Below are 44,234 nucleotides of genomic sequence, written 5' to 3'. Positions count from 1 at the left end.
GCCCGAAGGCGTGGGGGCCGGACCCTTCCCGTGTACGGGTCAGCGCTTCACATGACCGGCCTTGAGCGACAGCTGGTCGAGGTTGGCGTCGCACTGGTCGCCCTCGTTGCAGGAGATCATCAGGGTGTTCTGGCCCTTCTTGAGCTCGACCCACGCGAAGGTCGTCGTCCAGCCCTTCTCCAGATCCCCCTCGGCCGCCCTGGCGAAGTTGTCCATGCTGATGCCGCGCGGGGCCTCGGAGTTGACCGTCAGGGACGTCTTCGCGTCCTTGCCCGGCACCCCGTACGTCACGAACAGCGTGTACGGGCCGTCCGCCGGGACCTCGACCGCCCAGGTCGCGGACCGGCCCACCTCGTTGAGGTTGATGTACTGGCCGTTGGCGCTCTTGGCACCCTTGGTGGTGTTGTCCAGCGTCGCCGAACCGCCCAGCTTCAGCGTCGCGGCGTCCTGCTGGGGCAGCCCGGCCGGGACCTTGGCGCTGGTGGTCTGCTCGGGCTCCGGGGACTCCTCGACCTGCTCGCCGGGGTCGGCGGAGGAGGTGGTCTCGTTCTTCTTGTCGCCCTTCTTGTTCTTGTCCGAGATCAGTGCGGCACCGATCCCGATGAGCACGACCAGGACCACCGCGACCGCGCCGATCAGCAGGCCCTTGGTGTTCGGCCCGCCCCTGCCGGGGGCACCGGGACGGCCGGGGCCGCCCTGCTGCTGAGCCTGCGCGGCACCGGGATACGTCTCCGGGGCGGCGTACTGGGCGTTCGGCTGGCCGTACGCCTGCTGCGGCGGCTGCTGGCCGTACTGGCGCTCGCCGACGGCACGCACCTGGTTGTACGACGTCCGGGGCACTCCGGGCTGGGCCACCGGCGGATAGCCGTACCCGCCCTGCCTCGGCGACTGGGCGCCCGCCGCCTGGCCGTCCTCGTACAGGTAGCCGAACGGATCGTCGTCCTCGGGTGTGTTTGCGCCGTTGTTCCCGGCCGTCATCCCTGGGTCACTCCTCACCATGTCGCCAGCCGTCGCCGAAAGTGCCAGCCGTGGCCGACCGGCCGAGCCTACCCCGAACGGCCCAGGCCAAGAATCTCCGTCCACCGCGGACGGGGGCCGCGCCCGGGCCCGGGGACGGCCGGGCCGTGAACGTCATCCTGCTCTGCGGTGAACCTTCGAGCGGGACCGCTTCTCCACGTACATCCGCTGGTCGGCGGAGGCCAGCACCTCTTCGGCGGTCATCCCGCAGGCGGCCCAGCCGATGCCGAAGCTCGCCCCGACCCGGACCGCCCGGCCGTCCACCCGGATGGGCGGGATGATGGCGTTGCGCAGCCGGACGGCCAGATCCGCGGCATCCGCCTCGCCCAGCCCGTCGGCGAGGACCACGAACTCGTCACCGCCGAGCCGGGCCACCGTGTCGCCGTCGCGGACACAGGTGGTGAGCCGCCGGGCGACCTCGATCAGCACGGCGTCGCCGGTGTGGTGACCGAAGCGGTCATTGATCGACTTGAAGCCGTCGAGGTCGCAGAAGAGGACCGCCAGCCCCTTCGCCCCGTCGTCCTGCCCGGTGTCCGGCGCCACGACGTGCACATGGTGGTCGTACGGGCCGCCGGGCGCCGGGTCCACCTCGTAGCCGTACGACGGCGGGTCGTCGGGGTCGCGGCGGACCGCGTCCGGCGCTCCCGCCTCCGCGTCCGGGCGCTCGCAGAGCCGGGCGCCCAGCCGGGAGCGGAGCTCGGCGCTGTTGGGCAGGCCGGTGAGCGCGTCGTGCGAGGCGCGGTGCGCGAGGTGCAGCTCGTGGCGCTTGCGCTCCTCTATGTCCTCGACGTGCGTGAGCAGGAAGCGCGGCCCGTCCGCCGTGTCGGCGACCACGGAGTTGCGCAGCGAGACCCACAGGTACGTGCCGTCCCGCCGCCCGAGCCGCAGCTCGGCGCGGCCGCCCTCGGCGGAGGTCCGCAGCAGGGTGCCGATGTCCTCGGGGTGCACCAGGTCGGCGAAGGAGTAGCGGCGCAGGACGGAGGCGGGGCGGCCGAGCAGGCGGCACAGCGCGTCGTTGGTGCGCAGCAGCCGGCCGTGCTGGTCACCGCCCATCTCGGCGATGGCCATGCCGCTGGGCGCGTACTCGAAGGCCTGGCGGAAGGACTCCTCGCTGGCCCGCAGCGCCTGCTGCTCCCGTTCGAGGCGGACCAGGGCCCGCTGCATGTTTGCTCTGAGCCGGGCGTTGCCGATCGCAATGGCGGCCTGCGAGGCGTACATCTGGAGGGCCTCGCGGCCCCAGGCTCCGGGGCGGCGGCCGTTGCGCGGCCGGTCCACGGATATGACGCCCAGCAGATCCGGGTCGCCCCCGGTCGTGTACATCGGGGCGTAGAGGCGGTCCTGGGGGTGCCACTCGTCCTCGAAACGGGGGTCGGGCCCGTCGGTGTGCCACTGCGGCACGTCGTCGTCGAGGAGGATCCAGCCGTCGGTGTGCGGTATGAAGCGGAGCTCGTCCCAGGCCCGGCCCATCGTCAGCCGGCGTTCCCAGGAGGAGCGCGAGCCGACCCGGCCGGTGATCAGGGCCTCCGCCGCGCTGTTCCCGGCGAAGGCGGCGACGACGAGATCACCGTCGGCGCGGACCAGGTTCACACAGGCCAGCTCGTAGCCGAGACCGGTGACGATGCCGTCGGCGACGGTCTGCAGCGTGTCGGCCAGGCTCCGCGCCGTATTGAGATCGGCCACGGCCTGATGCAGCTGCCGAAGCGTCGCAAGACGGACGTAGGGCTCCGACTCGGCCTCCATTGTTCGCACTCCCCGAGACCTCGACAGCACTCCAGGTTTCATATCGACGTACTGACCGCAGTGTCACCGCAACTGAATCACAGTGAGCTGTGCCGTCGGTACACAGGGTCAACAAATATCGCACTCTGTGACTCAAGTCACAAGAGATGGTAAAGAGTCGTGGGCGCCGGGTGAATTCGGCCCGTCCTTTTGCCGAACGCAAATCCGGGCGCCGCCCGGGGCGTCGCGGGCGTCCCCGGAGCCGTGGTCCTAGGACCGGCCTGGTCCCATGGCCCGATGCGGAGGCTCTCGCTCCGCGGCTAGCGTGCCGGTGTGTCCCAGACGACGACCTCCGCCCCGCGCCCCCGCCCCGTCCCGCATGCTGAGGGGGTGAGCAACGATGAGTTCCGCGCCGCCCTCGCCCGGCTGGCCGCCGGTGTCGTGCTGATCACCGCCCAGGAGCCGCCACTGGACGAGGACGGGCGCGGCGAGGACGTCGGGATGACGGCGACCGCCTTCATGTCCGTCTCGCTGGACCCGCCGCTGGTGATGGTCGGTCTGCGCAACGGCTCCCGGATGGACGACCTGCTGGCGGAGCAGCCGCTGTGGGCGGTGTCCGTGCTCGCCGAGGACCAGCGGCACATCGCCGGGCGGTTCTCGATGAAGGGCCGGATCAGCGACCGGCTGCTGTTCGAGGAGCTCGACTGCACCCGGGGCGCGATCACCTCGGCGCCGCTGATGGACGGGGCACTGGCCGCGCTGGAGTGCCGTACCGAGCAGCGGGTGGTGGCCGGTGACCACACGCTGGTGATCGGCCGGGTGCTGAGCGCGGAGCTGCCCGGCGGGGACGGGGCGCCGCTGACGTACTTCCGGGGGCGTTACCGGCAGCTGAAGTAGGGGGCCGCCGCGGTCACCGGGGACTCCCCCGGGTCATCGGGAGCCTCCGGGGGCGGCGCCGGTCGTACGCATGCCGCTGGCCGTGCCCATGCCCGCGCCCGTGCCACGAGTCGCGCCGATGTCACGAGTCGCGCCCGTGTCATGAGTCGCGCCCGGCCCACCGGTCGTGCGCGTGTCGCGGCCGCGGCCGTGTCACCAGTCGCGGCCGGAGCGGCCGCGTTTGGTCTCACCGCGCTGCTTCTTCTCGCGCAGCCGGCGCTCGTTGATCCCCCGGGGGATGCGGGTCTTGCGGCGCGGGCGGGGCGGCGGGGCCGTCGCCTCGGCGAGCAGGGAGGCGAGCCGGACGAGCGCCGTCTCACGGTTGCGCCACTGGGAGCGGTGCTCGGAGGCCCGGACCGAGATCACGCCACCCACCAGCCGGCCCTCCAGGCGCTGGAGCGCCCGCTCCTTCCACACCTCGGGAAGCGCTTCGGTCTCCGCGAGGTCGAAGCGGAGCTCCACCTGGGAGTCGCTGGTGTTGACGTGCTGGCCGCCGGGCCCCGAGGACCTGGAGAAACGCCACATGAGCTCGGCCTCCGGCAGGGAGACCGAGCCGCGGATGACATAGGGCCCGGACATGACACCCATGGTCCCCTCTCCGCCGGGGGTTCGTCACCTTCTTTTGCCGGGCGGTCCGCTCGTCCGGCCGGGGGTTTCGGTAAAGAAAGCAAAGGGATCAGGAACCTCCTGGTCCCTTGTCCGCGTTATGGCCTGTGACGGTAGCTTCGTGAGGGCACGAGGCCCGCGAGCGACGATGAAAGGGACTTCCCATGGCTGTAAGCCTGTCCAAGGGCGGCAACGTCTCCCTCACCAAGGAGGCCCCCGGCCTGACGGCCGTCACGGTCGGCCTCGGCTGGGACGTCCGCACCACCACCGGCACCGACTTCGACCTCGACGCCTCGGCGATCGCGGTCAACGCGGCCGGGAAGGTCGTCTCCGACGGCCACTTCGTCTTCTTCAACAACAAGTCGACGCCGGACCAGACCATCGTCCACACCGGTGACAACGTCACCGGCCAGGGCGAGGGCGACGACGAGCAGATCAACGTCAACCTGGCGGGCCTGCCGGCCGATGTCGACAAGATCGTCTTCCCGGTCTCGATCTACGACGCCGAGAGCCGCAGCCAGAACTTCGGCCAGGTGCGCAACGCGTTCATCCGCATCCTGAACCAGGCCGGTGGCGCCGAGATCGCCCGCTACGACCTGAGCGAGGACGCCGCCACCGAGACCGCCATGGTCTTCGGCGAGCTGTACCGCAACGGCGCGGACTGGAAGTTCCGTGCCGTCGGCCAGGGTTACGCCTCCGGCCTGCGCGGCATCGCGCAGGACTTCGGCGTCAACCTCTGAGCCTGACGCGATCCGAGCCTGACGCGACCTGAGCCCGACGTACGCTCGGGAGTCTCACGAGCCCCCGGCCGCCGCCCGCGGCCGGGGGCTCGCGCATGTCCGGCCCCCCGGCCGCCCCGGCCGCCCCGGTCACGCAGGACCGGGCGTGGCCGAATATGGCCAACTCCCGCCGATTAACGAACACATGTGTATTCCATTCGGACAAGAAGAAGTCAAATAAATGTGAGGCATTTGTTAGTGGACGGTCAATGTCACTCATTCGGTGGCACGCTCTCCGCTCGTAACCCCCCACGGAACGAGCAACGGAGAACGCATGACCCCCCACATGAACACCCGTCGCACCGCAGCCCTGGCCGCCGTGGCCGCGATGGTCGTCGTCGGACTCCAGACCGGTGCGGCAACCGCCGTGCCCGCCAAGGGCGATGGCGGCTCCTCCGCCCCCCGCAGCGCCGTCCCCTTCAGCGCGAACACCGCCGCCAAGCGCACCGCCGCCATCATGTCCGCACAGAGCGACGCCGCTTCGACCGCCGACTCGCTCGGGCTCGGCGGCAAGGAGAAGCTGATCGTCCGCGACGTCATCAAGGACGCCGACGGCACCGTCCACACCCGCTACGAGCGCACCTACGCCGGGCTGCCCGTACTCGGCGGCGACCTCGTCACCCACGCCGCCGCCAACGGAAAGCTCAAGGGCGTCACCAAGGCGACCGGGGCCCGGATATCGGTGGCCTCCACCACGCCGGCGATCAAGACCGCGGCCGCCGCCCGCAAGGTGATCTGGGCCGGCTCCGGCAAGCCCGTCCTCGCGCTGGAGACGGTGAGGACCGGGGTGCAGAAGGACGGCACGCCCAGCCGGGTCCACACCATCACCGACGCGACCACCGGCAAGGTCCTGCGCAGCTACGAGGCGGTCGAGACCGGCGTCGGCCACAGCCAGTACAGCGGTGACGTCGACCTCTCGACCACCGGGAAGGGCTCCGGCTTCGAGCTGACCGACAACGACCGCGGCGGCCACAGCACGTACGACCTGAACCAGGGCGAGAGCGGGACCGGCTCGCTGGTCACGGACGACGACGACACCTGGGGCGACGGCACCGGCAACGACCGCCAGACCGCCGCCGTCGACGCCGCCTACGGTGCCGCGAAGACCTGGGACTTCTACAAGTCGGCGTTCGGCCGCGACGGCATCGCCGGTGACGGCAAGGCCGCGTACTCCCGGGTCCACTACGGCGAGAACTACGTCAACGCCTTCTGGGACGACAGCTGCTTCTGCATGACGTACGGCGACGGCGCGGACAACAAGAGCGCGCTGACCGCCCTCGACGTCGCGGGCCACGAGATGAGCCACGGCCTGACCTCGTCCACCGCCAACCTCGACTACTACGGCGAGTCCGGCGGCCTGAACGAGGCGACCAGCGACATCCTCGGCACCTCCGTGGAGTTCGCCGCCGACAACAGCACCGACGTCGGCGACTACCTCATCGGCGAGAAGATCGACATCAACGGCGACGGCACCCCGCTGCGCTACATGGACGAGCCGAGCAAGGACGGCGCCTCGGCCGACTACTGGGACAGCAGCGTCGGCGACCTCGACGTGCACTACTCCTCCGGCGTCGCCAACCACTTCTTCTACCTGCTGTCCGAGGGCAGCGGCGCGAAGACCGTCAACGGCGTCGACTACGACTCCCCGACCGCCGACGGCTCCACGGTCACCGGCATCGGCCGGGACAAGGCCGTGCAGATCTGGTACAAGGCGCTCTCCGAGTACATGACCTCCTCCACCGACTACGCGGGTGCCCGCGAGGCGACCGAGAAGGCGGCGAGCGACCTGTACGGCGCGGACAGCGAGGAGCTGGCGGCCGTCGACGCGGCCTGGGACGGCGTCAACGTGAAGTAGTCCCACCGGCGGCATCACCACCGGGAGCCGGTCAGCCCTTCTGGGCGGGCCGGCTCCTGCCGTACAGCCAGGTCGACCACAGCTCGCTCAGGTCGCGGCCGACCGTCCGCTCCACATAGGCGGTGAAGTCGGCGGTCGACGCGTTGCCGTGGCGGTGGGCCTTCGTCCAGCCCCTGACCAGCGCGAAGAACCGCGTGTCGTCGCCCATGGCCCGGCGGATCTCGTCCACGACCATCGCCCCGCGCCCGTACACCGGCGGCTCCGAGATGTCCGCGGCGGTCGGCGGATCGGCGGGCGGGAAGGCCCAGTTGGCGTCGTTGCGGTACGCGGCGTCGAAGCTGCTCCGGACCGGGACGCCGTCCTTGTCGGCCGCCCACAGCCACTCCGCGTAGGTCGCGAAGCCCTCGTTGAGCCACATGTCCCGCCAGCTCTCGGGGGTGACGGAGTCCCCGAACCACTGGTGGGCCATCTCGTGGACCAGCAGCCCGGCGCTCGGCGGCCCGGCGAAGAAGGGCCGGTTCTGGGTCTCCAGCGCGTACTCGGCGTCCCCCGGGTGCCCGATGATCGCACCGGCCGAGGCGAAGGGGTACGGGCCGAAGCGCCGCGCCTCCCACGCCACGACCTCCGGAACCCGGGCGAGGACCGGCGCGCTGTCCGCCGCCACCGCCCGGTCCGCCGCGGTGAACACCTCGATGCCGCCCGCCGTCCTCGACTTCTTCGTGTCCTTGGTCTCGAAGCGGCCGATGGCGACGGTCGCGAGATAGCTCGCCATCGGCTCACCGACGTGCCAGCGGTACGTGGTGCGGCCCGCCGCGGTGACGGGGGCGGCCGGTTCACCGTTGGAGACCGCCGTCAGCCCCTCGGGGACGGTGACGGCGATGTCGTACGAGGCCTTGTCGCTCGGGTGGTTGTTACTGGGGAACCAGGTCATCGAACCGGCCGGTTCGCCGAGCGCGACCGAACCGTCCGCCGTCCGCAGCCAGCCCTCCCGCGACCCGTCGGGGTCGGTGAGGGTGCGCGGGGCGCCCGAGTAGCGGACCACCGTACGGAAGGTGTCCCCCTTGCGCAGCCGGACCCCGGCGTCCGGGCGCAGCGTCAGCTCCTGGCCCGCCCGGTTGACGGCGGCGGGGCGGCCCTCGACGGTCGCGGAGGCCACGGTGAGCCCGACGAGGTCGAGGTTGAAGGCGCTGAGGTCCTGGGTGGCGCGGGCGGTGACGGTGGCGGTGCCGCGCAGCCGCTGGGCGGCCGGGTCGACGTCGAGCACCAGGTCGTAGTGCGTGACGTCGTAGCCGCCGTTGCCGAGCCGGGGGAAGTACGGATCGCGCAGCCCGGCGGCGCCCGGCCGCCCCTCCACGCCGCCGGTACAGCCGGTGGCCGCCGCCAGCACCAGCAGGGCGAGGGCGGCGGGTGCCGTGCGGCGTACCGGTGTTCGCTGCTTCACTCCCGTGATCCTAGGGGCACCTGCGGCTTTTCGCCTGAATTGCCCTCCGGTCAGAGGATCGCGATGCCGAGCGGGCGGGCGCCCGCGTCGATCTCGGACGGCCGCTCGTGGCCCGTGAGGTCGACGACGGTGACGCTGTCGCGGTAGCCGTCGCGGGTGAAGCCCCCGGTGACGTACGCCGTGCGGCTGTCGTCGGTGACCGCGACGTCCTCGTGCGGCCCGTCCAGCGGTACGACGCGTTCGGTGCCGTCGGGGGCGCGGACGGTCAGCGAGGGGCCCTTGTCGTCGGAGGCGATCGGGCCGGTGCCGACGACGAGCAGGGTGCCGTCGGGGGCGGTCGTCGCGCCGTGCTGGTGGGTGTTGGCGGTCATGCGCTGGACGGTGGACCGCCCGGTGCGCGGGTCGAGGACGACGAGCCGTTCGCCTTCGAAGGGCAGCAGCAGCTTGCCGTCCGAGGGGCGTACGACGGCGTAGTGCGGCTTCAGCCAGGAGCCGAGGCCGCCCTCGGTGCCGTACGGGGCGACCTCGAAGCGCCGGGTGCGCCGGGTCGCCGGGTCCACCGCGGTGACGTCGAAGGAGTCGTGGCCGGTGGCGTACACCTCGGTGCCGTCCGGCGAGACGTCCACGTCGAAGGGGCGGCGGCCGACCGGGGCGGTGGCGGTGACCTCGCGGGTCGCGGTGTCGATGATCTCCAGCACGCCGTTCCGGCCAGGCACGTTGACGCCGACGTAGACCCGCCGCCCGTCCGGGGCGAGCGCGATGCCCATGCCGCCGCCCCGGTACTCGCCGGTGGTGACGGGCCCGGTCCGCGTCCGGTACGGGATGCGGGCGACCCGGGTGCGCTTCTTCGTGTCGACGACCGCGACGCCCTCGGCCGTCGCCACCCAGGCCAGCCCGTCGTCGCCGACGACCAGCCCGTACGGGGCGGTGCCGACCTCGACGGAACCGAGGGTGTGGCGGCGGTGGGCCGGGTCCGGGTCGACGAAGGTCACGGTGGTGGAGCCGAAGTCCGCGACGAGCAGCGTGCCGTGCGGGGTGGCCTCCCGCGCCGGAAGCCCCCGGGCGTTCCCCGGCGTGCTTTCCGGCGCGCTCACCGGCGTACGGGACGTCTCCGGCGTACCGGCCGCACAGCCCGCCAGGACCGCCGCCGCGAGGAGCGCCGCCGCGGCGTGCCGCACGCTCACCGGGCACCCCGCAGCAGGGCGGCGATCTCCGCGAGGCCCCGGCGCTCCGCGTGCTCCAGGGCCGTCGTCCCGTCCCCGTCCGGCAGGTCCGCGTCGGCCCCGGCGGCCAGCAGCAGCTCGACGATCTCCTGGTGCGCCCGGCCGCCGTCGCCGAGGATCACCGCCTCCAGCAGGGCCGTCCAGCCCAGCCGGTTGACGTGGTCGACGTCGATGTCGGTCAGCCGCAGCAGCTCCCGTACGTACGCGGCGTGGCCGCGCTCGCTCGCCGGGATGAGCGCGATGCCGCCGAAGCGGTTGCGGAGCGTCAGGTCGGGGCCGGCCGGCAGGAGGACGTGCAGCATCCGGACGCTGCCGGTCACCCCGGTCGCCAGCCAGGGGCTCTCCTCGCGCGCGTCCTGCGCGTCGGGGTCCGCGCCCGCCGCGACCAGCAGCCGGGCGGCCTCGACGTGGTCGCCGTGGACCGCGAGGAGCAGCGGGGTGCGCAGCTCCCCGTCGCGGCAGTCGACACGGGCGCCGCCCTCGATCGCGGCCCGCACCCGGTCGGGGCGACCGGTTCGCGCGGCGTCGAGCAGTTCCTGATCGAGGGCGTTCATGTCCGTACGGCTCCTGTCGTTCGGCCTGTTCAGGCGGTTCGGGCGGTTACTTGGCGAGTGCGGCCACGCCTGCCCGGGCGAACTTCTCGTCCAGGTCGCCGGAGGGGGCGCCGGCCACGCCGATGGCCGCGACCGGGGCGCCCTTCGCGGTGACGGGGGCGCCGCCCGCGAGGAACAGGGTGCCCGGGATGTCCTTCAGCGTCGGGGCGTTGGCCAGGCGCTGGGCGAGCTCGGAGGTCGGGGCGTTCCAGGACACGGCGGTGTATGCCTTCTTCACGGCCGACTCGTAGGCCTGCGGGCCCGCGCCGTCGCCGCGCAGGGTCAGGATCGTGTTGCCGTTGCGGTCGACGACGGCGACCGAGACCCGCTGGTTCTCCTTCTTCGCCGCGTCGAGGGTCGCCTGGGCGGCCTTGGTGGCGGCGGCCAGCGTCAGGTGGGTGCTCTGCTGGAGGTTGCCGTCCGCGGCGTCGGCGGTGACGGCGGCGGGCGCGGCGGCCGGGGTGGACGCGCTGGCGGACATCGTGCCGAAGGTCCCGGCGCCGAGGGCGGCGACGGCGACGGCACCGGTCAGGACACGGGTGCGCAGCGACAGCTTCTTCATGGTGAGCTCCTCAAGCACGGTAAGGACGGTGAGCGCGGTGGACGAGCGTGTTCGGCTCTGTCCTCCATGCTCCGGGCGCACCCGGTCCCGTACGGTCGACGGACCGGCTCGACGCCGCGCGCGGGACGGTCGACGGCCCCATCAGCCGAACGGCTGATGCGGGGACGGCCGACCGGGGTGACCATGGCTGTATCCGTGCAGGTCAGCCGTATCGCCGGCGCCCGGAGCGAGAGGTACGAGGTGAAGCACCGAACCACCCCGTCGGCACCCGGTACCGGGGCGGGACGGGCCGCGGGCGGCTTTGGGGGCACCGGGGCGGCGCGGCCCCGGGGCGGCTTCCCCGCCGTCGGGGCGGCGCGGGGGGACGACCCGGACGCCCGGTGGCTCACGCTCCTGATGCACGCCGCGTTCTTCCTGCTGCTCGGCGCCTCGCTCACCCGCTTCCTGCTGCGCCACCCCGGCGAGGCCCGCACCCCGTGGATCATCGCGCTCTCCGTGGCGCTCGCCGTGCTGTACGTGCTGGGGCCGGTGCTCGGCTCTCGTCCCACACCCCGGTCGCTGCTGTGGCTGGGCGTGCTGGTCGCCGTGTGGATGGTGGTGGTGGTCCTCGCGCCGAGCTTCGCGTGGTGCGCGGTGCCGCTCTTCTTCACCGGGCTGCGCATCCTGCCGCCGCGGGCCGCGCTCGCGCTCGTCGCCCTGCTCACCCTCTTCGTCGTCGCCGCGCAGCTGCGGCTGGCCCGGGGTTTCGACCCGAACCTGGTCCTCGCCCCGCCCGCCGTGGCGGCGATCGCCACGGCGGTCTTCGTCCACATGCGGCGCCAGGCCGAGCGCCAGCGCGAACTGTCCGAACGGCAGCGGCAGCTCATCGACGACCTGCTGCGTACCCGCCGCGAACTGGCCGCCACCGAACGCCGCGAGGGCACCCTCGCCGAGCGCCAGCGGCTCTCCATGGAGATCCACGACACCCTGGCCCAGGGCCTGTCCAGCCAGCAGATGCTGCTCCAGGCCGCCGACCGCACCTGGGACGCCGACCCGGTGACCGCCCGCCGCCACGTCCGTACGGCCACCGGCATCGCGGAACGCAATCTCGCCGAGGCCCGCCGCTTCGTCCACGACCTGGCCCCGGCCGATCTCGCGGAGGGCGGCGGGCTGGAGGCGGCCCTGCACGCACTGGCCGCCCGGGAGACCGCGCAGGGGCAGGGGCGGCTCACCGTCCGCTGCCATGTGGAGGGCGAGGGGCACGCCCCGCTGCCCGCCCGGACCCAGTCCGCCCTGCTCCGTATCGCCCAGGGGGCGCTCGCCAACGTGAAGGAGCACGCCCACGCGACCGAGGCGGCGCTGACGCTGACCCACCTCGACGACCGGGTCGTCCTGGACATCGCCGACAACGGGCGGGGCTTCACCCCCGCCGGGTCCACCCGGGCCACCGGCAGCGTGCGCGGCCACGGGCTGCCCGCGATCCGGGCCCGGCTGAGCCAGCTCGGCGGCACACTGACCATCGAGTCGGCGCCGGGCGAGGGTACGGTGCTGTCCGCCGCCGTGCCCCTCACCCCCGCCACCCCGCCCGCCGCCACGAAGGACCCCGGATGACCGCGACGCCGCCCGTACGCATCCTGCTCTGCGACGACCACGTCGTCGTACGCGCCGGTCTGCTCGCCCTGCTCGGCAGCGAACCGGACATCGAGGTCGTCGGCGAGGCCGGCAGCGGCGAGGAGGCCGTCGCCCTGGCCGCCAAGCTGGCCCCGGACGTCGTCCTGATGGACCTCCAGCTCGGCGCGGGCATCGACGGCGTCGAGGCCACCCGCCGGATCTCCGCCACCGGCGTCCATGTGCTCGTCCTCACCACCTACGACACGGACGCCGACATCACCCGGGCCATCGAGGCGGGCGCCACCGGCTATCTGCTGAAGGCCGAGCGCCCCGAGGAGCTCTTCGCCGCGATCCGCTCGGCCGCCCAGGGCCGTACGACGCTCTCGCCGCCGGTGGCCAGCCGGGTCATGGCCCGGATGCGCAAGCCGCTGCCCACCCTCACCGACCGCGAACGCGACATCCTGGCCCAGCTCTCCCAGGGCCTGGGCAACCGCGAGATCGCCCGCGCCCTGTTCATCAGCGAGGCCACGGTCAAGACCCACCTCGGCCGGATCTACGACAAGCTCGGCGTCGACACCCGCGCGGGCGCCGTGGCCGTCGCGAAGGAACAGCGCCTGCTGCCGTGAGGCCCGTCGTCAGCCGCGGTCGAAGAGCTCGTCGGTCGTCTTCACCGTGAACGCCCGGTCGACCCAGAGGTCGAGCGTGCTCAGCTCCCGGCACGAGCCGATGCGCTCCCGGGCGGCGGCGCTCACGTCCACGCCCCGGCGGTCCAGCATCCGCAGCACACTCAGGGAACGCTCCTTCGCGATGCCTTCTTCGCGGCCCTCTTCGCGGCCCTCGTCGCGGAAGCTCTCGGCGACGATGCCGCGGAAGTGGCTGAGGCTCGTGCTCATCAAGTTCCTCCAGATCTCGCGGGCCGGGGTATCTCCCAACCCCGCCTCGGTGAATTCGGCGAAGATCGCCGCGGCATCGGCGTCCGTGGCTCTGAGCGCCACGGCGAGGGCTTCCAGTATGGCAGCGATGTCCTGATCGTTACCATGTGTGATCGCGGAGAACACCGCCATGGGAATGTCCTCGGCGGCCCGTGCGGCGTCCGTCACGACGGGAACGTTGTGCGGCCCCAGGACCAGCGGGAACACAGCGAGGCTCGGGTGCTTCTCCAGCCCGATACGGATCGGCTCGGCCGCCCATTCAGCGGTCGCCTTGTCCCGGCAGACGACCAGCAGCACCGGCGGGTAGCGGAACTTCGCGAACAAGTGGGCGAGGTAGTACGCCCAGCTGCTCCGCTTCTCCGGGTCCTTCCTGCCCTGGGCCTCGATCGCCAGTAAGTAGCAGCCGCCGCCCACGACGTCGATCCGCAACAGTGTGTCGACGTGCCGCTCGACGGGACGCATCTCGGTCAGGTCCGTGTCCATCAGGGACACGGCGACCGGTTCCGGGAAAGGCACACCCAGCGCCCGGAAGGCACTGGTGAACAGCGACGGATTCTCCTGGAAGATCCGGTGCTGCGCTTCATGAGGTGAGCTGACCATGCGCAAAAAGCTATGCGCCTGACATATGCCAAGACGGGGATTCCCCGGCCGTTCACCGGATCGGGGCATCGGTCGCCCGGCGTTGACGACGTTCCGGGCATGACACCATCGAGGCGTGCTCGACATCGGCTACTCCCTCTCCCGGCGCTTCCCCGACCCGCCGCAGACCGACTACCGCCGCGCGGACGTCCACGCGCTGCGGCACGACCTGTTCTGCGGGGACGTCTACCTCGCGGACACCAAGGAGGACCGCGAGCTGTCCACGGCCTGGGGATGGGTGCCGGTGCTCGACTTCGCGTGGGCGCTGTGCGACATCGTCGAGCGGATCGACCAGGACCCGCGCGGCAACCGCTCGCACCGGCGGCAGTACGCCGAGCTGGACTTCACCGAGTCGTCCGACCTGATGTTCTTCGAGCGCCGCTTCGGCTGGGTCGACATCGAGGCCGACTGGATGCCCGGCGACGAGCCCCCGCTCACCTTCGGCCACTCGGTGCTGCGCCGCGAGGCCCGCGACTTCCTGCACGATCTGCTCGCCGACCTCTTCGACCTGCACGAAGGGCTCGCCGACAACCCCGTGGTCTGGGACCTCCAGGCCCGCTTCCCCCGTATCTGAGCACGAACCGCCGCGCCCCCACAACCACGGCCACGGCCACGGCCACGGCCACGCAGCATCCGCACCGCCCCCGTCCGGCTGCGGCTACGCCTCCACCCGCACCCCGATCTGCGCCGCGAAGGCGGGCGCCAGGTCCATCAGCTGGGCCGGGCTGATCACCGCGCCCGCCAGCCGCTCCACACCGCGCGCGATGTCCAGCTCCGCGACCGCCCGCAGATCCACCGACTCCATCCGCGCCGAACTGAAGTCGGCCCGTCTCAGCACGCAGTCGCGGAACTCCACCCGGGCCAGCCGCGCGCCCCCGAAATCCGGCTCGGAGAGCACGCAGCCCTCGAACACCACGTCCGTGAGCCGGGCCTCGCGCAGATTCAGGTAGTCGATCTTCCCGCCGCGCACCAGCACCCGCTCCAGCACCGCGCCGTGCAGCTGCACCCCGCCCAGCCGGGCGTCCACCACCTCCACGTCGCGCAGCGACGCCTCCGCGAGATCGGTGCCCACGCCCCGTACGCCGGTCAGCACCGAGTCGATGAAGCGGGCCCTGGCCAGCCGCGTACGGTCCAGCGCGCAGCCGTCCAGGGCGCAGTCCATGAACCGGGCGCCCCGCCCCGACCCGTCCGAGAGGTCCGTCGCCCCGAACCGCACCCCGTCGTAGTCGCCGTCCGGCTCAAGCCCCGCGCCGTCGTACGGGACGAGCGGCGGGAGGCGCACCTCCGGCCGCCGTGCCGCCGCGATGGTCTGCTTCGCCGTCTTCCCGCTGCTGCGTGCCATGGGCCCATCGTGGCCCATCGCACTGACAACGTCCCCGCGGCGGCCCGGTCCGGACGGAAGGCGCTACCCCCGCCCGCCCAGCTCCGCCAGCGACCCGTCCGTCAGCCGGTACACCGTCCACCCGTCCTGCGGCCGGGCGCCCAGCGACTCGTAGAACGCGATGGACGGGGCGTTCCAGTCCAGCACCGACCACTCCAGGCGCTGGTAGCCGCGCTCCACGCAGATCCGTGCCAGCTCCCGCAGCAGCGCCTTCCCGTGGCCGCCGCCGCGCCGCTGCGGGCGTACGTACAGGTCCTCCAGGTAGATGCCGTGCACCCCGCGCCAGGTGGAGAAGTTCAGGAACCACAGCGCGAAGCCGACCGGTTCCCCGTCGTCCGCCTCGGCGATGTGCGCGTACGCGGCGGGCCGCTCGCCGAACAGTGCCTCGTGCAGCTGCGCCTCGGTGGCCCGCGCCTCGTGCGGGGCCTTCTCGTACTCGGCCAGCTCACGGATCATCGCGTGGATGGCGGGGACATCTTCGGGAACAGCGGTACGGATCATGGGGGCAGGGTAGACAGACACCCTCCTTCCGCCCGCCCCGCCCCCCACGCGCCCCGGGCTCCGGGATGTCGGTCCCGCCGCCGGTCCCGGGGCCGTGCGTCAATCGGATATGACCCCGAGCAGCCCCGCACCGCCCGCCCGGCTCCCCGGTGCCGCCGTCCGGTGGCTCCGCAGCATCGGTTCCTGGATCCGCAGCGCGCCCGGCACCTACGTCTGGCTGGCCGCGCTCTTCGTCACCACGGTCGTCGTCCGCTCCATGTCGACGGACTTCGAGGAGGACTTCCTGCGCCAGCGCTCCACCAACATCCACGAACTCAGCCACGACCCGGTCCGCGTCCTGATCTCCAGCGCCTTCTGGATCGACGGCGGCAACTGGCTGCCGTGGGCCCTGCTCTACACCGTCTTCCACGCGACCGCCGAGCGCTGGCTCGGCACGCTGCGCTGGTTCGCCGTCGTCGTCCTGGCGCACGTGCTCGCCACCCTCGCCAGCGAAGGCGTCCTCGCCTGGGGAATCCGGCACGGGCAGGTGGCACCGTCCGCGGCCGACACCCTGGACGTCGGGGTCAGCTACGCGCTCGCCGGAGTGGTCGCCGTGCTCACGTACCGCGTCCCGGCGCCCTGGCGGTACGCGTACGCCTTCGCCGTGCTCGTCTTCTACGGCATCCCACTCATCACCGGCCGCACCTTCACCGATCTCGGCCACTTCTCCGCCGTGCTCATCGGCCTCGCCTGCTACCCGCTCACCCGGTCCCGGCGCGGGACGGGAGAGCCCCGCGCGCAGTAACGTCCCGCCCGAGAGCCACGAGGGCTCCACAACCGGACGAAGCAGGGGCAACATGAGCACCGTCAGCACCGTAAACGGCGGCATATCGTTCTGGTACGCGGACCAGGGCGTTCCGCTCGGCCGGGACCCCCTCCCCGGCGACACCACCGCCGACGTCTGCATCGTCGGCGGCGGGTACACGGGGCTGTGGACGGCCTACTACCTCAAGAAGGCCGTCCCCTTCCTCAACATCACCGTCCTCGAGGCCAAGTTCTGCGGATACGGCGCCTCCGGGCGCAACGGCGGCTGGCTGTACAACGGCATCGCGGGCCGCGACCGCTACGCGAAGCTGCACGGCCACGAGGCCGCCGTCCGGCTCCAGAAGGCGATGAACGAGACGGTCGACGAGGTCGTACGGGTGGCCGGCGAGGAGAACATCGACGCCGACATCCACCGGGGCGGCGTCCTCGAAGTCGCCTACACCCCCGCCCAGCTGGCCCGGCTCAAGGACTTCCACTCCGTGGAGATCGCGTTCGGCGAGACGGACCGGGTGCTGCGCGGCGCCCGGGAGACCTGCGAACGCGTCAACGTCGCCGGGGCCGTCGGCTCCACCTGGACCCCGCACGGCGCCCGGCTGCACCCGGTCAAGCTCGTCCAGGGGCTCGCCGCCACCGTCGAGGCGCTCGGCGTCACCGTCCACGAGTCGACCCCGGTCACCGAGATCGCCCCCAAGCACGCCCGCACCCCGTACGGCACCGTCCGCGCCCCGTACATCCTGCGCTGCACCGAGGGGTTCACCGCGAACCTCAAGGGCCAGCGGCGCACCTGGCTCCCCATGAACTCCTCGATGATCGCCACCGAGCCGCTGCCGCGGTCGGTCTGGGACACCATCGGCTGGGAGGGCCGCGAGACCCTCGGCGACATGGCCCACGCCTACATGTACGCCCAGCGCACCGCCGACGACCGGATCGCGCTCGGCGGCCGGGGCGTGCCCTACCGCTACGGCTCCGGCACGGACAACGACGGCCGCACCCAGCCCGCCACCGTCGAGGCGCTGCGCGACATCCTGGTCCGCTTCTTCCCCGCCGCCGCGGGCGCCCGCATCGACCACGCCTGGTCGGGGGTGCTCGGCGTCCCGCGCGACTGGTGCGCCACGGTCACCCTGGACCGTTCCACCGGGCTCGGCTGGGCGGGCGGTTACGTCGGCTCCGGCGTGGCGACCGCCAACCTCGCCGCCCGTACCCTGCGCGACCTGGTCCAGCAGGATTCCGGCCAGTCCGGCCCCACCGAGCTGACCGCCCTCCCCTGGGTCGGCCACAAGGTCCGGCGCTGGGAGCCGGAGCCCTTCCGCTGGATCGGCGTGCACGGCATGTACGCGGCCTACCGCGCCGCCGACCGGCGCGAACTGGCCTCGCCGCGGGCCGGTACGGACCCGGTGGCGAAGTTCGCGGACCGGCTGTCCGGACGGCACTGACCGCACACGCGCGGGCACCCGCCACCGGGAGGGGTGACGGGTGCCCGTGCGTGCGGGTGGACCTGATCAGGTGTGGCAGTAGCTCTTGTCGTGGCAGGGCTTCGGCTTGGGCTTCGGCTTGCAGCCCTTGCCGCTGCACGGCTTCTTCTTCTCGACGGTGATGCGGGCCTGGTCCGTGTTGGACACCACGGTGCCGTTGCGCGCGGTGGCCACCGCGTTGTTGACGACGTCACCGCGGTCGGCGTCCGCCGCGGTGACGGTGTACGTACCGGTGCAGGTGGTCGAGGCGCCGGGGGCGAGCGTGGTCGCCTCGCAGGTCACACCGGTCACCCGGTCGTCGTCCACCACGATCCCGGTCAGCTCCTGGGAACCGGTGTTGGTGACGGTGTAGGTGTACGTCACCCTCTCGCCCACCTTGTAGACGCGCGAGGTGTCCACCTTCTTCGTCAGGTGCAGCGAGGCCACGGTCTCCGGCTCGGTGCGCACGAGGGCGTCGTCGGGCTCCGACTCCACTTCGGTGCGGCCGAACTGCCCGTGTGCGGCGGCCACGTTGGCGACCTCGCCGCGGTCGGCGTCCGCCTGGGTGACGGTGTACGTGCCGGTGCAGGTGGTGGAGGCGCCCGGGGGCAGGGTGGTGGCCGCGCAGGTCACGTCCGGCACGAGATCGTCGGTGACCCCGATGCCGGTGAGCGTCACCCTGCTGGTGTTGGTGACGGTGTACGTGTACGTCACCCGGTCACCGGGCCGGTAGACCCGGCTGTCGTCGACCGACTTCGTCAGGTGCAGGCTCAGTTCGGAGGCGACCAGCACGGTCTCCTCGTCGGGCTCCGACTCCACGTCGGTGCCGCCGGAACGGCCGTGCGCGGTGGCGACGTTGGTGACCGACTCGGCGTCCGCGTCGGCCTCGGTGATCCGGTAGGTGCCGGTGCAGGTGGTGCTGTCACCGGGCTGCCCGTTCGGGGCGAGCGTGGTCGCGGTGCAGGTCACGCCCGTCACCCGGTCGTCGCTGACCGAGAGGTTCGTCAGCTGCTGCGGGCCGAGGTTGGTGACGGTGTACGTGTACGTCACCTCGTCGCCGACCTCGTACACCCGGGTGTCGTCCGCCGACTTCTCCAGTCGGACGCCGGGGCCGGACTCCACCGGCAGGGTGACCTCGTCCGGGGGCGACTCGACGGGGGTGTCGTCGGCCCGGCCGTGCGCGGTGGCGACGTTGGTGACCGAACCCGCGGCGCCGTCCGCCTGGGTGACGGTGTACGTGCCGGTACAGGTCATCGACGCGCCCACCGCGAGCGTGGTCCGTGGGCAGGTGATGCCGGTGACCCGGTCGTCGGTCACGGCCACATCGGTCAGCGGCACACCGCCGCTGTTGGTCACCACGTACTCGTACGGCACCTTCGTGCCGGGGGTCAGCGGCAGCTCCAGCGGCGGTTCCTGGGAGACCTGCTTGACCAGGTTGAGCTGGGGCAGCGGCGCGGCCGGGTGGACGCTGACGTTCCGGATCAGGTGGACGTCGGTGAACAGCCCCGTCGACGCGGCGAAGCCGAACTTGTAGGTGCTGGGCACCGGCTGGGGCGCCGGGGTGGAGAGCACCTGCCGGCTGCCGTTGCCGTCGTGGAAGTCGATCGCGACGGTGATCACCGGGTTCGGCGACGGGGAGATCTCCACGGTCACCGTGCGGCGGGAGGGCTCCAGCAGCGCCTCGGCCTGTGCCGGAGTGGCGTCCGCCGGGATCGAGGTGGTCGGTCCGTGCAGCTGGCCCGGCAGGGTGGAGGGCCAGGGCCCGGTGGTGGAGAAGTTGCTGGTGGTCGCGTCCAGGAAGCAGTAGCCCTCGGTGCCGTCGCCCGGTCCGCGCAGCGTCACCATGTTCTGGCCGGGGGCCGGGACGCGGAAGGCCGTACCGGCCGGGGAGCGGGTGGTGCAGCCGGTACCGCGGCGCTCCCAGTCGCCGAAGTAGTTGCCGAGCACGTCGAGGCCGACCCCGACGTACCCGCGGTTGACTCCCGGCAGGAAGGGCTCGGCCGGGTCGTCGTTGGGCAGCTTCTGCGCGTAGCCGAGGCTGCCGCCGAAGGCGCCCGGGGCGGTCAGCGAGGCGGCGCCGTCGATGAGGAAGAACGAGATGCCGTCGGCGGGCGGGTTGGTGGTGCCGCCGTACTGCCACTGGTCGAAGCTGGTGACCAGGCCCTGGTTGGCGGGGAGCGCGTGGTTGTAGAGCACCGCGGCGGACTGGTCGTGGGACGCGTCGGTCAGCCTGAGGTAGCCGCGCGGCGCCGCGTTGTCCGGCGGTACGGGGCCGGTGGCCCCGGCCGGGCAGCCGGTGAGCGGGTGGGTGCCGGGGCCGGGCGCCGGGGCCTGGGGGGCGCCGGTCAGGCAGGCGGGCCCGAACGCCTCGAACTCCGGGTCCGCGGTGGCCCCGGTGAACGTCTCGTTCACCAGGGGCACGCCCGCGGGCTGGGCGGCGACCGACTGGGCGGGCAGCCCCAGTCCGGCCGCCACCAGCCCGAGCACACCGAGCCCGCCCGCGGCCAGGCGTCCCAGCCTGCCCCGTCCCCGACTACGGCCCCGGCCTCTGCTCGGGGCACCGAAATGTCTCAGCCTCATGCCGGGCAACGTAGGGATTCGCCCCGGCGTCCGTCCGTAACACGCCCCACGGCCGCCGACCTCCCACCGTCCGGCGTACGCATCCGAATGACGGCGCCCCGGGGCGGATCGCCCGGTGGAGCGAAAGGCCCGGGAAACGGCGGAAGGCCGCTGCCCCGCCGGTGCGCCACCCACACCCGCCCCGGACCGGGGTGGGGCAGTGCGGTCCGGATGATCCGACAACTGAACACGCGTTCAATACTCGCGCGCATTGACAGGGGCGCGCCGGACTCCGAATACTGACTGTTCATTCAGTAAGGAGTCCGCGCAGTGTCTGGAGCCACCCCGTCGGGTCCCCCCGCCGCCACCGCCCCGATCACCGGCGGGGAGGCCCTGGTCCGGGCACTCGCCGCACACGGCGTGACCCGGGCCTTCGGCATCCCCGGCACGCACAACCTGGAGATCTACCGGCACCTGGCCGCCCACCGGATCGAGCACGTCAACCCCCGCCACGAACAGGGCGCGGGGTACGCCGCCGACGCCTACGCCCGGGTCAGCGGCCGCCCCGGCGTCGCGCTCACCACCACCGGCCCGGCCCTGCTGAACATCGCGGCCGCCGTCGGCCAGGCGTACTCCGACAGCGTCCCGCTGCTCGTGGTCTCCCCCGGCATGCCGCTGCGCCACCCCCGCCAGTCGACCGGGCTGCTGCACGAGACGCGCAGCCAGACCGAGGCGCTGCGGGGCGTCGCCGCGGTCAGCCACCGGGTGTCCTCGGCCGAGGAGATCGGGGTGGCCGTCGCCCGCGCCTTCACGCTCTTCCGTACGCGGCGCCCCCGGCCCGTGCACATCGAGGTCCCGCTGGACCTGCTCACCGCCGCCGGACCGGCCGGGCCGGTACGCCTCGCCCCACCGGTCCCGCCCGTCGCGGCGGACCCCGGGGCGGTCGCGGAGGCCGCCGCGGCGCTGCGGGCGGCCGTCCGGCCCGGGATCGTGCTGGGCGGCGGTGCGCGCGGGGCCGCCGCCGAGTGCCTGCTCCTGGCCGAACTGCTGGACGCCCCCGTGGTGACCTCGGCCAACGGCAAGGGAATCGTCCCCGAGCGCCACCCGCTCGCGCTCGGCGTCTCGCTGCACAGCCCGGCCGTCCAGCGCTGGCTCGCGGAGCGCGACGTGGTGCTCGCGGTGGGCACGGAGCTCGCCGAGTCCGACCTGTGGTCGCCGCCGCCCGCGCTCGCCGGCACGCTCGTACGGGCCGACCTCGACCCGGCACAGATGTACGCGGGGCTGCCCGCGGACATCCCGCTGGTCGGCGACGCCCGCCCCACCCTGCGCGCCCTCCTCGACGCACTCCCCGCCACCGGCCCCGCCCGCCCGGAAGCGCACCGGTCCGTCACCGCCCTGCGCGCCGAACGGGACGCCGGGACCCGGGAGCTGGACGCCCGTCTGCTGCCGTACCTGGCCGCGATGCGGTCCGTGCTCCCCGCCGACACGGTCCTCACCTCCGACAGCGCCCAGTGCTGCTACAACGGCGCGCTCCCGCACCTGCCGATCGGTCCGGAGGGCCGCTACCTCCACCCGACGGGCTTCGGCACGCTCGGCTACGCGCTGCCCGCCGCGATCGGCGCGAAGGTGGCCGCCCCGGACCGTCCGGTGGTCGCGCTCAGCGGCGACGGCGGCCTCCAGTTCTCCGTGCAGGAACTGGCCACCGCCGTACAGCTGCGACTCCCGCTGCCCGTCGTGGTCTTCGACAACGGCGGCTACGGCGAGATCCGCGACGAGATGGCAGCCCGCGGCGACCGCCCCACCGCCGTCGACCTGCCACCGGTCGACCTGCCCGCACTGGCCCGCGCCTACGGCGGCCACGGCGTACGCGCCGACTCCCCCGAGGCGCTCGCCGAGGCGCTGCGCCGCGCCCTGGACACCCAGGGCCCCACCCTCATCACCGTTCCCGAGGAGCCGTCCCGATGACCCCGTCCGCCGACAACGCCCCGCTGATCTCCCTCACCTGGACCGACGAGGAGACCGGTCACCGGGGCCACCTGGTCATCGACCGTCTGGTGCGCGGTGTCTCCAGCGGCGGCCTGCGGATGCGGGCCGGGTGCACGCTGGAGGAGGTCGCCGGACTGGCCCGCGGCATGACGACGAAGGAGCTGCTGCACTACGACCCGGCCGCCCGCTACATCCCGCTGGGCGGCGCCAAGGGCGGCATCGACTGCGACCCGCGCGACCCCGCCGCGTACGGCGTCCTCGTCCGCTACCTGCGTGCCGTACGCCCGTACATCGAGCACTTCTGGACCACCGGCGAGGATCTCGGCCTCACCCAGGACCTGGTCGACCGGGCCGCCGCCGAAGCGGGCCTGGTCTCCTCCGTCCAGGCGGTCTACCCGCTCCTGGACGACGAGGACGCGGCCCGCCGGCGCCTCGCCGACGCCTTCGCCATCGAGGTGGACGGCATCGGCCTGGACGAGCTGGTGGGCGGCTGCGGGGTCGCCGAGTCGGTGCTCACGGCGCTGGACCGGGCCGGTGTCCCGCACCGCGGCACCCGCGTCGCGGTGCAGGGGCTCGGCACCATGGGCGGTGCCACCGCCCGCTTCCTGGACCGCGCAGGACTGCGGGTCGTCGCGGTCGCCGACATCAAGGGCACCGTCGCCAACCCGGACGGCCTGGACATCGAGGCGCTGCTCGCCGCGCGCGACGGGCACGGCACGGTGGACCGGGGCGCGCTCCGCCCCGAGGACCGCGAACTGCCGCCCGGCGCCTGGCTCTCCGCCGACGCCGACGTGCTGGTTCCGGCCGCCGTCTCGTACGCCGTCGACACCGTCAACCAGGCGGACATCACGGCCCGCTGGGTCGTCGAGGCCGCCAACATGCCCGTACTGCCCGGGGCGGAGGCGCTGCTGGCCGCCCGCGGCATCACCGTACTGCCGGACGTCGTCGTCAACTCCGGTACGAACGCCTGGTGGTGGTGGACGCTCTTCGGCGACATCGGCGCCGACGCCGACGAGGCGTTCGCCCACGTCCGCCGCTCGATGCGCACCCTGGTCGACCGGATACTGACCCGCGCCGAGGCCGGGGGCACCACCCCCAGGGCCGCCGCGCACGCCCTGGCCGCGGACCGGCTGCCGGTCGTCACGGAACGCTTCGGCCGCTACCGCTGACCCGCCCCGGAAGAAAAGAAGAGGGTAAAGCGGAAACGGAAAGAACGGCGGGCCAAGAAAAACGCCGGAAGAGCCTGCGGGGAATCATTCAGGGAATTCCCCGCAGGCCGCGGCGCGCACCGCGGTGTGCACCGATTCGGTTCACCTGTTCAGTTCACCTGTTCACCGGACCGCCGTGCCGGTCGCCCTACGGGACGAGCCGGATGGAGTTGTACGGCGTGTAGTCGTAGTCGTAGTAGGTGTCGGCCTTCTGGTACCCGGCGCAGTTGTTGCCGGCCACGTCGTAGCAGTTGCGGGCGGTGGCGCCACCGGTCTGGTGGTTGTAGATCCGCTTCATGCCGTACTGGTTGTAGATCCGGTGGGCCCCGTAGGAGTAGAAGATGTACGTGGGCTTGTCGTTGGCCCAGCCGGCGTTCGGGTAGAGGCAGACGGCCCCGGACGGGCAGCCGTGGATGGTGGCGGCCGCGCTCGCGGCGGAGGCACTGCCGCTGAGCGACAGGCTCGCTCCGGCGGCGATCACTGCGGCCGCCGCGACGGTCCTGGCTATCGCACTACGCGTCTTGCCCATGCTTGATTCCCCCAGTTCTCACGCCGCGGCCCCGGTCCGGATCGCGGCTTTCCCGTCGAAGGCTCGTTCTTGAGCCCCTCATATGGTGGCGGGGAAGGAATCGGGGGGACCATTCCTTTTCAGCTCGGGGAAAAGGTCCGGTTCATCGGACGGGGAACCGATGAGATCGCGTATTCCGCATCGCCGCCGAGACGTGCGGAGCCGCCCGCCCTCAGCGGGAGGAGCGTGCCCCGGGGATACGGACGCCCGCGGCGCGGAGCCTGGCCTCGACGAGTGCGGCCAGCCGGGCCGAGCCCGGCGCCTCCTCCTCGCCGTGGCGGGCGACCATCTCGTACCGGGTGGCGGCCTCGGTCCGGGCCCGGAGACCGGTCACGATCTCGAGCTGTTCCGGGTTGGCGAGGTAGTGGTCGGCCAGCGCACCGGCGACCTCGTCGATACGGGGGTCGTCCGGCGCCCAGCCGGAGGACTCCGCCGCGCGCCTGCTCAGCGCGACGAACCCGGCGTCGTCCAGGGCGTGTTCGACACGCGCCAGGTACTCGTCGAAGCCCTCGGGCACCAGCGCCCGGGCGAGCACCAGCCCCTCCCGGGCGGCTGCCGCCTCGTCCTCGTCGAAGCCGAGCCCGAGCATCCGCTCCAGCAGCGCCACCGCCCGCTCCGGCAGCAGCGCCCGGTCGACGTCGGCGAGCCGCCGCAGCGTCTCGCGCCGCTCCGTCAACTCATCTATTTTCTGCGTCAGTTGACGCTCGACATCGACGAGCGCGACGGAGAACCGCGCGGCGTCGGCGTCGAGCAGCTCACCGATCCCGGCGAGCGGCACCCCGGCGGCGGCCAGCGTGCGGGCCTGCACCAGCCGCAGCAACTCGCGTGACCCGTAACGCCGGTAGCCGGATCCGTCCCGCTCCGGCTCCTCGACCACGCCGAGCTTGTGGTAGTGCCGCACCGTCTTCACCGTGACGCCGGCGAAGGCCGCCGCCTGCCCGATCGTGACCCCGTTGTTCATCCGCCCAGTCTGCCCGGAACGCGCGGCGGGGTCCGGCCACGGGTACGGGGCACCGACCCTCACTCCCCCGGCCGCGCCGCCGGACCGGCCTGCCCGCCGCCGAAGACCGCGTCCACGAGCCGCTGCGTCGCCTGCTGGAACGCCGGGGCCAGGGAAAGCGCGGCATCGTCCACGTAGTTCAGCGTGCCGGTCAGGGTCGTGGCACCGTCGGGCGTGCTGTACATCAGCGCCGCGTGCCCGGCGGCGCCGCCGTTGTGGGTGATGACGGTGACGCCGTCACCGAGGTCCTGCACGAAGACGCCGAGGCCGTAGCCCATGCCGGGTGCGGGGGTCGGGCGCGTCGCGCACATCTCGGCCAGCAGTCCGGCCGGCAGGAGCTTCCCGCCGACCAGGGCGGAGAAGAACGTCTGCAGGTCCTTCGAAGTCGAGATCATGTCGCCGCCGCTGGAGATCCAGGACGGGTCCAGGCGGGTGACGTCGACCGTCCGCTCCTCGCCGCCGTCCTCGTAGCGGTAGTAGGCGTGGGCGTGCGGTTCGGCGATGTCCGTCCCGGCGCCGGGGACGGTGGTGCCCGAGAGGCCGAGAGGTCCGGTGATCAGCCGCCGCGTCTCCTCGGCGACCGGGCGGCCGGTGACCCGTTCGATCAGCAGCCTGGCCAGCACGTAGTTGGTGTTGGAGTAGCTCCACCCCTCGCCCGGCCCGAACCGTGCCGGCCTGGACAGGGCCAGGCGCACCAGATCCTGTGGCGGGTAGGCCGTGAAGCGGCGGTCGACCCACTCCTTGCCCGCGGTGGTGGCGGGGATGCCGGGGGCCGTCGTCCCGTCCTCGTAGTACTCCCCGGTGAAGTTGAAGATCCCGCTGGTGTGCTGCAACAGCATCCGCACCGTGACCCGCCGGTCCACCCCGAACTCCGGCAGGTGGCCGTCCACCGGATCGTCCAGCCCGATCCGCCCCTCGGCGACGAGCCCCAGCACCAGGGCCGCGACGAACGTCTTGGTGCTGCTCCCGATCCGTACGTGCCCGTCGACCGGCGGCTCGGCGCCCTCCCCCAGCCGGCCCGCCCCGGCACTGCCGGTCCACTCGCCCCGACCGTCACGCACCCGCAGCGTGATCCCGGCGATCCCGGACTCGACGATCCCGTCCAGGATCCGCTGGAGCTCCGAACACCCCTGCTCGGAAAGGCTGTTGAACATCGTGACCACTCCCTCGTACGCATCCGCCGCTCCATCGCGGCCTGCCGGTACGGGAAGCGTCCACCCTGCCCCGGGGTCAACCTCAACGGTGATCCGGCTCACACCGCTTCGCGGTCCCTGCCGGGTGCCCCGCCGCCGGGCGGGCGGCTTGGCCGGGTTCCTCGCGAGCGCCGTTCCGCGGGGCGTCCCCGACGGGCGCGGTGCCGCCGCGGGTGTGCGGGCGGGGCCTTGCGGCAGGCCGCTGCGGGACGCGTGCCCGGGCGTCCGGGGGCGTCCCGCATCCGGCCACTCGGTCAGATCCGGTCGGCCGCGATCAGCAGGTACTGGAAGCTGCCGTTCTTGTACGCGGTGAGGAAGGCGTCCTCGATGCCGGTGGCCAGGGAGGACTGGGCGCGCAGCTCCCAGTACGGGATGGTGGCCGCGGTGAGGTCCACCACGCCGACCGGCACGAGCCGGTTGTTCGCCATCTCCCTGAAGTAGGCGGAGCGGGGATGGATGTCGCAGATGTAGTGGGCGTTGATCGTCGAGACCTCGCGGGACGGCAGCCCGTAGGTGTCGTTGTAGCAGCCGGTGATGGTGACGTACCGGCCGCCGCGGGCGAGCAGGCGGGCGTACTCGGCGAAGAGCGACGACAGATCGACGTACATCGTGGACTCGTTGTTCCAGACGGCGCGGAACGAGCCGGTGGCGAAGCCGGTGTCGAGCATGTTCTTGAGGTGGAACCGCACCTTGTCGTCCACGCCGCGCTTCTTGGCCTGGTCGGTGGCGAAGGCCACCTGGGTCTCGGAGATGGAGATCCCGTCGACGTGGCAGTCGAACCGCTTGTTGGCGACCAGGCTGCCGCCGCCCCGGCCGCAGCCCGAGTCCAGGAGCCGGTCGTCGGGGGCGACGGCACCGAGGTGGTCGGCGAGGAAGTCGGCCTGGGCGCTCTCCAGGCGGTGCAGTTCGGCGACGACCCGCTCGTCACGGGTGTCCTGCGGGCCCTGCAGGACCGACCAGTCGACGTCGCCGATGCCGTAGTGGTGGTGGTAGAAGCCGTCGACCTCGCCCAGCCGGAGGTTGACGGGGTTCTTCTCGCGGTTCCAGTAGTCGGCCACCGATGCCTGGTAGTGGCTGATGGCCGGGGCCGCTGTCGTGCTGGTGCGGGGCGCTGTGGTGGTGGTCATGCGGGTGTCTTCTCTCACCAGTAGTGGGGCAGGGAGTAGCGGTAGGTGTTCGTGCGGTGCCATTCGTGGTTGCCGGCGACCCACGCGGCGAGGCCGGTGGTGTAGCGGGCCAGGAGCGGGTTCCCGGCGGCCAGGACGAGGGATTCGTCCTCGAAGGCGTGCATGATCTCGTTGTGGATCCCGACGGCCTTCAGGTACGCGTCCTTGAGCCCCCGTCCGTCCTCGGCCGCGAGCACCACCGGAAGGTTCAGGTGGTGCTCGTCGATGGCCATCTCCTTGGTGAAGGAGTACAGGTCGTTGACGAGCGTGGTGGCGTTGCAGGCCAGCGCGGTGACGCGCTGGACCTCGGGCCGGGAGTAGAGCGGCTCGGGCAGTTCGTAGCCGTCCACCGAGTCCACGAGGGACAGACAGGGACGGAAGTTGTTGAACTGCCGCATCACCAGGTACTGCCACACCGGTGGCGTGGTACGGGTCTGCGCCCAGGCGCCCTCGGCCAGGTACCCCAGGTGCAGCCGCGCGGCGTCGTGGACGAACCGGGTGACCTGGCTGGGGGTGGCGATCTCGCGGAAGGCGCGGATCGCGGCGTCGTAGGAACGCAGCGGAGCGTCCGAGCCCAGTCCCTCGTGCCACTGCTGCTGGTATCCGTCGGCGGTGTGCAGGGGATCCAGGGCACTCTGCGCGATGACGAGCCGATTGCCGAGGCCGACGGGGGATCCGCCGTAGTCCTCGCAGTAGCAGTCGTCGACGACGTTCTCCGCGACCAGCAGCTTCCCCGCGACGACGAGGCGCTCCAGATCGGCCGCCCCCGGGTGCTGGAGGACGACCGCGCGGCCGACCTGGAACCCGGCGAAGTCCCCGGCCCATTCGGGCGGGAACAGGCTGAGCTCCCGGGCCCAGGCCTCGAGGCGACGGTCCACCTCGGCGACCTTGGCCGGATCGGCCGGCACGGCGGGCGGGCAGTACAGACCCGGGATCGGATCGCCGGCACGGGGCGGCGTCGCGGGGCCCGGCTCCGGCTCCTGGTGCTGCTCCTGGTGCTGCTCCGGCCGCTGCTCCGGCTGTGGGAGGAGCTGCCGGGCAGCCGAGGTGCCCAGGCCGGTCGGGCCGGTGGGGAGCCGTACCACCGGCCGCCGCACCGAGGCCGCGAGCCGCACGGCCGCCGGATCCGGCAGGTCCGGCGCGCCCGGCGGACCCGGCGGGTCCAGCAGGCCCGAAAGAGCCGAGAGGTCCGGCGGGCCCGGAAGGCCGGACAGGCCCGGCGGCGGACCCGGCAGGTCCCGTACCCCGGGCGGTTCCGGTCCGGAGCACGGGGCACTCCCCGGGGCCGCCGTCCCGTGCGTCGTGGGCGCGGCGAACACGCCGGACAGCAACGACATCACTTCAGCCCTTCCCCGTGCGCCCGACCCGTCGCTCAGCCACGCGGCCGCACCTCAACCTCTTCGAGAATCCCGATCGCGTCCGGGACCAGGACGGCGGCCGAGTAGTAGGTGCTGACGAGGTACGAGATGATCGCCTTCTCGTCGATCCCCATGAACCGGACGTTGAGCCCCGGCTCCACCTCGTCGGGCAGCCCGGTCTGGTAGAGGCCGATGACGCCCTCGTTGTCCTCGCCCGTACGCATGGCGATGATCGACGAGGTCTGGTGGCCCGAGACCGGGATCTTGCCGCACGGCAGGATCGGTACGCCCCGCCACGCGGGAATGTGGTGACCGTCGACGTCGGCGCTGCTGAGGGCGATGCCCCGCTTGTTGCACTCCTTGCCGAACGCCGCGATGGCACGCGGGTGGGCGAAGAGGTAGTTGGTACCGCGGCGCATGCTCAGCAGGTCGTCGAGGTCGTCCGGGGTGGGCGGGCCGGAGTGGGTCGGGATGCGCTGGTCGAAGTCGGTGTTGTGGAGCAGCCCGAACTCGGGGTTGTTGACCATCTCCTTCTCCTGCCGCTCGCGCAGCGCCTCGATGGTGAGCCGCAACTGCTGCTGCGTCTGGTTCATCGGCTGGTTGTAGAGGTCGGCGACCCGGCTGTGCACCTTCAGCACCGTCTGGGCCACGCTCAACTCGTACTCGCGCGGATGGAGTTCGTAGTCGGCGAAGGTGGTCGGCAGGATCGGCTCGCCGTCGTGGCCGGACAGGAACTCGATGGCGGACTCACCGGCCCTGTTCGTCGGCTTCTGCGCGTCAGCGCTGCGCTTCTGCACGTGCGACCGCAGCGCCTCGTGCTCACCGAGGACCGCCTTGTACGCGCTGTGGGGCAGCGCCAGAACGGTGGTCGCGGTCACCGCGCGAGCCGTGAAATCCCATTTCTCGTCGGCGCCCGCCAGCACGTTTCCACCGAAGCTGTCGCCATCCGACAGCCGGCCCACGACAGAATCGCCCTCGTACTTGGCGGGCCTCACCTTGTCCACCCTGCCGTGCACGATCAGATAAACGTGATCGGCCTTGCGCCCCTCCTCCACGATCACCTGACCGAGGTCGAATTCCTTCTGGACGAACTTGTCGGCCAGCGCCCCCAGAGCCGGGCCGTCCTCGAATCCCTGAAGCAGGGGAAGCTCGGCCAGCTCCTGCGGAATGACGCGAACCTTGGACCCGTTCTTCTCGAACGAGACCTTCCCGTCCCCGACCGTGAACGTCAGTCGCCGGTTGACCCGGTAGGAGCCGCCCGGGACATTGACCCACGGCAGCTTCCGCAGCAGCCAGCGCGAGCTGATGCCCTGCATCTGGGGTTCGGACTTGGTGGTGGTGGCGAGGTTCCGCGCGGCGGCGGTGTTCAGGCTGAGCTGGCCCTGCGCCCGATCCTGTGCCGTCCCGGTTTCCGACGGGCTTGTCTCGACGGTCATCGACTACTTCTCCGTTCATGAGATGACCCGCCTGACTCCAAGAAGGCAGGATTCACCAACGGCAAGCGGGCATTACATTGCGTGTCACTTTTCTAGCCCTTTACAAGTTCCGAAGACCACAGGCGCGCCCACCCCATTTCCCCATGAAATTGCAATTCGTCATAGCATTCCAATTACCGCACCACAGCCGCCAGTCGGGCGTCACCAGGGGGCCATACGTGAAAGCTGCACGCATAAAATGCGCGTCATTCTATTTTCACGAATACCGGAACCGGGTGATCCCGGTACGACGAATCGGCCCGGCGGCGGGGCCCGGTATGGGCCCGGGGAGGCGACGGCGGCGGGACCGCACCTCCCGCCGGTGAACGCGCGGCGACGGGAGACCGGTTGGACCCGGGCGGACGAGGCGCCGGGTGTTACGTTGATCTGCTTTGCTCCGACCGGAAGGAAAGCAGATGGACATCCCCTCCCCCTTGCACAGCCGGTTCCTCGGCGACACGCTGCCCCGGATCCGGCAGGACGCGCGTGTGGCGGGCGTGGCGGTCACCGGTTCGCTCGCGAAGGGCCGCCCCGACACGTACTCGGACGTGGACCTGATCGTCGTCGTCGACGACGAGGCGTACGACGCGGTCATGCGGGAGCGGCTCGCCCTGATCGGCTCGTGGTCCGCCCTGGTGGCCGGATTCACCGGGGAGCACGTCGGCGAACCGCGCCTGATCGTCACGCTCGTCGGGCCGCCCCTGCTGCACGTCGACTTCAAGTTCGTCCGGGCGTCCGACTTCGCCGAGCGGATCGAGGATCCGGAGATCCTCTGGGACCGCGACGGACTGCTGGCGGACAGCCTGGCGCAGCGACCGCCGGCCGCCGCGCCGCTCGATCCCCAGTGGATCGAGGACCGGTTCTGGGTCTGGGTGCACTACGGCGCGACGAAGCTCGGCCGCGGGGAGCTGTTCGAGACCATCAGCTGCCTCACCCACCTGCGTGACACCGTGCTCGGCCCGCTGGCCGCCCGGCGGGTGGGCGGACTCCCGCGCGGCGTGCGCCACTTGGAGACCATGGCCCCCGAGGAGGCGCATGCCCTCCGGTCGACACTCTGCGGTTACGACCGCGACGAGGCCGGGCGGGCGCTCCTCGCCGCCGTCGACCTCTACCGCCGGTGGTCCGCCGACGGGGACGCGCCCGTCGAACGGCACCGGAATGCCGAGAAGCTCGCCGTGCGGTACCTCCATGACGTCATCGGCCGGACCACGGACCGAAGCGGGCCGGCGCACGCCACCGCGTAGGACCTCCCGCCGACGCCGCCGGCCCCTGGGCCCCGGACCTCCCCGTCAGCCTCCGCAACCACAGGCCGCGGCGGCCGGAGCGGTCCGGTCCGACGACTCGGGCACCTCCGAGGTCTCCGACACCTCCGGAGCCTCCGGCACCCCCGACGCCTCGGGGTTCTCCGGCGCCTCGGGGTTCTCCGGCGCACCGGCGCAGCAGGCGTCACCGCCCCCGAGCGCGGGGCTCTTGCCCATCCGGTCGGCGTCGGCCTTGACGACGTAGACCTCCCAGGGCTCGCGGCCGGGGCCGTGGACCCAGACCTTGTCCTGGAGGGCGTAGCAGCAGGAGGTGTCGTTCTCCTCGAACGTGGCGAGCCCGGCCTCCTCGAGACGCTCGGCGGCCGCCGCGACCGTCCGGGTCGAGTCGACTTCGACGCCGAGGTGGTCCAGGCGGGTGTCCTGGCCGGGCTCGCCCTCGATCAGGACGAGCTTGAGCGGCGGCTCGGCGATCGCGAAGTTGGCGTAGCCGGGCCGGCGCTTGGCGGGCTCGACGCCGAACAGCTTGGAGTAGAAGGCCACCGAGGCTTCGAGGTCGGCGACGTTGAGGGCGAGCTGCACACGGGACATGACGGTTCTCCCCGATCAGGTTGCATTGACGTCTGTCGATGCAACCTTGCGTCCTGATTCGAAGAACGTCAACATAGACGTATGTCGAAACAAGAGCTTGTGGTGCTCGGCCAGGACGGTGCGGAGGGGTGCTGTCCTTCGCTGCTGGACGCCCCGCTGGACGAGGACCGGGCCACCGATCTGGCGAAGGTGTTCAAGGCGCTGGGCGACCCGGTGCGGTTGCGTCTGCTGTCGATGATCGCTTCCCGCGCGGGCGGGGAGGTCTGCGTCTGCGACCTCACCCCGGCCTTCGATCTCTCGCAGCCGACCATCTCCCACCACCTGAAGCTGCTGAAGCAGGCCGGACTCATCGACTCCGAGCGGCGCGGGACATGGGTGTACTACCGCCTGCTCCCGCAGATGACCGACCGTCTCGCCGCGGCCCTCACCCATCCCGCCGGACAGCCCACCCCCGCGGCCACACCCGCCGGAGCCGCCTCGTGAACCCGGAAGCCACCACCGCGCCGGCGCCGACGGGCCCGGTCGCCGGGCGGCTGTCGTTCCTGGACCGCTTCCTCGCCGTGTGGATCCTGATCGCCATGGCCGCCGGCCTCGGTCTGGGCCGCCTCGTCCCGGGGCTCGGGGACGCGCTGGCGGGGGTGACCGTCACCGGCGTCTCGCTGCCGATCGCGCTCGGCCTGCTCGTGATGATGTACCCGGTCCTGGCCAAGGTCCGCTACGACCGCCTGGACGCCGTCACCCGCGACCGGCGCCTCCTGGTCCCGTCCCTGGTCCTCAACTGGATCGTCGGCCCGGCCCTGATGTTCGCCCTCGCCTGGATCTTCCTGCCGGACCTGCCCGCGTACCGCACCGGCCTGATCATCGTCGGTCTCGCCCGCTGCATCGCCATGGTCATCATCTGGAACGACCTCGCCTGCGGCGACCGCGAGGCCGCCGCCGTCCTCGTCGCCCTCAACTCGCTCTTCCAGGTGATCGCCTTCGCCGCGCTGGGCTGGTTCTACCTCTCCGTGCTGCCCGGATGGCTCGGTCTGGAGCAAACCGCGCTGGACGTGTCCGTGTGGGAGATCGCCCGCTCCGTCCTGATCTTCCTCGGCATCCCGCTGCTGGCCGGGTTCCTCACCCGCCGCCTCGGCGAGCGGGCCCGGGGCCGTACCTGGTACGAGACGCGCCTGATCCCCCGCATCGGCCCGTTCGCCCTGTACGGCCTGCTGTTCACCATCGTCGTGCTGTTCGCCCTCCAGGGCGACGCCATCACCTCCAAGCCCCTCGACGTGACCCGCATCGCGCTGCCCCTGCTGGTGTACTTCGCCGTGATGTGGGCCGGTTCGATGGCCGTCGGCCGCGCCGTCGGCCTGGACCACCCGAAGGCCACGACGCTGGCGTTCACCGCCGCGGGCAACAACTTCGAGCTCGCCATCGCCGTCGCCATCGCCACCTTCGGCGCGACCTCCGGACAGGCCCTCGCGGGAGTCGTCGGCCCGCTCATCGAGGTGCCGGTCCTGATCGGCCTGGTCCATGTGGCCCTGGCCGTCCGCCGGTTCTTCCCCCCGGCCACCCCGGCCACCGCCCCGACCACCGCCCCGGAAGGCTGCGCCCGTGCCTGAGTCCAAGCCGTCCGTACTGTTCGTCTGCGTCCACAACGCCGGCCGCTCACAGATGGCCGCCGCCTTCCTCACCCACCTCGCCGGGGACCGGGTCGAGGTCCGCTCCGCCGGGTCCGCACCGGCACCGGTCGTGAATCCGGCCGCCGTCGAGGCGATGGCCGAAGTCGGCATCGACATGTCGGCCGAAACCCCGAAGGTCCTGACCGCGGAAGCGGTCCGGGCATCCGACGCGGTGATCACCATGGGCTGCGGCGACACCTGCCCCGTCTTCCCCGGAAAGACCTACCTCGACTGGAGACTCGACGACCCGGCGGGCCAGGGCATCGACGCCGTACGCCCCATCCGCGACGAGATCCAACGCCGCGTCCGCGCCCTCCTCACGGACCTCGGCATCCAGCCCCGCCACTGAGCCCGCGCCCGGCCCGGCCCACCCCCGGAACGCAGAGGACCCCAGGTCACGGGCAACGTGACCTGGGGTTTCGCGGCTCCCCTGTCGGATTCGAACCGACGACCTGCGCATTACAAGACCGTGAGCGTTCGTGGTGCGTAGTGCCCGGCCCTGCTGGCGTCGGGGCGGTGCGGGCGGCCCGGCGCGCCCGGCGCGCCCCCGGTGACGATGTCGAGGGCCGGGCGGCTTCGAGCGCGTCCGCGGCGGTGGCTCGCACGCGAGACGTGCCGGTGCCGGTGGCGACCGCGCCGCGGATCGCGGCAGGGCATTTCCCAGTGGTGCCGGGTCGCGTCGGGCACCCGGCAGTCTCCCTACACCTCTGCGGCCGCCTCCAGTGGGCTGAGCGCGGCGGCCCGTCGGGCGGGCAGGACGGCGGCGGCCGCGCCGACGGCGAGGGAGAGCAGGACCACGAGGGCGAGGGTGCCCCAGGGGAGGGAGAAGGAGTACTGGGGGATTGCGCCGTTGGCCAGTCCGCTGACCTTCCACGCCCCGAACAGTCCGGCGGCCAGCCCGAGCAGGGTGCCGAAGGCGGCGACGCAGACGGCCTCCAGGAGGATCATGCCGCGGATGCCGGAGCGGTCCATGCCGACGGCGCGCAGGACGCCGATCTCCCGGGTGCGCTCCGAGACCGACATGGCGAGGGTGTTGATCATGCCGAGCGCGGAGATCAGTATGCCGATGGCGAGCAGCCCGAACATCATGGTCATCAGGTCGCCGGCGACGCCGGCCTGTTCCTGGACGAGCTGGGCACGGTTTTGGACTTTCAGCAGCGGGCTGTCGCTCACGGCGGCTCGCAGGTGCTTCTCCAGGTTCTCGGAGACCGTGCCGTCGTTGGTGCGGACCAGGATGCGCTGCACGGAGTCGCGCAGGTAGCCGTGCTTCTGCACGTCGGCGCGGTAGCCGAGGACGTCCTGGGCGGTGGGGTTGTCCTGGTAGACGCCGACGATGGTGTAGAGCTCGTCGCGGTCGCCGGTTCCGGGACCGATGCTCGCCCTGATCTGCTCGCCGGTGGTGACGTGGTGGGCGCGGGCGAAGCCGTGGGAGACGGCGAGCTCGCCGGGGCCGAGGTCCTTGGCGGAGCCGCTGAGGAAGTGGAGCTTCATCACGTCGTCGACGGTCTTCGGGTCGACCCCGGAGACCGTCTTGACGAGGGGGCCGACGGAGATGGTGGAGTCGGCCACGGCGGAGGCGGTCTGCACACCGGGCACGTCGGCTACCCGCTGGACGGCGGCGGAGTCGACGGCGGTGGTGGTGTTGCGGGTGCTGATGACGTAGTCGGCGCTCAGTCCGGCGGCGGCCCGGGCGTCCAGGGCCTCGCTCGTGGACTGGTTGACGGCGGCGAGACCGGAGACCAGCGCCGTACTGATCATCAGGGCGACGGCGGTGGCGGCAGTACGACGCGGATCGCGCAGGGTGTTCTCGCGGGCGAGGTCGCCCATGACGCCGAAACGGGTGGTGAGTCGGCCGAGGCAGCGGATCACCGGGCCGGCGAGCAGCGGGGCCAGCACGATCAGACCGGCCACGAGGATGCCGCAACCGAGCATCGCGGTCTGCAGGTTGGCGTCGGTGGCACTCGTCGCGTCGCTCAGCGAGAACAGCAGCCCCGCGCCCGGGACGAGCATGGCCAGGCCGACCGCACCGCGGACGCGGGACACCACGACGGACGGCGGCTGCCCGGCCGTGCGCATCGCCTCGACGGGAGCGATCCGCGCCGCGCGGTGCGACGGCAGCCAGGCGGCGAGCACGGTGACGCCGACACCCACCACGAGCGAGGCGAGAATCGCGGTCGGGCCGATCACCAGCGGCCCACTGGGCAGCAGGTCACCAGACGTGTCCAGTGCGTTCGGCAGCACCGTGGCCACCCCCAGCCCCAGCACGAACCCGAGAGCGGACGCGGCGAGACCGACCAGGGCCGCCTCGGCAAGGACCGAGTGGATCACCTGGCGGCGGGTGGCGCCGATCGCCCGCAGCAACGCGATCTCGCGGGTACGGCGTGCCACGAGCATGGTGAAGGTGTTGATGACGAGGAACGTGCCGATGAACAGCGAGACCACGGCGAAGAGCATCGGGAGGCGTTCATAGCTTTTGGTCTTGGCCCCGATGAAGAGGGACTGCTGGTTGGCCTGGGCGACAGCGGTGGTGGCCTCGGCGCGGCCGGCCGGCAGCACGGCGGTGACCCGGTCGGACAGTTGGAACTGGTCAGTGCCCGGCGCGGCGGTCAGGTCGATCCCGTTGTAGTGCCCCGGGGCGGCGAACAACTTCTGGGCGGTGGCCTTGTCGAACACCGCCAGGGTGCCGCCGGCGTTCACCCGGCTGTCCTTGGTGGACACCAGGCCCACCAGGCGCAGTTCGAGGACCGGCCCGTCATCGGCGAGCGTAACGGTGTCGCCGAGGGAGTAGTCGGCGGCTGCCGCGGTTCCGCGGTCCAACGCGACCTCACCACCGCCGTGGGGGGCACGGCCCGCTGCCAGTGGGTAGCGGCTGTCCTTGCCGTCGGAACCCGGTACGTAGGCGACACCGAACTTGCCCATCATGCTGTCGGCTCGCATCGGTGTGCCGTCCTTGGCGGACAGGGTGACCGAACCGTTCGCCGCCGGGCGGACAGAGACGACGCCGGGAACAGCGGACAGCTTTCGTACCAGGGCGTCGTCCAGGGCGCTGTACTGTTCGCCGGCGGCGGTACCGGGAGGGGATTTCGGACTCACGCTCACGGCGATGTCCGCGTAGTTCCTGGACATGGAGGCGCGGTAGGCGGCGGCGGTGGAGTCGGCGAAGACCAGGGAGCCGGAGATGAACGCGACACCGAGACAGATCGCGAGCACGGTCATGATCAGACGGGCCTTGTGCGCGAGGACGTTGCGCAGGGCTGTTCGCAGCATGGTGGGCTTTCGAAAGTATGGGGAAACGGCGGGCTGGTGAGCGCGGTCAGCGGGCGTGGTGGCCGTGGGCCTCGAACGCGAGCATCCGGTTGAGCACGGCGTCGGCGGTCGGGTCGTGCAGCTCGTCCACAAGCCGGCCGTCGGCGAGGAAGACCACGCGGTCGGCGTGCGCGGCGGCGACCGGGTCGTGGGTCACCATCACCACGGTCTGTCCCAGTTCCCGCACCGAATCGCGCAGGAATCCCAGCACCTCCGCTCCGGCACGGGAGTCGAGGTTGCCGGTCGGCTCGTCGGCGAACACGATCTCCGGACGGGACACCAGGGCGCGAGCGACGGCGACGCGCTGCTGCTGGCCACCGGAGAGCTGGGCCGGACGGTGCGCGAGGCGCCCGGCGAGCCCCACAGTTGCGACGACGGTGTCCAGCCATGCGGCGTCGGGCTGCCGGCCGGCGAGGCGCAGCGGCAGCGTCATGTTCTCCAGCGCCGTCAGGGTGGGCAGCAGGTTGAAGCCCTGGAAGACGAAGCCGACCTTCTCCCGCCGCAGCCGAGTGAGCTGACGATCACTCAGCACGGCCAGTTCGACGCCGCCGATCCGGGCCGAACCCGAGGTCACCGGGTCAAGGCCCGCCATGCAGTGCATCAGCGTCGACTTGCCGGAGCCGGACGGACCCATGACTGCGGTGAACCGTGCCCGCGCGAACTCCACGGACACCGAGTCCAATGCGGTGACCCGGGTCTCCCCCTTCCCGTACACCTTGGTCAGCCCCGTGGCGCGGGCGGCCGGCCCGGTGACGGGGGTGCCGGGGGAAACGAACATCTGCGACATGGGGACTCCGCCTGCCGGTCGACGGCCCGCGAGCGTCCCGCGGGCCGGAGGGACATTCCCATCCTCACGTCGCGCACCTGCAAGAACATCGCCCCGGAGGCGGTGGTTGCGGTCTGCCGAAGGGGAGGGGGGAACTGCCCGCCCCTGCCCTTCGACAGACGTTCGCCGACCCGTCTCCGCCTCGGTCAGGCCCTCGGTGGTGCTCGGATGCAGGCGGCACGGCCGGTGATCCGCGGACGGCGACGTACCCGGCCCACCGAACGCGTCGCTCACGCGGGCGCGAAGACCCGTCCGGGATCAGTCAGGGACGCAAGCCGGCGCGGTACGCGAGGAGTGCCGCCTGCACCCGGCTCGTCGACCCGGTCTTTTCCAGGACCGCACTCACGTGCGTCTTCACCGTGCCGATGCCGATGGCCAGTCGTTCCGCGATGCCCTGGTTCGCCAGCCCCTCGCCGAGCATCGCCAGCACCTCCCGCTCGCGCCTGGTGAGCCGGGCGATCCGCTCGTCCCGCGGGGCCGGGTCGCCGGTGCCCGCCGCGCCGCCGCGCAGCATCCGGGCGATCACCGACCCGGTGACCCCGGGGGAGAGCACGGCGTCACCGGCCGCCGCTGCCCGGACCGCGCTGATCAGTTCCTGCGGCCCCTCGTCCTTCAGCAGGAACCCCGAGGCGCCGTCCCGCAGCGCCCGCAGCACGTTCTCCTCGTCGCCGAAGGTCGACAGCATCACCACGCGTGGCGCCGGATCGAGCGCGAGCAACGGCCGGATCGCGGCCAGCCCGTCACGCCCGGGCATCCGGATGTCCACCAGCGCCACATCCGGGCGGTGCGCGGCTGCCTCCTCGACCGCCTGGTGTCCGTCAGCGGCTTCGGCGACCACGTCGATGCCGTCGACGTGCCGCAGGATCAACCGCACCCCGTGCCGGATCATCGCCTCGTCGTCGACGAGCAGGACACGGATCGGCCGAGTGGGCTCGGTCATGGGGTCTCCCAGGGCGGGGTGTCCTGTACGGACGGGACGGTGAACCGGTCGATGGAGATGAGACGTTGCGAGGCGTCGAAGCAGTACCGGGTGACGGTGAAGGTGCCGGGCCGGTGGCCGCGGCCGGCGCGGGGATAGACGCAGCCGACCGTGCCGGTGGGCCGCGGCGGTTCGTGCCCGGTGGCCGCAGCACGCTCGGCCGGGCTGTCGAAGACCCCCTCCAACTCCTGGTAGGTCATGCCAGGGCGCGGCTCCGGCGGCGGTGCCGCATGCCTCGGCTGGCTGTACACCAGAGCGATCGCGAACGTCATCAGCATCCACAGCGCCGCCGCCCCGAGAGCGGACGTCAACGCCCCGGCGGTCCGCGGCTCGCGCGGCAGCGCTGCCGCATCGTCGATCGCGGCCGACGTGGAAGCCGGTGCGCCGCCCTCGGACGGTTTCCCCGCTACGGCGTCGTCCGGTTCCGCCGGGACGGCCGCGATCACCTGGAACCCGCCGGACGGCAGCGCACCGGCCCCGAAGGTGCCGCCGAGCAGCTCGACCCGCTCACGCAGGCCCGTCAGGCCGCGCCCCGTCCCGGACTCGGACAGCACGCCGGACGGTGCGTGTGACGCGCCGTTGCGGACCGTCACACGCACCATCCGGTCGTCATGCTCGACCCGCACGGTGACATGGGCGGCCGTCGCGTACCGGTGCACGTTCGTCAGGGCCTCCCGCACCACCCGGTGCACCGCGCGCCGCACTCGCGCCGGGTACCCGTCGAGGTCGGGGCCGCTCCATTCCAGCCGCACCGCGATCCCGCCGTCACGAGACTCCGCGACCAGCCCCTCCACATCGGCCCGGGTACCAGTGGCCTCGGTGAGCACGTCCGGGCCGGTGTCCCGGCCGAGCGGGCCGAGAACTCCGAGCGCCTGCCGCAGCTCGCGCATCGCCTCCCGGGTGGTCCGCCGGACCAGGACGGCCTCCTCGCGCAGCTCCGGCGCGGCCCGGCCGAGGGCGAGTTCCATGCCTCCGGCGTGCAGTGAGATGAGGCTGAGCCGGTGGCCCACCAGGTCGTGCATCTCGGCGGCGATCCGGGACCGCTCGTGGGTGCGGGCCTCGCTGTCCGCGAACCGGCGGGCCCGCTCGGCCGCGTCACCGCGTTCGCGCAGCGCCCGCAGCAGCCGGGCCCGCTGCCCGTACACCGTCCCGACCAAGCCCGGCATGACCACGGCGGTCGCCGCCAGGACCACCCCGAGCTCCAGGCCGTAAGCGGCCGAGCCGGCACCGAGGGAGGGGCCGGTCGCGGTCGCGGATGCCGTGATCAGCAAGCTCGCGCCGCCGAGCAGCCGGGCCCGGTGGCGCGGTCGGACCGTGTCGAGCGCCACGGTGTACGCGGTGGCCGCCGCCACCGGGCCGACGACGGGCGCCGCCCCAGCGAGGACGGCGAGGGTCAGGAGTACGGCGTCGGGCCCGCGCCGCCGCATCGGGAAGAGCGCGATGGCGACCGCGACCACACACAGCTGGAACCCGGGGTGCGGAAGATCCCACAGTCTCCGGGCGACCACCGACAGACACAGTGCGGCCACCGCAGCACCGGCGGTCTCCGCGACGACCCGGCCGGCTCCTCCCGGACGCGCCGGAGCCTCCGGCCCGGGGAGGACGGAACGGCGAAAACGGCTGGTGAGGGGCACGTCGTCCAGTATTGACTGCGACGTACGCGCGGGCATGGGCCTCAGGACCGATCCGGAACTCTGCCTTGCGACAGAGCGCGGCGGATGCCGAGGCCGCTCCCAGCGGGTGGAAGCCGTGCCCCGGCAGGGCCTCGACGAGGTGCGGACGACACGGGCGGAACCCGTCCGAGCGCTTCCAGCTCGCCGCCGACACGACCGTTCCCGCCTTCCGACGCACCGGCGAAGGCGAACCCGGCCTCCCCTCCACCGGCGTCGGCCTGCGACCCGAACACACCCCCGCGTACTCGCCCCAAGCCCTCGCCGGACGCCACGCCCACGATGCGCCGACGCACGGCCTCGGTCTTCCTCGTCCGGCGCGCGCGGCGACGGCCTGGACGAAGCCGCCCGACTCCTCGGGATCAGCCCCGAAACCAGGAGGATCGGCTACAGGATCAGCTGCACGCACCATGGACAGCGGCTGTCGCTGATTCGGCCTGCCCTTCCTCACCATCGACACGGTGAAGAGCCCGAAGGGGAAGGTGTCGGCCGGGATCAAGTCCGCGGAGCTCGCCGCCAGCATCCCGGCACGCCGGCGGAGGTCCAGCCGCAGAACACAGAAAGACCCAGGTCAGTGGATGCCTGCCCTGGGCCTTCGCGGAGCCCCCTGTCGGATTCGAACCGACGACCTACGCATTACAAGTGCGTTGCTCTGGCCAGCTGAGCTAAGGAGGCGTGCCGGAGCAGTGTAACCAACGCCGCACCCCGCGCGGTGCCGAAATTTCGCGGACCTCGAACTACTGACAGATTCCAAATGTCCAGGTAGCGTCGCTGAAGGTTCACTCAAGTGGACCAGACCACTCCCGTCACTCGGATCGTCCGGCACGTTCCTGCCGGTGGAGGAGAAGATCAGCATGGCGAGCGTTACGTTCGACAAGGCGTCCCGCGTCTACCCCGGCTCCACGAAGCCGGCCGTGGACCAGCTCGAGATCGACATCGCGGACGGTGAGTTCCTCGTCCTCGTCGGTCCCTCCGGTTGTGGCAAGTCGACCTCCCTGCGCATGCTCGCGGGTCTCGAGGACGTCAACGGCGGCGCGATCCGCATCGGTGACCGCGACGTCACGCACCTGCCGCCGAAGGACCGGGACATCGCCATGGTGTTCCAGAACTACGCGCTGTACCCGCACATGACCGTCGCGGACAACATGGGCTTCGCGCTCAAGATCGCCGGGGTCAACAAGACCGAGATCCGGGCGAAGGTCGAAGAGGCCGCCAAGATGCTGGACCTCACCGAGTACCTCGACCGCAAGCCGAAGGCGCTCTCCGGTGGTCAGCGCCAGCGTGTGGCGATGGGCCGCGCCATCGTGCGTGAGCCGCAGGTCTTCCTCATGGACGAGCCGCTGTCGAACCTCGACGCCAAGCTCCGTGTCTCCACCCGTACGCAGATCGCCTCGCTCCAGCGCCGCCTGGGCATCACGACCGTGTACGTCACCCACGACCAGGTCGAGGCCCTCACCATGGGCGACCGGGTCGCGGTCCTCAAGGACGGTCTGCTCCAGCAGGTCGACTCCCCGCGCAACATGTACGACAAGCCCGCGAACCTCTTCGTGGCCGGCTTCATCGGCTCCCCGGCCATGAACCTGATCGAGGTCCCGATCACCGACGGCGGCGTGAAGTTCGGCAACAGCGTCGTCCCGGTCTCCCGCGAGGCGCTCTCCGCCGCCGCGGAGAAGGGCGACACGACCGTCACGGTCGGCATCCGCCCCGAGCACTTCGACATCGTCGAGCACGGCGGCGCCGCCGCGAAGGCCCTGTCCAAGGACAGCTCGGACGCCCCGGCCGGTCTGGCCGTCTCGGTCAACGTCGTCGAGGAGCTCGGCGCCGACGGCTTCGTCTACGGCTCCGCCCGCGTCGGCGGCGAGGACAAGGACCTGGTCGTCCGCGTCGGCGGCCGTGCCGTCCCGGAGAAGGGCACCAAGCTCCACGTCGTGCCGCGCCCGGACGAGCTGCACGTCTTCTCGACCTCCACGGGTGCCCGTCTCACCGACTGACGCCCGCGCACCGCGTACGCGCACGCCGCGTACCCGCGCCTCAACGGCCCCGAAACGTCCGGCAATCCGGGCGCTTCGGGGCCGTTCGTCAATGCGTAATTCGAAAAGTTCCCTCGAACCATCCCCCGCAAGGGTGACGGAATGTCGCCATGTCATTACCGGCCGCTACGCTCGCTGCGTGACCCACACTGCGCGCCGCATCGGCCGATCCCTCGCCTTCGTCCTGCCCGTCGTGATGGTCCTTTCCGGGACTCTCGCTGTCACCAGCGTGCCGTGGGCAGCGCACAACTCCGAGCCGCAGGTCCTCGCCGCGGCGACCCACGACATCTCGGCGCGGGCGAAGACACGCACCCCGCAGGACGCCCTGCGCGACCGGCTGCTCGTCGAGCTCCGCGAGAAGGACCCGGGCGTCGCGCTGACCGACCTCCAGCGCTCCGTGGAGGGCCGCCCCTCCCTCGCCCGGCACTGCATGTCGATCGCCAGGGCGCTGGGCCGCGCGGCCGTCGAGAAGTACGGCCCCACGCACGCCCACCGTTTCTCGCGCCCCGTCTGCGACACCTCCTTCGCCTCGGGCGTCGCCCGGTTCAGCTGACCCGCCCGCGCCGGGCACCGCGTGCCGGGCACCGCATAGGGTGCCTGGCATGCATACGTATCCGACGCAGGCCGTGGTTCTGGCAGGTGGCCAGGGATCACGGCTGCGCCCGTACACCGATGACCGCCCCAAGCCGATGGTCGAGATCCCGGGCACCGGGACGCCGATCATCGGCCATCAGCTTTCCTGGCTGGCCGCGGAGGGCGTGACCGATGTCGTGGTGTCGTGCGGGCACCTGGCCGAGGTACTGCAGGAGTGGCTGGACTCGGCGGTGCTGCCGCTGAACGTGACGACCGTCGTGGAGTCCGAGCCGCTGGGACGCGGCGGTGGCCTGAAGTACGCGGCCGCCCGGCTCCCCGACCCCGAGCAGCCCTGGTACGCCACCAACGGCGACATCTGGACGCGCTTCTCCCTGCGCGAGATGGCCGCGTTCCACGCCGAACGCGACGCGACCGCCACCCTGGCCCTGGCCCGTCCCCGCATCCCCTGGGGTGCCGTCGAGACGGACGCGTTCGGGCACATCACCGACTTCATCGAGTCGCCGCCGTCCCCGTACCTGATCAACGCCGGGGTGTACGTCTTCTCCCCCGCCTTCACGCGGCTGCTGCCGGACCGGGGCGACCACGAGCGGACCACCTTCCCCCGGCTGGCCCGGGAACGCCGGCTGGCGGGCTACCCGCTGCCGCACGGCGCGTACTGGCGGGCCATCGACACCGCGAAGGACCTCACCGAGGCCGCCAAGGAACTCGACGGGCAGTAGCCGGGGACACGGCAGGGACAAAAAAAGGGGGCGGTCACCGGTACGGAACCGGTG

General features: G+C 72.1%; 39 protein-coding genes and 1 tRNA gene. 17 read left to right on the top strand and 23 right to left on the bottom strand.

Annotated features, from left to right (window positions below):
• Positions 1 to 39: 39 nt before the first annotated feature.
• Positions 40 to 978 carry a carbohydrate-binding protein gene (locus tag ACFCV8_RS15005; protein WP_376685759.1) on the bottom strand — a complete coding sequence of 313 codons (939 nt, stop codon included), beginning with the start codon at positions 976 to 978 and terminating at the stop codon, positions 40 to 42.
• A 153-nt stretch (positions 979 to 1,131) separates the two neighbouring features.
• Positions 1,132 to 2,757, bottom strand: coding sequence for a diguanylate cyclase CdgB (gene cdgB / locus ACFCV8_RS15000; protein WP_376685758.1), 1,626 nt, complete (start codon positions 2,755 to 2,757; stop codon positions 1,132 to 1,134).
• Positions 2,758 to 3,126: 369 nt separating this feature from the next.
• On the opposite strand from cdgB, the gene ACFCV8_RS14995 reads away from it, so the two are divergent.
• Positions 3,127 to 3,633 (top strand): flavin reductase family protein, encoded by a 507-nt coding sequence (locus ACFCV8_RS14995; protein ID WP_376685757.1) that lies wholly within the window; start codon positions 3,127 to 3,129, stop codon positions 3,631 to 3,633.
• Positions 3,634 to 3,825: 192 nt separating this feature from the next.
• On the opposite strand, the gene arfB is transcribed toward ACFCV8_RS14995, so the two are convergent.
• A complete protein-coding gene (gene arfB, locus ACFCV8_RS14990; protein WP_376685756.1) occupies positions 3,826 to 4,260 on the bottom strand; it encodes an alternative ribosome rescue aminoacyl-tRNA hydrolase ArfB in 435 nt (144 codons plus the stop codon).
• Positions 4,261 to 4,442: 182 nt separating this feature from the next.
• Here arfB and ACFCV8_RS14985 point away from each other — a divergent pair, with 182 nt between their 5' ends.
• Positions 4,443 to 5,018, top strand: coding sequence for a TerD family protein (locus tag ACFCV8_RS14985; protein WP_376685755.1), 576 nt, complete (start codon positions 4,443 to 4,445; stop codon positions 5,016 to 5,018).
• A 313-nt stretch (positions 5,019 to 5,331) separates the two neighbouring features.
• Positions 5,332 to 6,912: a M4 family metallopeptidase gene (locus tag ACFCV8_RS14980; protein WP_376685754.1), complete on the top strand. Its 1,581-nt coding sequence runs from the start codon at positions 5,332 to 5,334 to the stop codon at positions 6,910 to 6,912.
• A 31-nt stretch (positions 6,913 to 6,943) separates the two neighbouring features.
• On the opposite strand, the gene ACFCV8_RS14975 is transcribed toward ACFCV8_RS14980, so the two are convergent.
• Genes ACFCV8_RS14975 through ACFCV8_RS14960 form a run of 4 tightly spaced genes read right to left on the bottom strand, consistent with a single transcriptional unit; the run spans position 6,944 to position 10,731 of the window.
• Positions 6,944 to 8,353 carry a M1 family metallopeptidase gene (locus ACFCV8_RS14975; protein WP_376685753.1) on the bottom strand — a complete coding sequence of 470 codons (1,410 nt, stop codon included), beginning with the start codon at positions 8,351 to 8,353 and terminating at the stop codon, positions 6,944 to 6,946.
• A 50-nt stretch (positions 8,354 to 8,403) separates the two neighbouring features.
• Positions 8,404 to 9,537 (bottom strand): hypothetical protein, encoded by a 1,134-nt coding sequence (locus ACFCV8_RS14970; RefSeq protein WP_376685752.1) that lies wholly within the window; start codon positions 9,535 to 9,537, stop codon positions 8,404 to 8,406.
• Positions 9,534 to 10,130, bottom strand: coding sequence for an ankyrin repeat domain-containing protein (locus tag ACFCV8_RS14965; protein WP_376685751.1), 597 nt, complete (start codon positions 10,128 to 10,130; stop codon positions 9,534 to 9,536). Before ACFCV8_RS14965 ends, ACFCV8_RS14970 begins: the two co-directional genes overlap by 4 nt.
• Positions 10,131 to 10,176: 46 nt before the next feature.
• Positions 10,177 to 10,731, bottom strand: a complete 555-nt coding sequence (locus ACFCV8_RS14960; RefSeq protein ID WP_376685760.1) for a heme-binding protein — start codon at positions 10,729 to 10,731, stop codon at positions 10,177 to 10,179.
• A 183-nt stretch (positions 10,732 to 10,914) separates the two neighbouring features.
• On the opposite strand from ACFCV8_RS14960, the gene ACFCV8_RS14955 reads away from it, so the two are divergent.
• Together ACFCV8_RS14955 and ACFCV8_RS14950 are read left to right on the top strand one after the other, a co-directional pair.
• Positions 10,915 to 12,321 carry a sensor histidine kinase gene (locus ACFCV8_RS14955; RefSeq protein ID WP_376685750.1) on the top strand — a complete coding sequence of 469 codons (1,407 nt, stop codon included), beginning with the start codon at positions 10,915 to 10,917 and terminating at the stop codon, positions 12,319 to 12,321.
• Positions 12,318 to 12,947: a response regulator gene (locus tag ACFCV8_RS14950; protein WP_376685749.1), complete on the top strand. Its 630-nt coding sequence runs from the start codon at positions 12,318 to 12,320 to the stop codon at positions 12,945 to 12,947. Before ACFCV8_RS14955 ends, ACFCV8_RS14950 begins: the two co-directional genes overlap by 4 nt.
• 9 nt (positions 12,948 to 12,956) lie before the next feature.
• Here ACFCV8_RS14950 and ACFCV8_RS14945 read toward each other — a convergent pair whose 3' ends face one another.
• Positions 12,957 to 13,853: a hypothetical protein gene (locus ACFCV8_RS14945; protein WP_376685748.1), complete on the bottom strand. Its 897-nt coding sequence runs from the start codon at positions 13,851 to 13,853 to the stop codon at positions 12,957 to 12,959.
• Between the two features lie 115 nt (positions 13,854 to 13,968).
• On the opposite strand from ACFCV8_RS14945, the gene ACFCV8_RS14940 reads away from it, so the two are divergent.
• A complete protein-coding gene (locus ACFCV8_RS14940) occupies positions 13,969 to 14,466 on the top strand; it encodes a hypothetical protein (protein ID WP_376685747.1) in 498 nt (165 codons plus the stop codon).
• Between the two features lie 84 nt (positions 14,467 to 14,550).
• Here the strand turns inward: ACFCV8_RS14940 and ACFCV8_RS14935 are convergent, their stop codons facing one another.
• Both ACFCV8_RS14935 and ACFCV8_RS14930 read right to left on the bottom strand, forming a co-directional pair.
• Positions 14,551 to 15,234, bottom strand: a complete 684-nt coding sequence (locus ACFCV8_RS14935; RefSeq protein WP_376685746.1) for a pentapeptide repeat-containing protein — start codon at positions 15,232 to 15,234, stop codon at positions 14,551 to 14,553.
• A gap of 63 nt (positions 15,235 to 15,297) precedes the next feature.
• On the bottom strand, positions 15,298 to 15,774 hold the full coding sequence (locus tag ACFCV8_RS14930) for a GNAT family N-acetyltransferase (protein WP_376685745.1): 477 nt from the start codon (positions 15,772 to 15,774) through the stop codon (positions 15,298 to 15,300).
• 109 nt (positions 15,775 to 15,883) lie between these two features.
• On the opposite strand from ACFCV8_RS14930, the gene ACFCV8_RS14925 reads away from it, so the two are divergent.
• Together ACFCV8_RS14925 and ACFCV8_RS14920 are read left to right on the top strand one after the other, a co-directional pair.
• Entirely contained in the window at positions 15,884 to 16,558 is a 675-nt protein-coding gene (locus tag ACFCV8_RS14925; RefSeq protein ID WP_376685744.1) for a rhomboid-like protein, read from the top strand.
• Between the two features lie 52 nt (positions 16,559 to 16,610).
• On the top strand, positions 16,611 to 18,011 hold the full coding sequence (locus tag ACFCV8_RS14920; protein ID WP_376685743.1) for an NAD(P)/FAD-dependent oxidoreductase: 1,401 nt from the start codon (positions 16,611 to 16,613) through the stop codon (positions 18,009 to 18,011).
• A 66-nt stretch (positions 18,012 to 18,077) separates the two neighbouring features.
• Here ACFCV8_RS14920 and ACFCV8_RS14915 read toward each other — a convergent pair whose 3' ends face one another.
• Positions 18,078 to 20,609: a hypothetical protein gene (locus tag ACFCV8_RS14915; protein WP_376685742.1), complete on the bottom strand. Its 2,532-nt coding sequence runs from the start codon at positions 20,607 to 20,609 to the stop codon at positions 18,078 to 18,080.
• Between the two features lie 309 nt (positions 20,610 to 20,918).
• On the opposite strand from ACFCV8_RS14915, the gene ACFCV8_RS14910 reads away from it, so the two are divergent.
• Both ACFCV8_RS14910 and ACFCV8_RS14905 read left to right on the top strand, forming a co-directional pair.
• Complete coding sequence (locus ACFCV8_RS14910; RefSeq protein ID WP_376685741.1) at positions 20,919 to 22,553, top strand: 5-guanidino-2-oxopentanoate decarboxylase; 1,635 nt, start codon at positions 20,919 to 20,921, stop codon at positions 22,551 to 22,553.
• On the top strand, positions 22,550 to 23,743 hold the full coding sequence (locus ACFCV8_RS14905; RefSeq protein ID WP_376685740.1) for a Glu/Leu/Phe/Val dehydrogenase dimerization domain-containing protein: 1,194 nt from the start codon (positions 22,550 to 22,552) through the stop codon (positions 23,741 to 23,743). Before ACFCV8_RS14910 ends, ACFCV8_RS14905 begins: the two co-directional genes overlap by 4 nt.
• A gap of 187 nt (positions 23,744 to 23,930) precedes the next feature.
• On the opposite strand, the gene ACFCV8_RS14900 is transcribed toward ACFCV8_RS14905, so the two are convergent.
• From ACFCV8_RS14900 to ACFCV8_RS14875, 6 genes are all read right to left on the bottom strand, one after another.
• Positions 23,931 to 24,311 (bottom strand): hypothetical protein, encoded by a 381-nt coding sequence (locus ACFCV8_RS14900; RefSeq protein ID WP_376685739.1) that lies wholly within the window; start codon positions 24,309 to 24,311, stop codon positions 23,931 to 23,933.
• Positions 24,312 to 24,522: 211 nt separating this feature from the next.
• Complete coding sequence (locus tag ACFCV8_RS14895) at positions 24,523 to 25,311, bottom strand: MerR family transcriptional regulator (RefSeq protein WP_376685738.1); 789 nt, start codon at positions 25,309 to 25,311, stop codon at positions 24,523 to 24,525.
• A gap of 59 nt (positions 25,312 to 25,370) precedes the next feature.
• Entirely contained in the window at positions 25,371 to 26,504 is a 1,134-nt protein-coding gene (locus ACFCV8_RS14890; RefSeq protein ID WP_376685737.1) for a serine hydrolase domain-containing protein, read from the bottom strand.
• 293 nt (positions 26,505 to 26,797) lie between these two features.
• Positions 26,798 to 27,670, bottom strand: a complete 873-nt coding sequence (locus tag ACFCV8_RS14885) for a geranyl diphosphate 2-C-methyltransferase (RefSeq protein ID WP_376685736.1) — start codon at positions 27,668 to 27,670, stop codon at positions 26,798 to 26,800.
• A 14-nt stretch (positions 27,671 to 27,684) separates the two neighbouring features.
• Positions 27,685 to 29,046 carry a family 2 encapsulin nanocompartment cargo protein terpene cyclase gene (locus ACFCV8_RS14880; protein WP_376685735.1) on the bottom strand — a complete coding sequence of 454 codons (1,362 nt, stop codon included), beginning with the start codon at positions 29,044 to 29,046 and terminating at the stop codon, positions 27,685 to 27,687.
• 35 nt (positions 29,047 to 29,081) lie between these two features.
• Positions 29,082 to 30,503, bottom strand: a complete 1,422-nt coding sequence (locus ACFCV8_RS14875) for a family 2B encapsulin nanocompartment shell protein (protein ID WP_376685734.1) — start codon at positions 30,501 to 30,503, stop codon at positions 29,082 to 29,084.
• A gap of 455 nt (positions 30,504 to 30,958) precedes the next feature.
• On the opposite strand from ACFCV8_RS14875, the gene ACFCV8_RS14870 reads away from it, so the two are divergent.
• Positions 30,959 to 31,786: a nucleotidyltransferase domain-containing protein gene (locus tag ACFCV8_RS14870; RefSeq protein WP_376685733.1), complete on the top strand. Its 828-nt coding sequence runs from the start codon at positions 30,959 to 30,961 to the stop codon at positions 31,784 to 31,786.
• 45 nt (positions 31,787 to 31,831) lie between these two features.
• Here the strand turns inward: ACFCV8_RS14870 and ACFCV8_RS14865 are convergent, their stop codons facing one another.
• Entirely contained in the window at positions 31,832 to 32,392 is a 561-nt protein-coding gene (locus ACFCV8_RS14865) for an ArsI/CadI family heavy metal resistance metalloenzyme (RefSeq protein ID WP_376685732.1), read from the bottom strand.
• Positions 32,393 to 32,473: 81 nt separating this feature from the next.
• On the opposite strand from ACFCV8_RS14865, the gene ACFCV8_RS14860 reads away from it, so the two are divergent.
• Genes ACFCV8_RS14860 through ACFCV8_RS14850 form a run of 3 tightly spaced genes read left to right on the top strand, consistent with a single transcriptional unit; the run spans position 32,474 to position 34,405 of the window.
• Entirely contained in the window at positions 32,474 to 32,875 is a 402-nt protein-coding gene (locus tag ACFCV8_RS14860; RefSeq protein WP_376685731.1) for an ArsR/SmtB family transcription factor, read from the top strand.
• Positions 32,872 to 33,996, top strand: coding sequence for an ACR3 family arsenite efflux transporter (gene arsB / locus ACFCV8_RS14855; protein ID WP_376685730.1), 1,125 nt, complete (start codon positions 32,872 to 32,874; stop codon positions 33,994 to 33,996). Before ACFCV8_RS14860 ends, arsB begins: the two co-directional genes overlap by 4 nt.
• Positions 33,989 to 34,405, top strand: a complete 417-nt coding sequence (locus ACFCV8_RS14850) for an arsenate reductase ArsC (protein ID WP_376685729.1) — start codon at positions 33,989 to 33,991, stop codon at positions 34,403 to 34,405. Before arsB ends, ACFCV8_RS14850 begins: the two co-directional genes overlap by 8 nt.
• Before the next feature lie 350 nt (positions 34,406 to 34,755).
• Here ACFCV8_RS14850 and ACFCV8_RS14845 read toward each other — a convergent pair whose 3' ends face one another.
• The 5 genes from ACFCV8_RS14845 to ACFCV8_RS14825 form a co-directional block, all read right to left on the bottom strand.
• The gene (locus ACFCV8_RS14845) at positions 34,756 to 37,323 is read right to left on the bottom strand and encodes an ABC transporter permease (protein ID WP_376685728.1); all 2,568 of its coding nucleotides are present in this window, start codon (positions 37,321 to 37,323) and stop codon (positions 34,756 to 34,758) included.
• A gap of 46 nt (positions 37,324 to 37,369) precedes the next feature.
• Positions 37,370 to 38,149, bottom strand: a complete 780-nt coding sequence (locus ACFCV8_RS14840) for an ABC transporter ATP-binding protein (RefSeq protein WP_376685727.1) — start codon at positions 38,147 to 38,149, stop codon at positions 37,370 to 37,372.
• Between the two features lie 301 nt (positions 38,150 to 38,450).
• Positions 38,451 to 39,128: a response regulator gene (locus tag ACFCV8_RS14835; RefSeq protein WP_376685726.1), complete on the bottom strand. Its 678-nt coding sequence runs from the start codon at positions 39,126 to 39,128 to the stop codon at positions 38,451 to 38,453.
• Positions 39,125 to 40,837, bottom strand: coding sequence for a sensor histidine kinase (locus tag ACFCV8_RS14830; protein WP_376685725.1), 1,713 nt, complete (start codon positions 40,835 to 40,837; stop codon positions 39,125 to 39,127). The genes ACFCV8_RS14835 and ACFCV8_RS14830 overlap by 4 nt, the downstream gene beginning before the upstream one ends.
• Positions 40,838 to 41,438: 601 nt before the next feature.
• A tRNA-Thr gene (locus ACFCV8_RS14825) sits at positions 41,439 to 41,512 on the bottom strand.
• Positions 41,513 to 41,691: 179 nt separating this feature from the next.
• On the opposite strand from ACFCV8_RS14825, the gene ACFCV8_RS14820 reads away from it, so the two are divergent.
• The 3 genes from ACFCV8_RS14820 to ACFCV8_RS14810 all read left to right on the top strand — a co-directional run bounded on the left by ACFCV8_RS14820 (position 41,692) and on the right by ACFCV8_RS14810 (position 44,180).
• Entirely contained in the window at positions 41,692 to 42,828 is a 1,137-nt protein-coding gene (locus tag ACFCV8_RS14820; protein WP_376685724.1) for an ABC transporter ATP-binding protein, read from the top strand.
• A 178-nt stretch (positions 42,829 to 43,006) separates the two neighbouring features.
• The gene (locus ACFCV8_RS14815; RefSeq protein WP_376685723.1) at positions 43,007 to 43,420 is read left to right on the top strand and encodes a hypothetical protein; all 414 of its coding nucleotides are present in this window, start codon (positions 43,007 to 43,009) and stop codon (positions 43,418 to 43,420) included.
• A 49-nt stretch (positions 43,421 to 43,469) separates the two neighbouring features.
• Positions 43,470 to 44,180 (top strand): NDP-sugar synthase, encoded by a 711-nt coding sequence (locus tag ACFCV8_RS14810; protein WP_376685722.1) that lies wholly within the window; start codon positions 43,470 to 43,472, stop codon positions 44,178 to 44,180.
• The last annotated feature ends 54 nt before the right edge of the window (positions 44,181 to 44,234 follow it).

Source organism: Streptomyces sp. NPDC056347 (assembly GCF_042262625.1).
In the GTDB taxonomy this organism is placed as follows: Bacteria; Actinomycetota; Actinomycetes; order Streptomycetales; family Streptomycetaceae; genus Streptomyces.
Note: the sequence above shows the minus strand (reverse complement) of the source record. Positions and strands in the feature narration are given on the sequence as shown.

Excerpts from the sequence above, each read along its gene's own strand:
- ACFCV8_RS15005 (WP_376685759.1), bottom strand. The coding sequence starts at position 978 with ATGACGGCCGGGAACAACGGCGCAAACACACCCGAGGACGACGATCCG.
- cdgB (WP_376685758.1), bottom strand. The coding sequence starts at position 2,757 with ATGGAGGCCGAGTCGGAGCCCTACGTCCGTCTTGCGACGCTTCGGCAG.
- arfB (WP_376685756.1), bottom strand. The coding sequence starts at position 4,260 with ATGGGTGTCATGTCCGGGCCCTATGTCATCCGCGGCTCGGTCTCCCTG.
- ACFCV8_RS14985 (WP_376685755.1), top strand. The coding sequence starts at position 4,443 with ATGGCTGTAAGCCTGTCCAAGGGCGGCAACGTCTCCCTCACCAAGGAG.
- ACFCV8_RS14980 (WP_376685754.1), top strand. The coding sequence starts at position 5,332 with ATGACCCCCCACATGAACACCCGTCGCACCGCAGCCCTGGCCGCCGTG.
- ACFCV8_RS14965 (WP_376685751.1), bottom strand. The coding sequence starts at position 10,130 with ATGAACGCCCTCGATCAGGAACTGCTCGACGCCGCGCGAACCGGTCGC.
- ACFCV8_RS14960 (WP_376685760.1), bottom strand. The coding sequence starts at position 10,731 with ATGAAGAAGCTGTCGCTGCGCACCCGTGTCCTGACCGGTGCCGTCGCC.
- ACFCV8_RS14955 (WP_376685750.1), top strand. The coding sequence starts at position 10,915 with ATGGCTGTATCCGTGCAGGTCAGCCGTATCGCCGGCGCCCGGAGCGAG.
- ACFCV8_RS14950 (WP_376685749.1), top strand. The coding sequence starts at position 12,318 with ATGACCGCGACGCCGCCCGTACGCATCCTGCTCTGCGACGACCACGTC.
- ACFCV8_RS14945 (WP_376685748.1), bottom strand. The coding sequence starts at position 13,853 with ATGGTCAGCTCACCTCATGAAGCGCAGCACCGGATCTTCCAGGAGAAT.
- ACFCV8_RS14935 (WP_376685746.1), bottom strand. The coding sequence starts at position 15,234 with ATGGCACGCAGCAGCGGGAAGACGGCGAAGCAGACCATCGCGGCGGCA.
- ACFCV8_RS14930 (WP_376685745.1), bottom strand. The coding sequence starts at position 15,774 with ATGATCCGTACCGCTGTTCCCGAAGATGTCCCCGCCATCCACGCGATG.
- ACFCV8_RS14925 (WP_376685744.1), top strand. The coding sequence starts at position 15,884 with ATGACCCCGAGCAGCCCCGCACCGCCCGCCCGGCTCCCCGGTGCCGCC.
- ACFCV8_RS14920 (WP_376685743.1), top strand. The coding sequence starts at position 16,611 with ATGAGCACCGTCAGCACCGTAAACGGCGGCATATCGTTCTGGTACGCG.
- ACFCV8_RS14915 (WP_376685742.1), bottom strand. The coding sequence starts at position 20,609 with ATGAGGCTGAGACATTTCGGTGCCCCGAGCAGAGGCCGGGGCCGTAGT.
- ACFCV8_RS14905 (WP_376685740.1), top strand. The coding sequence starts at position 22,550 with ATGACCCCGTCCGCCGACAACGCCCCGCTGATCTCCCTCACCTGGACC.
- ACFCV8_RS14900 (WP_376685739.1), bottom strand. The coding sequence starts at position 24,311 with ATGGGCAAGACGCGTAGTGCGATAGCCAGGACCGTCGCGGCGGCCGCA.
- ACFCV8_RS14895 (WP_376685738.1), bottom strand. The coding sequence starts at position 25,311 with ATGAACAACGGGGTCACGATCGGGCAGGCGGCGGCCTTCGCCGGCGTC.
- ACFCV8_RS14890 (WP_376685737.1), bottom strand. The coding sequence starts at position 26,504 with ATGTTCAACAGCCTTTCCGAGCAGGGGTGTTCGGAGCTCCAGCGGATC.
- ACFCV8_RS14885 (WP_376685736.1), bottom strand. The coding sequence starts at position 27,670 with ATGACCACCACCACAGCGCCCCGCACCAGCACGACAGCGGCCCCGGCC.
- ACFCV8_RS14880 (WP_376685735.1), bottom strand. The coding sequence starts at position 29,046 with ATGTCGTTGCTGTCCGGCGTGTTCGCCGCGCCCACGACGCACGGGACG.
- ACFCV8_RS14875 (WP_376685734.1), bottom strand. The coding sequence starts at position 30,503 with ATGACCGTCGAGACAAGCCCGTCGGAAACCGGGACGGCACAGGATCGG.
- ACFCV8_RS14870 (WP_376685733.1), top strand. The coding sequence starts at position 30,959 with ATGGACATCCCCTCCCCCTTGCACAGCCGGTTCCTCGGCGACACGCTG.
- ACFCV8_RS14865 (WP_376685732.1), bottom strand. The coding sequence starts at position 32,392 with ATGTCCCGTGTGCAGCTCGCCCTCAACGTCGCCGACCTCGAAGCCTCG.
- ACFCV8_RS14860 (WP_376685731.1), top strand. The coding sequence starts at position 32,474 with ATGTCGAAACAAGAGCTTGTGGTGCTCGGCCAGGACGGTGCGGAGGGG.
- ACFCV8_RS14845 (WP_376685728.1), bottom strand. The coding sequence starts at position 37,323 with ATGCTGCGAACAGCCCTGCGCAACGTCCTCGCGCACAAGGCCCGTCTG.
- ACFCV8_RS14840 (WP_376685727.1), bottom strand. The coding sequence starts at position 38,149 with ATGTCGCAGATGTTCGTTTCCCCCGGCACCCCCGTCACCGGGCCGGCC.
- ACFCV8_RS14835 (WP_376685726.1), bottom strand. The coding sequence starts at position 39,128 with ATGACCGAGCCCACTCGGCCGATCCGTGTCCTGCTCGTCGACGACGAG.
- ACFCV8_RS14830 (WP_376685725.1), bottom strand. The coding sequence starts at position 40,837 with ATGCCCGCGCGTACGTCGCAGTCAATACTGGACGACGTGCCCCTCACC.
- ACFCV8_RS14820 (WP_376685724.1), top strand. The coding sequence starts at position 41,692 with ATGGCGAGCGTTACGTTCGACAAGGCGTCCCGCGTCTACCCCGGCTCC.
- ACFCV8_RS14810 (WP_376685722.1), top strand. The coding sequence starts at position 43,470 with ATGCATACGTATCCGACGCAGGCCGTGGTTCTGGCAGGTGGCCAGGGA.